We start from the raw sequence: 43,946 nt of genomic DNA on the forward strand, positions 1-43,946 counted from the left end.
AGATGGCAGGGGCGGCTGGATTCGAACCAACGGATGCCGAGATCAAAACCCGGTGCCTTACCACTTGGCGACGCCCCTATCATTACACTGTAAAATGAGTGAGTGGTGATTCATTCAAACTGTTGACCAAATAGGCTTTGCAGGGTGAATGATTTAAAACATCATCAATCTTCATTTGTTCAGTGACTTCAACAAAAACACAAGCACCTGTACCTGTAAGCTTTGCTGTACCGAACTGATCTAAATACTGCATTGCTTCATCAACTTCAGGATATAAATTTCTTGCCAGTGGCTCAAAATCATTTCTAAAATTGGATGGCTTTAGCTGATAGGCGCAAAATTTAGTAGGCTTCGTATCTCTTGTCAATGTTTTTTGCGAAAAAAGTCGTTGAGTGCTGATAAAACAATCAGGTTTTAACACAATGTATTGTTTTTGATCTAAGTCTATGAATGTTAAGTGTTCACCTATACCTTCTGCCCAAGCATTACGACCATGAACAAAGATTGGAACATCTGCACCCAATTTAACCCCAAGCTCAGCCAGTTGTTCAGTATTTAAACCGCACTGCCAAAGTTGATTAACCACAATCAATGTGGTGGCAGCATTGGAAGAACCACCACCTAGACCTGCACCCATTGGAATATTCTTTTCGATACGAATTTTTAAACCAGTCGGCTGTGTAGCATAAGGTTTTAAAATTTGAATCGCTTTATAGATCAGATTATGTTCCAAATCGACGTTACTCAAACCTTCAAGACTGATTTCTGCTTGAGAATGTTCTGTTTGGGTGAATTCTAACCAGTCATACAAATCAATCAGCTGAAAAATACTTTGCAACTCGTGATAGCCATTTTCACGACGACCTGTGATATGCAAAAACAAATTCAATTTTGCTGGAGAGGGAACACGAATCATAGATTTCATTGTCTAAGGTATAGATTTAGCGGTTTTGAATCACCATTGTAATACGATTTTCCTGACCAGATTCAAGTTGCTGTTTTAAAATCAGCTTATTGGGCAAGCTCGCTTGATTGTTATAACTAAAATCTACAGTCCAGCCATCTTCAATGATTTGAGCAATACGTTGAGTATTATCTCGGGTGATTTGTGCATTTTCAGTGGCAGGGTAAGCTTGAATCCAATCGACAATATGGGTAATAGGTGCAGTCCAGCCTGTGGCTTTTTCAAGCAGTTCTTCTGGTGTTTCAGCCGAAATTGAACCTGTTTTAGCGCTGTTTAGAGTAACTTCCCCAGATTTTCCTTCAATAATAGTTTTGCCAATACCTAAGATCCCATTCAACTGGATGTTAAAATCTTGTTGGTCTTGTGTCCATGTGTAGAACGCACTGCCAGACTGTTTTGGTGTTTTCACCCCAATTTTCCCTTCAAGATTAAATTGATTTGACGGTTTTTGCAGGGGCGTTGTGGCATCAGTGGGTGCTGTAAGCGTTGGTGTGGTTTGTGCTGGTTTTACGACTTGTTGACAACCTGTGAGGGTAAAAGCGGTTACAGCAGTTAGGGTACAAAAGATCTGTGGAATGTGACGCATACAAGTCATTAACTCTTTTTAATATGTTGCGGTAATATTAATGAATCTAATTGATTTAATTGAGGATCATTTGGGTGATTTTGTTTGAGTTGTTGTAACACTTCATTAAATTGAGCTAAGGCACCTTGCATATACAAAGATTTTGCATATCGAATACCGATGTTTACACTATGACTCAAATTATAAGCTTTCGATAAAATGTTCGAGGCGGCATCAAAATCATTTTGCAAGAATGTGATATATCCCAGTGTATCTAAAATCGAGGCCTGATCTGGTGCAGAATCTAAGGCATGTTCAGCATACTTTCGCGCTTCATCTAAACGTCTATTTTGTAGTGCAAGCGTATAGGCATAAGCATTTAAATAAGCAGGATTATTTGGCTCTAAAGTTAAGAGTTGTTTCAATGCTTTATCAAGTAAATCACGATCTTCAAATGGATCAAGAAGCAGAATTTCTGAATAGAGAATTTCAGGATCATCAGGCAAGTTCTTCACTGCTTCAGTGAGTAATCTCAGCGCTGCTTTTTTATTGCCCATGCGTTTTAAAATCTCGGCTTGAGCCTGATATAAGAAACTTGCATGTTGTGGATAATTGACACGTTCTTGGGTTAAAAACCGCAAAGCATCATTCATCTTGTCTTGTCTTTCAAAAATCGAGACCAGATTACGGCGTGAAACCGTATATAAGTTTCCATCAACCAGCCGATAATAGGCTTTTGCCGTTTCATCATTTTGCTTTCGTTCAGCATTTACTGCCAAATAAAAATATGCTTCGTTTTGATAACGTGACGAGTAGCGTAACTCCACTAAATATTGTTCAGCCTGATCCAGCTTTTTTAAATCAATCGCAGTTAAACCTGCAATAAATAGGGCTTCTTCAGCATCTGGCCAAGCTTGAATAATCGATTCTAATTTGCTTAAGGCCAATTCAGATTGATGAATCTTGATCAGATATTTGACTTCTGCCAGACGGATATCATAGTTGTACTTGTTTTTACGGCTGCTTCGATCATACCAATTTAAAGTCGCTTCTTGGTCACCCAAAGCCTCTAATAAGTTGGCTTTCATCAGAATAAAGCCAGTCACTTTTGAACGTTTTTTTAACGCTTTATTGACGGTTTTTAAGGCTTGTTCGATTTCATCGTTTTGCGCTTCCAAACCCGCAATTAGAATTAAAACAGAAGGGTTGTTTTTTTCTTTACTTGCTCTGAGCGTATTGAGCAGATTTTGACGATCTACTTCTGATTCTGGTGCAATTCCTTCTAAAATCTTTTCTAAATCAGCGTTGGGGTCAATATTGAGAATACTGTCCAGAGTCTCTGCTGCAAGCTCATATTCATGTGATTTGAGCGCGATATGCGCCAAATAAAATTTTGCAGGAACGTCCTCAGGTTCTTGTACAACCCAATGGGTGGCAATGTCTAAAGCTGCTTTTAAATCGTTTTGTTCAATTGCAACATTCAAGGCACGTTGCTTAATGGTGGTTGAATTACTACGAATTGCGAGCACAGTATAATTGTGTAAAGCAGTTGCAGTATCATTATAAGCCAATGAAAATTCAGCAATAATACTTTGTTTTAATGCATTAGTATTATATTTAGCATGATAAAATTCTCCAGATGCTCTAATATGAGCACTAGAAGCCATGCTACCAACCAGTAAGAATGTGGTAGAATATTGCTTAATTGTCATGCCGCTTAAGCGGTTGTTTATTTGACGCAATTTTTCCGAATCCAAGTATGCTTTTTATGACACCGTTATTGCACAATAGCACAAATTTAGCGAAATGATGATCTGATATGTCTTTCTTTGCATTGGGTGTCAACCATCAAACTGCTTCTGTTGAGCTACGTGAGCAAATCGCTTTTAATCCAGAACGATTAAAAGATTTATTTGCCGTAGAAAGCCTTCGCCAGAATTTGAATGATATGGTGGTGGTGTCAACATGTAACCGCACTGAAGTCTATGCCATGGCTGAAAATGCCGATATGGTATTAAATTGGCTCGCCCAAACCAATGGTATTGATGTAAAGCAATTGTCAAATCATGTATATCGTTATGAAAATACCGATGCAGTTTCGCACTTAATGCGGGTTGCTAGTGGTTTAGACTCGTTGATGCTGGGTGAACCGCAAATTCTTGGTCAAGTTAAAACAGCACTATCAATCGCAAAAGATGCTGAAATTGTCTCGCAAAATCTGAATCAAATATTTGAATATGCTTTTTATGCAGCCAAACGTGTACGTTCTGAAACGGCAGTCGGCAGTCATGCTGTCTCGATGGGATATGCTGTTGCTCAACTCGCATTGCAAGTGTTTAGTAAGCCTGAACAGCTTACCGTCATGGTGGTTGCCGCAGGTGAAATGAACAGCTTGGTAGCAAAACACTTGGCTGAAATGGGCGTTGCAAAAATCCTGATTTGTAATCGAAGCCGTGAACGGGCAGAGAAATTAGCACAAGAAATAGCGCATCGTGTTGAAGTGGAGATTATTCCATTTGATGAACTCACTACTCAGCTTTATCGTGCGGATGTAATTTCCAGTTGTACAGGCAGTTTGCATCAAGTCATTGCTTATGCAGATGTGAAATTCGCTTTAAAAAAACGTCGTTATCAACAAATGCTTATGGTCGATTTAGCTGTACCTCGTGATATAGATCCAAAAGTTGAAAGTTTGGATGGTGTGTATTTATACGGTGTGGATGATCTACAAAGTGTAATTGATGAAAATTTAGCACAACGACGTCAAGCTGCGGTTGAAGCAGAGGTTATGGTCAATCAACTGGTAACTCAGTTGGTGACACAGCAAAAAGTAAAAGATGCTGGTGGGACGATTCAACAGTTTCGTGAACATGGTGAAGAACAACGTCAGATGGAGTTGTCGCATGCCTTAGAGCGTATTCAGGCAGGTGAGGATACGCAACATGTACTTGAGGATTTTGCACATCGTTTGACGCAAAAGTTATTGCACCCATCTTCAATTTTGCTACGCCAAGCAGCACAGGATGAAGATCCTTCACATTTTGAATGGATGAAAGAAAATATTCAGGATATTTTTGAACAAGAAAGAAAACCAAAAGCAAAGTGATTGTTTTTTAAAGCGAATCTGATTTAATGTTTTTGCTTCACCAGCTATTATTGGTGTATATACTAGTGCGATCTAATTAGAATCAAGCCATCAAGGATCTACATAGCCTCTCTACTCAGGGTGGAATTATGGGGGTAATTGATTCCGTTGATCGATGCTATAAGAATCCCAAAAAACCTAAACTATATTGCTTTTATCTAGATTACTCAGGGCGGATATTTGATGCCCTTATGGTCGGGAGTATAAATGCACACTCAGATTCTAATTACCCTACCAACGCGTTTTTTAGTGATGAAAACTTTCAAAAACGTATATTTATAAACCTATATAAGCCTTATGATTCCTCAATGGAAGAGGCCAATAGCCATATGAATTTTTTGTATTACAAAATAATCGATAAGCTCAATGAAGCGTTTATGGAAAATTAATGATGTACCAACTTTAAACTAATTTGTTTAGTCAGTTCATTGAGTTGTTTTCGTAAATTACGTGATTCACTCAATGAGGTTGGTGCTTTAAGCTTTAATTTTAAATATTTCTCTTGCAAGGCCAAAGAGTAATCTGAAGCCAATTTATCTGCCATTTCAGGCGCTTCAGCCAAAGCCTGAATATTGGTACGTTGTATGATTTCAGAGAGTTCCAAATGATAAGCACCACATGCACCTAAAATATAATAGGTTGCAAGTTCTTGATCATCTGGTAGATCGTCAAAGACACGGTCAAATACTGCTAAGATTTGCGCCAATAATTCATCTGGATGAATCAATGCACGCAATACTTCAAAGTGAATATATAAAAACGGATGTTGCATCAAAATCGCCACAGCAAAGTCTTCATCTTTGGTGCGAATATTAAAAGACAATGAGGCATCTAAGCTGACTTGAGGTTGCCATTTTCGATTAAAACCTAACTTTTCTTTAAAAAATTGTCTTAATAAATAGCGGTAAGAACCTTGTTTAGGCAGTAACTCAGTCAGTTGATTGAGTTCAGCCATCACCTGACTTTTACCTTCAGGTGTAGCAACATCATAGTTTTGACTCAATAAAGCAAAGACAAAATCCGATAATAAAGGGGATTGTTGCCATATCCGTTGAAACGTTTCAAAACCTTCCTTACGAATCAACGAATCTGGGTCATGTTCTTTGGGTAGAACAAAGAATTTAAGTTCACGACCATCATTCAATAAAGGCAGAGCAATTTCTAAGGTTCGGCGTGCTGCTTTTTGTCCAGCGGCATCACCATCAAACGCAATCGTGATTTGATTGTTCTGCTTAAATAAAATAGTTAAATGATCTGCATTACTTGCCGTACCTAATGTTGCTGTTGCACCAGAAATCCCGTTTTGTTGTAAGGCGATCACATCCATATAGCCTTCAACCATGAGCCAATTTTGCGCACGGTCTTTCCGACCTTCATACAAGCCGTAAAGCAGTTGGTTTTTATGGAAGACTTCAGAATCAGGTGAGTTAATATATTTCGGTTTGATTTCGTCATTCAATGCACGACCACCGAAACCGACGACACGACCTTTGTTGTCTCGAATCGGGAAAATCACCCGATCACGCAACAAATCGAAGTCACGACCACTATCACTGGTACGAATCAAACCCAGTAATTTTAAACCTTCAATATCTTGTGGGAAAGCTTTTTCTAAATGTTGCCAATCTTCTGGCGCATAGCCTAAGCGCCAATATTGGATTGTTTCGGCGCTTAAACCACGATGTTTAAAATAATTCTGCGCCACTTTACTGTTTGGTAATTGGCGTTCATAAAACTGCGCAATATTTTCTAACAGATCATAAAGGTTGCCATCTTGAGGGATCTGATCAAAACCTACTGAGTCAAACTGGGTTGGATCGAAATGCTCAGGATCAGGATATTGGCTAAAGGCTTCAAAAGGGTCAATTTCAAGGGGCTGAACAGAATCTGTTTTTTGCTCAGCGGGTTTAGAATCGACTACTTTATCTTCTACAGCCTTCACTGCTGGTTTAGGCTTGGATACTTCACGCTTATACGACAGTTTTTTATTGTCATGATTGTCTTTGGGAAGTTCGACACCTGCATGGCTGGAGAGTTCTTTCATGACATCGACAAAATTTCGATTATCAATATCCATTAAGAAGCGAATGGCATTGCCATTTGCCTGACAACCAAAGCAGTGATAATACTGTTTATCACGGTAGACATGAAAAGAGGGTGACTTTTCCTGATGAAAAGGGCAACAGCCTGAATAGGTGCGACCAGTTTTTTTCAATTTCACACGTTGACCAATCAGATCGACAATATCTGTGCGATCCAAAATTTGATCTATCGTGTGCTGAGGAATAGCCATAAATTTAATGTCATGTATCGTTTAAACCAATTTAAAGTTTAACGTAGTTTTGAGTCTAAAAATATCTATGAATAAAAAAGACGGGTAAAAACCCGTCTTGATTTGTCGCAATCAATATTTATTTACGTTGTCCATCATACAAACTTTCATCTGCACGTGCTGGCTCTTTAGACACTTCACGATTTGGACGATCAAGTAAGCCAAAACTCACTTTATTTAACAGGCTTGATTTTTGTTCTGCTTGATCAGACGTTTCAGAACTCGCTTCTTGCGATACTTCTGCTTTATCACCGCGACCTAAAATACCTAATGTTGCACGGTTCCACCAGCTCGCTTCTTTGCGTGCTGCGCGGATATTCACTTCGCCATTGGATTTAACAAGATTCGGGTAGTTTTGCTTAAGCACGCCAATGTACTGTTGTGAGGTTTCTTTATCGCCCAACTTGTCATAACCATATGCCATTGTTGCTAAGGCTTCAGGAACTTGAGGTGTTTGAGGATAATGTTCAATCACCCATTGTGAACGTTCAATCGCAGCCAAATACGCTTTACGTTTAATATTGAAGCGTGCAGTATTCATTTCACTTTCAGCCAATTCTTGACCGATGTATTTCATTCGTTGTGCGGCATCAACTGAATATTGGCTTGAAGGATAGCGACGAATTAAGTCGACAAAGTTTTGATAGGCAATTTTTAAATAACCTACATCACGATGTGCTTGTTTTAGTGAGGTATAGCGAAGCAAACTGTCATAATTTTGCTCCATATTGGCTACGCCACGGACATAGTAGGCATAATCTAAATTCGGATGTTGAGGATTTAAACGAATAAAACGATCTGCCAGTGCAATTGTGCCTTCATAATCTTTTTGCTTAAATTTTGTGTAAAGCAATTCAAGCTGAGCTTGTTGTGCATATTGCCCAGTCGGGAAATAAGTATCCATTGCTTCTAACGCTTTTGCAGCATCGCCATATTGCCCACGGTCTAATGATTTTATCGCATTATTGTAATAAGTCTGCTCATTTGATTTCGGGCCTGTATCAACAACATCCTTCTTCGGATTGCTGCTACAGCCGACAAATGCAGTTGCTAAGCCTACAGTTAAAGCAAGCATTGTGACTTTATAACGTGGTAGCGACATAAAAATTCCTCTGTTTATACGGGCAATAGGCTACAATTGCGCTATTAAACCACTTTTGTCCGAATGAGCAAATGACTTCAGCACACTCTTCTAATTCTAATTTCCCAGAAAATGATTTCAATTTACTTGAAGATTCTGAGGATGCAGATAATCATAATTCTGCGCCGACTGCAACACGTTTATCGTTGCAATTTCAACTGGATGAAAGCTATTTAGGGCAACGTATTGACCAAGTCGCAGCACTGGTTTGGAACGAGTTTTCTCGTGAAAAACTCAAGCAGTGGATGAAAGAAGGTCATTTGTTGGTAAATGGTAACATTGTCAAGCCTAAGTATAAATGCGAAGGCAATGAACTTCTATGTTTAGATGTTGAATTGGAAGCACAAACCTCTGCACAACCTGAAAATATCCCTTTAAACATTGTTTATGAAGATGACGATATTATGGTCATCAATAAACCTGTTGGCATGGTTGTTCATCCTGGTGCGGGTAATCCAAATGGTACTTTGGTGAACGCCTTACTTTATCATTACCCAAAATCTGCCGAATTAACCCGTGCAGGTTTAGTACATCGTATTGATAAAGACACCAGCGGTTTATTGGTTGTTGCTAAAAATTTAGAAGCGCAATTTTCTTTAAGTAAACAATTGGCTAAAAAAACAGTTTACCGTGTATATGACTTGATTTGTTATGGTCATATTATTGCAGGTGGAACGATTGATGAGCCGATTAAACGTCATCCTGTTGATCGTATAAAAATGGCTATTTTACCCGGTGGTCGTGATGCTGTGACGCATTACAATGTTAAAGAACGTTTTCAACATTTCACCCGTGTACAAGCGCAACTTGAAACAGGGCGTACTCATCAAATCCGGATTCATTTCACCTATATTGGTTATCCATTGGTGGGTGATCCAGTCTATGTTAGCCGAGTTAAAGTTCCAGCAGGTGCTTCTGAAAAGTTGAGTAGTGCATTGCGTAACTTTAAACGCCAAGCTTTACATGCCTCTAAATTGGGTCTAGTTCACCCACGTACACAAGAAGAAATGATGTTTGAGGCGCCTTGGTCAGACGATTTTGTTGAGTTGGTTGAAGTTTTACGCTCTGAAAACAAAGCCTATTAATTGATTTACATGATAAAACTGCTCAATGAGAGCAGTTTTATCCATTGATTTAGTTAGCACAAGCATCTTTTGTACCTGTAGGAAAAGTATTGGTAAATTTTGATTTATCCGTGACCAATTCTAATGACATGGTTTTATTTAGGTATGGAGAGTTGGCTTCAAAACCACTGAATAGTGCTTGAGGTTGAAAAGTTAATGACTTAATTTTTGAATTAATCGTAGCCACATAACCTAAATTTTGTTTATTTAAAATAAATCCAATTTGATTGGCATTTTGATTGATATACACCCCTACATTTTGGGTAGCTGAAGCATCGTAAGGTTGTAGATAAGCATAGGTAATATCATTTTGATTTGTGATAGGATTCTTTTGCATCACCCAAATCAATAACGGTTTCTTATAATTCTGTATTGCTGAATTATTTCCATACATAATGGCGATAACACCCATGGTTTGATTGTTTTGATCAAACATTAATAAATTCATCCCTTTGCCGATATTATTAGTTCCTGTTAATTCATTTGAAATCGTATCAATATTAAATTCCAATCCAACAATCCCCGTATTTGCAATCGGGAGTGTTCCTGTCGCAATATTATTGCTGGAGCTGAAATTACTATGGGTTGCTGAATATGTGATTTGGTTGGGTGCATTCAGTATTTTATAAGCAACTTTTTGACCTGATACAGTAGGAAATTTTTGTGCTGCTGGATTAGCAGGTTCAGGAAAAAATCCTTCTAAATCATAACGACAGAGTGCAAATCCTTGCGTGCTGATAACACTCAGACTCAATAAAACAGCAAGCTTTAATTTTTTCATGGTTTATCCTTATTTTTAAGTTTTAATTAATATTATTGAATTTGATTAAAAAAACAACACTATATTAAGTTGAAATGTTTAGTTTTGTTAATCAATAAAATGGACGAGAAGATTGGTTTTGGATTGAGTAAATTTGTTATAGTTATTGAGTCGTGAAAATGATTTGAATAGGAAAATGAGTCATATGCAATTTGTTCAAGGATTACCTCAAGGTGTATATGCAGGTCAGACACATATACTTCACCCAAAGGCTTTGCCATCTGTACAGCCTGAGCTTGAAGGTTTTAATTTGGCATTGCATGTAAATGACGATCCTCAACGGGTACAACAACACCGTATGATTTTATTGGATGAATTCGCAGAATTAGGTGTTAGTAAAATCACATGGATGACGCAAACCCACAGCACAATATGCCATACCATTAATGAAGAAATGACTTTTAGCGCATTGGAGGGGGATGGTTTGGTCACACAGACTCAGGGGCATGCTTTGATGATGATGACCGCTGATTGTTTACCCGTTGTATTAGGCAATGCCGCAGGCACAGAGGTTGCCAATCTACATGCAGGTTGGCGCGGTTTAGCAGGGGGAATAATTGAAAATACCATTGCCAATATGAAGTCTCCACCTACTTGGGCTTGGTTGGGTGCAGCAATCAGCCAGCCTTGTTTTGAAATTGGTGCAGAAGTCAAAGCTGCTTTTTGTTCTAAATATGCTGAACTAGACACTGCATTTATAGAGGGTGAGCAAGCAGGTAAGCACTATGCGGATTTGTATGCGATTGCGCGTTATATTCTTAAACAACATGGGGTGAATGTGGTTACAGGAGGAGATCAGTGTTCTTATCGTCAAGATCAGGATTTCTATTCTTATCGTCGCCATGCAAAAACAGGGCGTATGGCTACTTTTGTATTTATTCGAAATTAAATCTTTATTTTTAAATAGATTTATCGTTGTTTTAAGCGTTATGTTATAGGTTTTCTGAAGATTACAAGAATTGTTTAAAAATGAATTGATGTTAAACTTGACCAAATTTGTTTGTTTTCAATTGATATGTCTTTATCTGCTAAATCTATCGCGATCGTTTACCACAGTCCATTTGGTCATACTGCAAAAGTTGCGAATTATATCGCACAAGGTGCAGAGAAGATCGGTGTAACTGTTCATCAAATGGATATTGAGCATATTGATTGGGATATTTTAGATCAAGCGAATGCCATAATTTTTGGCTCACCGACCTATATGGGAAGTGTTACAGGTCCATTTAAAATGTTTATGGACTCTACATCTAAACGTTGGAAAAATCGTGATTGGCAGGGCAAACTAGCTGCTGCATTTACCAATTCAGGTGGTTTAAGTGGCGATAAGCTATCTGTACTGCAACAGATTAATATCTTTGCAATGCAGCATGGTATGTTATGGTCTGGACTCCCTTTAATGCCTACAGGTGTTAAACCCACAGATTTAAACCGTATGGCGGGTTATTTAGGGTTAATGACACAATCAGATAATGCACCTGTTGAAATTACACCGCCTTCTGGTGACTTGCAAACCGCAATATGGTTTGGAGAGTATATTGCGTTACTCATAAATAAAATTACGCCGTAGTTGTTCGATGTAATTACATAAAAAAACAAAAAACATCATAAATAAAAAGCCTTTAGAATCATTGTAAAAGTTGAATTATTGAGTGAAATGTTTTGTTAATTGAAGGCTAAACTGTGTTTTGCCTTTTTTTTATTGTCGTTTTCATATAATTTTTACCAATAAGAAAAAATCTGAGAAGATGATATGGATATTAAAGATAGAAAAACAATTAAAATCATAAGGATGTTTTTAACTTATGGTCTGTTGTTTTCTCCAGTTTATTGTTTTGCAAACTCTTTTCAATCTGAAGGATTAACTGAATTAAATGACGCTGAGCTTTCTAAAGTTAGTGGTCAAGCCCTGATGAGTTTAAGCTATATTGCACCTAATGATTCCGTTAATAAAATGCAAGGGCAAGGTATCGGTTTTTATAAACTTGGACTCGAAGCTGATCTTGAATTAAATGCCAATATTAAAAAATTACAGCTCGGTTGTGGTGGGGTAAATGGGGCGGGCGGTTGTGACATTGATATTGATAATTTGAGTCTTTCAGGTATAGCAGATACCCGAGAAGGACGTGTAGGTTCAAGTGCAAAATTGACCAATCCATTTATAGAGTTTGCGATAAAAAATCCCAATTCTGCGTCAACACGAGAAGTAGTTGGCCTACGATTAAGTGCTGAAAAAGCATTAGGTTTGTTAACAGCAGGTACTGAAAACTCAGATTTGCCAAATGGTATTAATAGCTTGAGTGGTGCTTTAAAAATTAAAGCAACAACAGGCAGTGCAAATACGACTGCGCGGAATTTACAATATGCTGATACAAATATGTCGATTAAAGGGAACATTAAATTAGGTATTCTTCCGACAGCAAGTTTTCAGACAAATGACTATAATCTAGGATTGCAATCGACTGGCGCTACATTGGCTGTTAATGGGAAAACTTTATACGGCAATCGTATGACGAGTGCTCTTTTGACTGGAACAGCTAAAATTGATGAACTATTTTTTAGAGGTTCAATCAAACCAATTCTTGCAGGTATAGATTTATCATTTTTAACATTGAATGCGAGTGGTAGCATATCGGGTTTAACTGCAAATTTAGATATTAATCAAAGCTTGGGATATATTCATAAGCTACAATTGAATAATCCATTTTCTTTATCATTACAACAACAGTCTGTGTGGTGGCCAAATGCTGAAATTGCTGCTCAAAGAGGGTGGTGGTTAGCGATTGAAGATGAAATTGATATTGGTAAAGTCACGCCATCAAATACGATTGATGTAACCAATGATGTTTTAAAACAAGTTGTACCAAGTTTAAATGAATATCTTGCTAAATCTGAGAATACTGTGAAATGTCCAGGTTTAATTGGCTTATCTTGTATTGCGAGTGAGGTGGCAATTGGGCAAATTAATTTATCAGGTTCAAATCCACTATATTTCCCGATTAATGATTTGAAATTGGCGACTCAAGATTTTGCGCCTAACTGTTATGGCAATTTAAAATTCTGTTAAATCTTTGAGACTAAAGAAAGCCTCCAGATGGAGGTTTTTTTTATTGGGTATAGCTTGATATGCGTTATATCGCAGGAGTCAATAATCCACTTGTTGAAAACGTATTATGCATTGGTGACTTCTGATCTGCTTTGGACGGATTATTGTTATATTATTAAGTATAAATATATAATTGTTAAAATTAGTTACATAAGTAAATATCAATAAAAAGTCTTTAGAATCATTAAGAAAGTAATCTTGGTTTGCATAATTGTTAGAGTTTTGAGATATTTAATTCACTTTTTTATTTGCTTTATTTATATTTTAGTATATTTTTTATGCATAATAAAATGAGATAAGCTGATATGGATATCAACTATAATAGAATGATTGATAAGAAAATCATTAAAGTCGTAAAAAATGTCGTAATTTATGCTGGATTGTTTTCTTCAATGCATTGTTTTGCAAATTCTCTTTACTTGGAGAGTTTAACTCAATTGAATGACTCTGAGCTTTCTGATGTTCATGGTCAGGCACTGATGAGCTTGGGTTATATTGCCCCAAATGACTCAGTCAATAAGATGCAGGGGCAAGGCGTTGGTTTTTATAAACTAGGACTAGAGGCCGAACTTGAATTGAATGCTAACATTAAAAAGTTACAGCTCGGTTGTGGTGGGGTAAACGGGGCGGGTGGTTGCGACATTGATATTGATAATTTGAGTCTTTCTGGTTTGGCTAATACGCGTGAAGGGCGTGTGGGTTCAAGTGCAAAATTAACCAACCCATTTGTAGAGTTTGCGATAAAGGATCCCAATTCTGCATCGACAAGAGAGGTTGTTGGCCTACGTTTAAGTGCTGAAAAAGTTTTGGGTTTGTTAACAACAGGGATAGAGAATTCTGATACACCCAATGGAATAAATAGTTTAAGTGGTGCAATAAAAATTAAGTCAACAACTGGAACTGGCGTTACAGCAGCAAGATCAATGACTTCTAATGATACTGGAATGGGAATTAATGGCCGAATTCAGCTTTTAGGTGCACTTGTCCAACCAAGTTTTAATACAAATGACTATAATCTTCAGTTGCAATCAACCAAAGCAAATTTATTGATCAATGGTACAACTTTAACTGGAACGCGTTTAACTTCTGCAAAACTAACAGGAACCGCGCTTATCGATAATTTAAACTTTGGTGGAAATATTAATGCAAGAGTGAATCTGCCAATAATTTCGTGGATTCCTTTGAGTATCAATGCAAACGGCTATATATCAGGCTTAAGGGCTAATTTGGATATTGAAGAAGATCTTGGATATATTCATAAACTCCCTTTAAACAATCCATTTTCTTTGTCCCTACAATCAACCAAGGTTCACTGGCCTGGAGCTGAATATGCTGCGAATCGGGGATGGTGGTTAGCCATAGAAGATGAAATTGATATTGGGAAAATTACACCTAAAAATCAGATTGATGTAACCAATGATATTCTTAAACAAGTTGTACCAAATATTAGTAATTATTTGACGAACAAGCCACCGAATTGCCCATTAGCATCTTGTTTAATTGCTGGGCTGAATATTGGTGAAGTAAATTTATCATCGGCAAACCCCCTGTATTTCCCAATTAAGGATCTACCATTAGCAACCCAAGACTTTGCTCCCAACTGCTACGGCTCGTTAAAATTCTGTTAAAAAGATGTCTAAAAGAAAAAACCTCCATTTCGGAGGTTTTTCGTATATCAAACAGATTATTTATGCATGATTCGTGATTTATCGCGTTGCCAGTCGCGATCTTTTTCAGTGGCACGTTTGTCATGTAACTGCTTACCTTTTACCAAAGCAATCTCAAGTTTAGCCAAATGGCCTTTCCAGTAACACGCCAAAGGTACACAGGTATAACCTTTTTGATTGACAGCACCAAGTAGCTTTTCAAGTTCACGGCGTGAGAGCAACAGTTTACGGGTACGTGTCGCTTCAGGGACTACGTGAGTAGATGCTGAAAGTAAAGGTTGAATTTGAGCACCGAAGAGAAATGCTTCATTATTTTTAAAGGTGATATAGCTTTCAGTAATGGTCATTCGCCCAGCACGTAATGACTTGACTTCCCAACCTTGTAAAGAAAGCCCAGCTTCAAATTTTTCTTCAATAAAATAATCGTGGCGTGCACGTTTATTTTGTGCAATCGTCCCACTATTATTTTTTTTAACGACAATGTTTTTCGACATAATACAAATATTCCAAGAATAGCCTTATTTTGCCTCAAACTTGGCTTCAGGTGAAGTCATTTCACAATTAAAGCCAAAGCTAAATCAAAAGAGGTTATTCGCTAATATTTAAGTTTTTGTTAAACTATAGCCCTACATAACAAACTAGAGTACAAATGGATGTCTAAAACTCGTGTCATCTATCCAGGAACTTTTGATCCAATTACCAATGGCCATGTTGATTTAGTCGCACGTGCTTCACGAATGTTTGATGAAGTTGTGGTCGCAATTGCAATTGGGCATCATAAAAATCCAGTCTTTAGTTTGGAAGAGCGTGTAGAGTTAGCAAAGATATCACTCAAACATTTACCCAATGTAGAGTTTGTCGGTTTTGATGGGTTATTGGTAAATTTTGCACGTGAACAACATGCTACAGCAGTGTTACGTGGCTTAAGAGCTGTTTCAGATTTTGAATATGAATTTCAGCTTGCGAATATGAATCGTCAGCTTGATCATGATTTTGAAACAGTATTTTTAACACCATCAGAGCAATTTTCATTTATTTCTTCGACGATGGTTCGAGAAATAGCACGATTGAAAGGCGATGTGGCAAAGTTTGTTCCTCAATGCGTTGTCGAAGCCTTCCATCGTAAACATCAGCAAGGTTGGTAGCGTGTCTTTAATTATCACTGATGAATGTATCAATTGTGATGTATGCGAGCCTGTATGTCCAAATGATGCCATTTTTATGGGGGAGGAGATTTATGAAATCCGTCCTAACCTATGTACAGAATGCGTCGGGCATTTTGATCAGCCACAGTGTGCGCTTTTCTGTCCAGTTGACTGTATTCCGCTCGATCCGAACCATGTAGAGAGCCAAGACGACTTGATGGAAAAGTATAAAAAACTAATTGCTCAAAAAAGCGCAAGCAATTAGCCGAGAAATTTGTTAGGATACGCCCCGAAGTGAGCCAGACGATCGCTGCTGTGGAGATCTCCGTGATTGAAGCAGGGGAGGAAAGTCCGGGCTTCATAGGGCAAGGTGCCAGGTAACGCCTGGGCGGTGTGAACCGACGGAAAGTGCAGCAGAGAGTAGACCGCCTTCAATAACGTTTTTTTTCGGAGAAATGGAAGGTAAGGGTGAAAGGGTGCGGTAAGAGCGCACCGCATGGCTGGTAACAGTTCATGGCATGGTAAACCCCACCGGAAGCAAGACCAAATAGGGATCCTATAGGCATGGCCCATGCTGGATCCGGGTAGGTCGCTTGAGCGTATGAGTGATCATGCGCCTAGAGGAATGATCGTTCTAGACAGAACCCGGCTTATCGGCTCACTTCGATGAATTTTATTTTAATTAGTGCTTGACGTAACATTGTTTACAGCAGATAATGCGCGCACAGTTTTAGGCTATGTAGCTCAGTTGGTTAGAGCACCGCACTCATAATGCGGGGGTCACAGGTTCAAGTCCCGTCATAGCCACCATTTTTATAGACCACGTTTCCAAAAACGTGGTCTTTTTTTATCTACAGGATTTAAACTTTAACAGCGAGACTTGGTCTTGTTTAAAAACCAAGGTTCAGCGCTGTACTCTCCCCAATATAACTTAAGCTACTTTTAGGCGTCTTTTTATAATCATAAAGCGTTGTTTTTGATAATTTAGCCAAGCCAAATTGATAAGAAAAGTTAAATTGCACCTGAGTGATGTGGTATTGCGTTAACATCTCAGCGTGTTGTTGATTAATCTTTTCTAGCAATGTTTCGGCACGATCAAGGTCATCCAGATAATCTGGATGATTCACATTTAAAATTAAAACCTGATTTGTGGATTCCGCTTCTCCGATATACGTATGGCGACTTTCAACTTGAGCATTTTTAATGTCATCGGAAATCAAACGAAAATCATTGGCTGACATTGCTTTGCTTTGGAAATAACCCCATAAATTGACAGAAAAAATCACAATCGTTAATAGCGCAATGATGTAGTAATGAATACGCCATACAGATTGGTGTGGAATATTGGATTGAGCGTTTCTGAGGATTTGAGTTTCACTGAGCAGATCGTGCAGAGATTGTTGGCTATTTCCATTAAAAATAGCCAAGTAAAAACAGGCAAAGACGATACTTTGAAAAAATGCCACAAGTAGGCTGAGTGAAAGATGCTGAGTTGAATATGTTTGTAAATAACCAGCAAAGCAAAATGGAATGATAAAAATACTTGATCTAACCAGAGAGCGCATAAGTGGAATTGAAGCACCATTTAAGTCTTTTACCCTAATTTTACCCAGGATTTTCCCAATGGTTTTACCATTACCGATATGGCTGTTAAAAGCAACAAAATAAAATAGACAGAGGAGCGTACCGATACATTGGAAAATAAAAGGAGAATTTTCAAAATATGGGTAGAGTATTTTACCCATCACTAAACAGGCTACGCCAACATTAATACAGTCGATGATAAATGCGAATATTCGCGGAAATATAGGGGCGGCTTTTTGAGTTTCAGTGGTAATTTTAGACATGGTATTGGTTTAATTAAGTTTATGAAAATATTAATAATTAATGTAAATTTATCATATTATAAGTTTTTTAATGAAAAATAACCACAAAAATATAGTTGAGCTATCACGCTTTTTAGCAAGTCGTATTGAACTTTGCGTTATTTTTAAATTGGCGATTTATAGATGATTTATAAATTTTAGGCATAAAAAAACCAGCTTATCGCTGGGTTCTTTATCGCACCATTTTAATAAGACTTAAAATGGTGCCCGAGGCCAGACTCGAACTGGCACGCTTTGTGGGCGGGGGATTTTAAATCCCCTGTGTCTACCGATTTCACCACTCGGGCATGTGCGCAATAATAAAGGACAGTTTTTCTCTTGGCAAGCGTATTTATGTCGATTTGCTTTCTTTTCAATCAATTCATGTGCTTATGTTTGAAAATAAAGCATTTTAAGCCGTTGAATGGGTATTTTGTCATGATTTTTTCATCAATTTGAGATTAAAGCGAAATATTAAGCCTTTAAATTAATTGGATAAAAAAACTTAGAGGAAACCAACTTCAATGCCAAACTCAATTTCACGCCGTGAACTTATTCAAAAGTCATTAGCCAGTTTTGGGGCATTATCTATACCAGTGTCGTTGACTGCTTGTGGGAGTGATAACAACGATTCAACATCTCCTACAACAAAAGTTGAATTTTTACATGGTGTTGCCAGTGGCGACCCATTAAAAGATCGTGTGATTTTGTGGACGCGTATTACGCCGCAGGATACGTCTTTGCGTTTAGAAGTGGTTTGGGAAATTGCCACAGATGATAAATTTACGCAAGTGATCAATACTGGAAAAGTACAAACAGCATCAGCTCAGGATTTTACTGTTAAAGTTGATGCAGACAAGCTTAAGTCTGGGCAAACTTATTATTATCGTTTTAAATTTGGTTCGGTGATTTCGCCAGTAGGGCGTACCAAAACATTACCTGAAACCACCAGTTCGGTGCAGTTTGCGGTGTGTTCATGTTCAAACTATCCTGCTGGCTATTTCTATGTATATAAGGAAATGGCCAAACAAGAGGTCGATGCGATCATCCATTTGGGGGATTACATCTATGAATATGGTAAAGATGGATATGCCACAGAAGAGGCAGTAAAGCTAGGTCGTACCCTCGCTGCTGACAATGATAAAGAAATTATCAAGTTGGATGATTACCGTAAGCGTTATGCGCTTTACCATACTGACAGCGATTTACAGGCCGCACATGCACGTCATCCTTTTATCGTGATTTGGGACGACCATGAACTGGCAAATGACGCATGGAAAGACGGTGCAGAAAACCATCAAGCCAATGAGGGTAATTTCTTAGACCGTAAATTGGCAGCTTTACAAGCCTATTTTGAATGGATGCCGATTCGCCCTGTATCTGCAACAGATCACTTGAATATTTATCGCCAGTTTGACTTTGGGTCATTGGTACAATTGACCATGTTAGATACCCGTATTTTGGCACGTGATAAGCAACTCGATTATGCCAATTATATGACGGCTTCGGGCTTAGATATCGCTAAGTTTCAGGCAGATTTAACCAGTACTACGCGTACACTGATGGGTTATACCCAACGTGAGTGGCTACAAAAGAAACTGGCACAATCTACCGCGACTTGGAATGTATTGGGTCAGCAAGTGTTGATGGCAAAAATGTTAATCCCTGCTGAATTGCTATTGTCTTTATCTGCAATTACCAGTGGAAATGTCACAGCCGAAACTTTGGCAAAAATGAATCAGCAGATCATCGAGTTAGTTACTTTAAAAGTTCGTTTGAAAAGTGGTGATCCAACATTAACCGCCGCAGAAAAAGCCCGTGTAACCACAGTTGCACCCTATAATTTAGATGCTTGGGATGGCTACTATGCAGAACGTGAAATTTTATATGGCACACTTAAAACATTAAATAAGAAAGTTGTGGTGTTGGCGGGGGATACCCATAATGCATGGTCTGCTGACTTGCATACTCAAGCGGGTGATTTTGTTGGGGTGGAATTGGCAACCAGTTCGGTCTCGTCACCAGGGATGGAGAAGTATTTAAGTATTCCTTTGGCACAGTTACAACAATTTGAAATGGCCTTCACCACGCTCATTGATGAATTGAATTACACCAATTTAAATCAGCGAGGCTACTTAAAAGTCAGCTTTACAGTACAACAGGTACAAGCGGATTGGATTTTCTTAAATAGCATCAAGGAAAAAACCTATACGGTGGATACGGCTCGTGCCCATCAAGTGGTTTTAAATAACAATTTGGTTGATGTAAAGACTGTTCAGAAAAGTGCATAAATTTTCAAGCCTAAAAAAGCCGAGTTTAGATCACTCGGCTTTTTAACGTGATAGATGGATTACATCATACTGTCCATATAGGCATCTAAATCTTCATATTTATAGGTTTTACACATTTCATTTTCATATTTTAATAGTTCTAAATGTAATTCTAAAAAGGTGACTAAGCGCTTTTGATAAAATTGATACTTCTCAGAATCTTTGGCTAAGAATCGCATTTTGAATTTGGCTTTCTTGGCTTGTTTATAAGCCCATAAACAGCTTTTTCGAATTTGTTGTAATTGGTAATATTCAGTGTCTTTGGTGCTATCTCTAAATAAATTTTCTTTATAAAATTTGACAAAACCAAAGCTCATTGCAAAGAAAAATAACAGGCCTTGCAGCAGGGTGCTTTCTATAAAATAAAGATTGAGTGCTTGCAGGACGATCAGTACCGCAAGCTTAAGCGGAATATTATTGAGTTGTTGGTATAAATGTGTCGAACTGTGTTTTATTTGTTTGATAATGATCGGAACAATAATCATAAAAAATAACATAATCGCTAAAGCGGCAATGCCATTGGCTTGAAAGCTATCGAATTGAGGAAAATGATTTGCAATATACTGACCTAAACTAAAATAGATGCTGCAAAAAATCATAATCGACAAAATCCAAGGAATAAATTCCTTTGCTTCATCTAAAAGCCCTTTGGTTTTAATTTGACTATAAAATAGAAAGTTGCGCTTAAATGCTTGTGGGTATTGTTGTTGTAATTGATTTAAATAGAGGGAAACTTGCTTGTTTTGAATCATATAGGCTTCGCTTATCTAAATTTCACTTTGGATATTAACATAAAAAACAATATAAAATTTTAGGCATAAAAAAACCAGCTTATCGCTGGGTTCTTTATTGCACCATTTTAACAAGAATTAAAATGGTGCCCGAGGCCAGACTCGAACTGGCACGCTTTGTGGGCGGGGGATTTTAAATCCCCTGTGTCTACCGATTTCACCACTCGGGCTTTACAAGATTGGAGGCGGAGGTCGGAATCGAACCGGCGTACACGGAGTTGCAGTCCGCTGCATGACCACTCTGCCACCCCGCCATGTCTTGGTGATGCACATATTAGCAATCTTTGAAAAAAAAACAATACTATAATTCATGCATATGCACATAAATTCAGCATATGAAAGAAAATTGTCTAAATAATCATGTATTATTTGCAAAATTGATTCATATCTACTTTGGAGATGTGCCGTGGCATTGGTATTGGATGGTCGCGCATTAGCGAAACAAATTGAAGCAGACTTGTTGACTCGTGTTGAAGCTATAAAAGCAAAAACAGGTCGTACCCCAATTTTAGCGACTATTTTAGTGGGTGATGATGGTGCATCTGCGACGTATGTACGCATGAAAGGAAATGCTTGCCGTCGTGTTGGTATGGATTCTTTAAAAGTAGAGTTAGGTAAAGAAACCACAACTGAACAATTATTGGCTGAAATTGAAAAATTAAATGCCAATCCTGATGTTCATGGTATTTTGCTCCAACATCCTGTGCCTGAACAAATTGATGAGCGTGCTTGCTTTGATGCCATTTCACTTGAAAAAGATGTAGATGGAGTAACTTGTTTAGGTTTTGGTCGTATGGCAATGGGTGAGACTGCTTATGGTTCGGCAACACCTGCGGGTATCATGACGATTCTTCAAGAAAATAAGATTGAAATCGCTGGTAAACATGCAGTTGTGGTAGGGCGTTCGGCTATTTTAGGTAAGCCGATGGCAATGATGCTACTTCAGGCCAATGCAACAGTGACAATCTGCCATTCTCGTACACAAAATCTTGCTGAATTGGTAAAACAGGCTGATATTGTTGTTGGTGCAGTCGGTAAAGCTGAACTAATCCAAAAAGACTGGATTAAGCAAGGTGCTGTTGTGGTTGATGCTGGATTCCATCCTCGTGACGGTGGTGGTGTGGGTGATATCCAATTGGTCGGTATTGAAGATGTCGCTTCCGCTTATACACCAGTTCCAGGTGGCGTAGGTCCGATGACGATCACAACGTTGATTCGTCAAACTGTGGAAGCAGCTGAAAAAGCGTTAGCTTAAGCCCTGTTTTATTTTGGGCACAGTGAAAGCCATGCATTCACTGTGCTTAAATTCAGCCTACATTTACACAGCTATGTTTATTTTTCAGTAAAAGTAGGCAATATTGTCATTAGTTTAATGGTCATTGGCTTAACGCGTTTAAGATGTACTTTTAAGTAGCTGTATCTGAGACTTAACAAGAAGTATCGTCTTGAACCTTAGCACATGATGTTACTGTCTATCGAATATGAGGAAGAAGCTGTATTTCCTCAATATCAAAATAATAATTTTGGTCATATTTTGCATGAGCTGTACTTATCAATTTCCTAAAGCCCCACAACATTTACTTGATGCTTTGCATGAAGTAATTCCTCAATGCGAATTATTGGCACAGCAGTTGCCTGAAAGCCCAATTTCGTTATGGTTGATTCCACCTGTTTTTCCAACAGATCGTTTGGATGATGAGGTAATTCGCCGTATTTGGAATGATACACCGTATTGGATTTTTTGCTGGGCTTCAGGTTTAGCAATGGCACAATGGTTGATTGCAGAGCCACAGCATGTAAAAGATAAAGTGGTACTGGATTTTGGTGCTGGGTCAGGCGTTGTCGCAATTGCAGCCAAAATGGCAGGTGCAAAACGTGTCATCTGTTGTGATATCGACCCGATAAGTTTGGATGCTTGTCGTGAAAATGCCTTACTCAATGATGTTGAGCTTGAGTATCTAGATGATTTATATAAAGCCGAACAGGTTGATGTCTTATTGGCTGCAGATGTTTTATATGATCAATCTAACCGTTTTTTCTTGGATGAGTTTTTAAAATTTGCACCAGAAGTATGGGTGGCAGATAGCCGAGTGAAAAACTTTAGTCATCCAAATTACCAAAAATTGGATGAACGAAGTGCAACCACTTGGCCTGATTTAGATGAAGCCAAAGAATTTAGAAATGTGAGTTTTTATAAGACGCTATGACAGCGTCTTATTTTATTCTGCGATACACATAGCTAAAATCAAGAACAGGTATAACGTACCACATGTAAAGTGCTTGGACGGGTATCTAAGGCTTGGCGTGTTGCATAATCTTCACTGTTATTTAGGCTTGGCGTGTTGGAAAGCCCAAAAGATGTACGGCTATGTCCAAGTTGAACACCAGCCTGACCTTTTGCTATTTGCGGATTGATAATTTCATTGGTACTTAATACAGAAATTTTATAGTTTTTGTTTGCACCCAACACTTTTTGACATGCGCGCTGTAATTTATCTACATCCAAATCACGATCTGCACGACCTGAAAGGGTATACGCCAGTGTCGCACTATCTGCTGTTTGATTTTCAATTTGATAACCGGTTACGCCATTGTATTGACGAGGGGTTGTTTGACATGCAGATAAAGCTAAAACGATTAATCCTAAACCTGCATAAGTGATTTTTTTCATCTTTTAAAGTCCTAGCTTTTTGAATTATTTTTAGTATGCCATAGCTTTGCAATTTTCACGATAAGTGAATTGCTTAAATAAAACAGCTTTTTTATGTGAATAAAAAAGCTGTTTTAAATGAATTAGATTGCAAAGTTTATTTTGAATTAATCATCCGTAATCAGGCTATGTTTTTTGGTATCTTTCATAAACACATAGGTGATTAGAGATAAACCGATCATAAAGGTAATGTAATAGAAGAAATAGTTTTCATGCCCAGCATTTTTAAAGCTTAGTGCAACTAATTCAGCCGTACCGCCAAATACAGTGTTGGCAAGTGCATAAGGTAAGGCTACACCTAAAGCACGAATATGCGGTGGAAATAATTCAGCTTTTACAACCGCATTAATGGCTGTATATCCAGTCACAATGACCATACCACTCATACATAAGAAGAAAGCCGTTTTAGGGTCCGTTGTCGAGCCTAAACCATTGAAAATAGGAACGGTAAATAGCACACCGAGTATACCAAAAGTGATCATAATTGGTTTACGGCCAATTTTGTCTGAAAGTGCACCGACTGCAGGTTGAATCAACATAAAAATAAAGATTGCGGCTGTGGTAATTTCAGTTGCGGTGGTTTTTTCAAAGCCAGAAGTGTTGACTAAGTATTTTTGTAAATAAGTCGTAAATGTATTAAAGGCTAAGGTACCGCCCGCAGTCAGCATAATGACTGTAAATGCTTGTTTAGGATACTTGGTGAATAAGGCCAAAGCACCAGATGTTTCACCGCCATTTTTAGCTTGTTGTTGTGCTTGTTTAGATGATTCTGTTTCAACCAGACCACGACGAATCCAGAACACAACAATTGCAAGTAATGCACCGATAAAGAAAGGAACACGCCATCCCCATGCATGTAAGGCATCTTCAGAAAGATTATGTTGCAGGATAATCAGTACACAGAGTGCCAGTAATTGACCTGAAATCAGGGTGACATATTGGAAACTTGAGAAAAATCCGCGGTGATTTTTACCCGCCATTTCAGTTAAATAAGTGGCACTTGAGCCATACTCACCACCAACACTTAAACCTTGTAATAAGCGTGCAAATAAAAGTAGTGCGGGAGCAAACATTCCGACTGAATCATAAGATGGCGCACAAGCAATGATTAATGAGCCAATACACATCAATGAAACAGAAAGTGTTAAACCCGCTTTACGACCTTTACGGTCAGCATAAACGCCCATGATCCATGCGCCGATCGGACGCATTAAAAAACCTAAAGCAAAAACTGCAGCAGCTTGGAGAAGTTTGACCGTTTCATTACCTTCTGGAAAGAACACAGGGGCAAAATAGAGGGTAAATGCGGCATAGACATACCAATCATACCATTCGACTAAATTACCAGCTGAACCACCAAGTATAGATTTGAAACGAGTTTTTCTATCAAGTTGCGAAGTGGCAACTTGAGGAGATGAATTGGACAAGGCAATTCTCCAAAAGAATATGCAAAATACAGCCTGTTTAACTTTCATTTTGGATGAAAATCAAAGCAGAAAAATCAAACAGAGAGAATTTCAGTCAGTAAGACGAGGGAGATACAAATAATTACAATGCTCGTTATACGCTTGAATGAAAGCAGACCTTATTAGACTTTGGTCTTAGCTGTGTTGAGGGTTTATTATTGATCTAGAATGAGAAATTCTAGAAATAAATGAATAATTTTTTTAAAACAGCTATTTAATTTGAAATATTTTATAAATTATAAGAATTTAGCTTAAAATTAAAGCATATTTGCTTGCATCTAAATGTATGAAATGTACACAATTTAATAAGCTGAGTTGGATGAATTTAAAAATTTAATCTAGTCGTACAGTAAGCAGTCATGCTATTTATAGCAGCTAAATGTTCATTTTTGAAAATAAAACAATAAGGTTTCACATCTATGGACTTGATGATTCGACAACAGCAAACATTAGCATTGGTTAAGGCTCGGGGCTACGTCAGTATTGATGAGATTGCACAGCATTTTGCAGTTACACCACAAACTGTACGGCGGGATATCAATCAATTGGCAGATGCCGGACTATTACGTCGTTATCATGGTGGCGCTGCGGTAGACTCTAGTGTCACCAATACCGCATATAGTCAACGGGTCAGCCATAATTTAGCGGCAAAACAGCGCATTGCAACAGCTGTTGCAAACGCAGTTCCAGACCATGCATCTTTGTTTATCAATATTGGTACAACAACCGAAGCTATTGCCCATGCTCTATTGCAACATCGCGGTTTAAAAGTGATTACCAATAATTTAAATGTGGCGAAAATTTTGAGTATGAATGATGATTTTGAAGTACTGATTGCCAGCGGAAAAGTACGCCCCGATGGTGGTGTGATAGGACAAGCCACCTCTGAATTTTTTAAACAGTTTAAAGTTGATTATGCCCTGATTGGTATCAGTGGGATTGATGAAGATGGAACCATGCTCGATTTCGATTTTCAAGAAGTGTCTGTCTCGCAAGAAATTATTTTAGGTGCTCGGCAGGTATTTTTAGCAGCAGATGAGAGCAAGTTTGGTCGTCATGCAATGATGCGCTTAGGCCATCTTTCTGAAATAGATCGGCTTTTTACCAATAAAGAGCCCACTGAAAATTATTTAAAACAAATTCATGCAGCAGAAGTGGCTTTAACTGTGGTTTAGGCTAATTTAAAAACCCATAGTGAAAATATGATAAACGTGAAATTGATCATTTTTTGATAGACATTGATTAAAAAACTATCTATTATTTTCTTAAATGAAAACAAACGAAAATATATTTTCAAAAATGATTGTGAATATATGCAAATGATCAAAGGTGGTGGCGTTTATGACACAAATCAATGAGCAACAAACGTATTATGATATTGCTGTAATTGGTGGTGGAATAAATGGTGTTGGTATTGCCAATGATGCTGCAGGGCGCGGTTTATCTGTGTTCTTGTGTGAAAAAGATGATCTAGCTAGTCATACCTCGTCTGCAAGCAGTAAGTTGATCCATGGTGGTCTGCGTTATTTGGAACATAAAGAATTTCGCTTAGTGCGAGAAGCGTTGGCTGAGCGAGAAGTCTTACTGGCAAAAGCACCACATATCATTCGTCCTATGCGTTTTATCATGCCACATCAACCTCATTTGCGTCCTGCTTGGCTGATTCGTACGGGGCTGTTTTTATATGACCATTTGGGCAAAAGAGAGAAGCTTGCAGGTTCACATTTGGTTGAATTTGATCCTTATACTAGCCCACTAAAAACAGAGATCACACGCGGATTTGAATACTCAGATTGTGCTGTAGATGATTCACGCTTAGTGATTTTAAATGCGATGCAAGCACGTGAAAAAAATGCCACTGTGGTTACGCAAACACGCTGTATTTCAGCACAGCGTGAAGATGGTTTATGGAGTATCCAGTTTGAAAATGAGCAGGGCATTTATCAGATACAAGCGAAGGCTTTGGTCAATGCTGCGGGGCCTTGGGTTGCACAATTTATTAAGCAAGAGCTTCAGTTAAAATCGCAATATGGAATTCGCCTCATTCAAGGCAGTCATATTATTGTGCCGAAAATATATGACGGTGATAAAGCCTTTATTATGCAAAATGATGATCAACGTATCGTGTTTGCAATTCCTTATCTCAATCAATACACCATGATTGGTACAACTGATCGTGAATATTTAGCAGATCCGAATAATGTTGAAATTAGTCAGCAAGAGATTGATTATCTGCTTGATGTATCCAATGATCATTTTAAAGTGCAACTGACTCAAGCCGATATTATTCAGACATTCTCAGGGGTGCGCCCATTGTGTGATGATGAATCTGATAATCCAGCCGCAATCACCCGTGACTATACTTTGGCTTTATCGCAAGATCATGAAAATGATGCACCCTTACTTTCTGTGTTTGGTGGCAAGTTAACCACCTATCGACGCTTGGCTGAATCTGCCCTGGAGCATTTGCAGAAGTTCTTCCCTAACACTGGGAAAGCTTGGACTGAAAAATCCTTACTGCCGGGTGCTGAAAATTTAGTTTCGGTTGATGGATTGGTTTTAGAAATTCAAAATAAAATCAAAGGGCTTGATCATGAAACTGCAAGCCGTTGGGCACATGCCTATGGAACTTATACATGGAAATTTTTAAATCATTCGACATCTGTTCATGAACTTGGTCAAGATTTTGGCCATGGTTTATATGCCCAAGAGGTCGATTATTTGGTTGACCAAGAGTGGGCGATCACCAGTCAGGATATTTTAAAGCGCCGTAGCAAGTTATATTTAAAATTTACCGAAGCTGAAATTCAAGCATTGGATGAATATTTACTTGAATTGCATGAACGCCGCTTACAGAAAGATGTTGCCTAAGCAAAAGTGGAAAATATATAGCTTTGCACAAGAGTCGTTATGACCAATCAAAGGTATATAAAACGCGTCGGGTTTCAGGTTGGTAGTACATTAAAATCCAATCTGCCCCATGTGAACAATATTCCCAGCCAGCAACAGCTGCAATAAAATAATAACGCTTGCCATCACGGTCATAAATATGAACTTCTTGATCATCGCGGTCTGCGTTGATGTAGCGTAAATCAAAATGTTCATCAATTGGATAAGTCCAGTTTCCACCGCCACATTCACCCCCTAATTGGTCAAGTAAGGTTGTTGCAGAATCATTTTGATATTCAATGCGTGATGTTGAAATGACTTTTCCAGTTTCGGCAAAGCGCTGTTTAAGCTGCAAGTAATCTTCATGCATTTCTTTATGATGGGTTTTTAGATCGGTCTCGCAATCAGGATTTTCTAAAGCAAAATATCTTTTGTTTGCTAACCATTCATATTGATTTTGTTGATTTAATTGCATAATAAACCAATTTTCATTGGCAAATGCATCAGAAAATTCTGTGGTATCACTTCCGATATAGCATTCATAAGGTTCAATCGGATTGAGCAAATGAATTTTTCCTTGCCATGCTGGATTGATTGCAGATAAATCAATTGAAATAAGTGGAAGTAAATGCTGAGCTAGAAATAGACTTGAAGGGGCGAAGACGACTTCGTGGTCAGGTAGCAGGGTTAGATAAGGTTGAGTTGTGGTAATGTTTTTAATTGCTGTCATTGCGCTTATTTTTAGATATTGAATGATTGCATTAAATCACAAAAAAGACCGAACACGTCGGTCTTTTTGCTCGGCTTAGTCAGTCAGCCATAAAGCGCCTAACTTTTCATCCCACTCACTTGGGGTGATGACCATACGACCTGCATTGGGGGTTAAAGTAATCTCACTAAAGAAAACATCGTCTTGAGATAATAAGAAATCGATTCGGCTATAACCATATTTAAAACAAAGGTCTTCTGACAGTTGAAGCATTGTATTTAATTTTTGTGGTCGTGCTAAACAGCTTGGCGTATTACTTTTTAGATCAACGGTAAAGGGTTGCAGCACCCAAGATGTGTCATACATATTTGAATAATCCACGCCTTGGCTGTCTTGTACATCGACTTCAATATATCGAGGCTGACCTTCAAAACAATGAACACGGCATGTTGTAATGGTCAGCTTATTGTCTTGATCAACTAACAAATCAATATGTTGTTCGGCCAAAATTAGAGGAACAATATCTTTGTAATGCCATTCTCGTTTTCTAAAATACATATTTTGTTTAAGGTGGTGATTGAGTTTGTGCTGCGCTTTTTTGATATCAAATTGCGCTTTATCATTACAAACAATTGCACTGCCACTGTCATGATTGCATTTTAAAACAAACTTGTTAGGAAGTTGATTAAAGTCAATTTCCTCAAAGCACTTATATACACCAATCAGTGGAACAAAATGGGAACAACAAATTTTCTCTGCAAGCATTTCGCGTACAGCAAATTTATCTGCTAATTTCGTATGTAAAGGTGCTCTTTCATAGATCATTCTGGCGGTGACTTTTTCATTGAAACTTTTAGGCTGATCAAAGTTCGGGGTATAACCCAATTTAGCAATAAATCTTTTGGTGAGATAACGTCTATCTGAGACAAATTTGGCTCTAATAACTTTTGCCGAATAAATAATATTTTCTAACATGATTAAAAAAAATCAATAAAATAAAGTAATGTTTGAATTATAGAGAAAATATGAATCTTGTACATGGAAACAGTAATCATTTGTATTTTTATTACATAATTGTAATGAATATCAAAGCAATAAAGTGAACTGTATCACACTAAGCAAAAAAAAGACCGCTATTTAGCGGTCTTTTTGTATGTCTTAATTTTTAGCGATTAAGCAGATTTTTTAACAGCCTCTAAAAGCTCATTTTGACGAGTTTTAAGTGCAGCTGGTAAGCGCTCACCAAGTTTATCAAATAACTCAGTGTGGCTCTCAATCTCTTTGATCCATTGATCTTTGTTTTGAGAAGTCACAAGATTAAATTGATCTTTAGTGAAGTCAGAACCTGTCCAGTTCAATTGCTCATAAGTTGGAACAAAACCAATCGGTGTTTCCACTGCTTCAGCACGACCTTCACAACGGTCAATGATCCACTCAAGCACACGCATGTTTTGACCAAAACCTGGCCATACAAAGTTGCCTTCAGCATCGCGACGGAACCAGTTTACGTTGTAAATGCCAGGAAGTTTATTGCCTGCAGCTTTCGCTTTCGCACCAACTTCTTCACCCATTTCTAACCAATGAGAGAAATAGTCAGCCATGTTATAGCCAGCAAATGGAAGCATTGCAAATGGGTCACGGCGTACAACACCTTGTTGACCTACTGCAGCTGCAGTTGTTTCAGAACCCATCGTTGCTGCTTTATAAACACCATCAACCCAGTCAAAAGCTTCTGAGATTAAAGGTACTGTATCTGCACGACGACCACCGAAGATGAACGCAGAAATTGGTACGCCAGCTGGATTTTCCCAGTCAGCATCAATAGAAGGGCATTGACCCGCTGCAACGGTGAAACGCGCATTTGGATGTGCTGCTTTTTCACCAGCAACATGCGGTTGGCCTTTCCAGTTGGTCAAGTTAGCAGGCGCTTCTTTGGTTAAACCTTCCCACCATACGTCGCCATCTTCTGTTACAGCAACGTTTGTATAGATGACATCTTTGTGAAGTGTCGCCATACAGTTTGGATTTGTTTTGATGTTTGTACCAGGTGCGACACCAAAGAAACCAGCTTCAGGGTTGATTGCATATAAGCGACCATCTTCACCTGGTTTGATCCAAGCAATATCGTCACCTACAGTTTCAATTTTCCAACCTTCATAACCTGCAGGTGGAATCAACATCGCAAAGTTAGTTTTACCACATGCAGATGGGAATGCTGCTGCAATATAGTGTTTCTCACCTTGTGGATTGGTTACACCAAGGATCAACATGTGTTCAGCTAACCAGCCTTGTTGACGACCCATAGATGATGCAATACGTAAAGCAAGGCATTTTTTACCCAATAATGCGTTACCGCCGTATCCTGAACCGTAAGACCAGATCTCACGCGTTTCTGGATAATGCACGATATATTTTTCTGGGTTACAAGGCCATGCAACATCTTTTTGACCTTCAGCCAGTGGAGCGCCAACAGTATGTACGCAAGGAACATAATCGCCATCAGTGCCTAGTACGTCATAAACAGCTTTACCCATACGAGCCATTTTACGCATACTTACAGCAACATAAGGAGAATCTGTAATTTCGATACCAATGTGAGCAATGTGAGAACCTAATGGACCCATAGAGAATGGAACCACGTACATGGTACGTCCTTGCATTGCGCCATCAAACAAACCGTTAAGGCGAGTACGCATCTCAGCAGGAGCTTCCCAGTTGTTTGTCGCACCAGCATCTTCTTGTTTTTCAGAGCAGATGTATGTACGACCTTCAACACGCGCTACGTCAGACGGATCAGAATTCGCTAAATAAGAACCAGGATGTTTTTCTTGGTTCAACGCTTGCATAGTGCCGTTAGCGATCATCAAGTCGATATAACGTTGATTCTCTTCTTCGCTTCCGTCACACCATTCAATTTTTGCAGGTTTAGTTAATTTAGCAATTTCTTCAACCCATGCAATGAGCTTGGGATGACGAACGAATTCTGGTGCGTTCACTTGGGTCATGGTGAGGCCTATCTAAAATATGTACAATTTTGTGTACAAATAATAATCTGAATGAAGGGATACTACATTCAAATTTAAGTATGAAAAAAAGTGGTGGTATTAAAACATATATTCATAAAAAAAATAAGACTAAAGGCTTAAAAGATACCAATGCTCGAATTTTCACTAAGTGTTTGATTTGTATTATCTAACATGGATTATTGTTTGATTTTTATTGGTATTTTTAAATAGAATGTAGGGTATTTTAATTGTAAATAATAATAGTTTACAATAAGTTGAAATTATAAGATTTACTAAATTAATTATTGATTTAATAAATGGGCATAATTCGAATTTTACATAAAGGTGCTTTTATTTGTTTAGAAAATCGACGAAATTAGTGCAAATACTTCAAAATAATCAAGCTTATGGACACAGAACTCAAGCCTCTTTCAATGATTTACAATGAAAAGTCAGGTTTTCATGCCAATCAGAAAGATGATATTTATGAAAAACTCATGACCATCTGGACCTCACATGGTTTTGAAATTCAAGTTTTTGATATTGGTTCAGAGCCTGATATAAAAACCCTGATGCAAAAAATCTTTCAACGTCATGCACAATACTCAGATTGTGGTGTCATTGTCGCTGCTGGTGGTGATGGTACGTTGAATGCAGTCGCCTCGCAAATGTTAAAGCAAAAAATTCCTATGGGAATACTACCTTTGGGTACTTTTAATTATGTGGCGCGTGTTCTACATATTCCTTTGAATATTTTAGAGGCAGCCAATGTGATTGCCACAGGGGAGCCGCGCGCCTCACATGTGGCCTGTATCAATGATCAAATTTATTTAAATAATGCCAGTTTAGGTCTATATCCTTTGTTTATTAAAAAACGCGAAGAATATAATCGTCGGTTTGGACGCTTTCCTTTAAATGCGTATACGTCTGGTTTGGATGTCCTGATTCGTGATCGTAAAGAACTCAAATTAGAGATCGAAGTAGATGGGCAAAAGTATCCTGTAAAAACACCACTGATTTTTTTTGGTAATAATCAACTGCAATTAAAAGAATTAAATTTAAAAATTTCGAAATGTGCAGAGGTGGGGGAGATTGCCGGTGTGGTGATCGCCAAAGGAGATAAAGCCACTTTATTTAAAACCTTGTTTCAAACCATTCGTGGAAAATTGGAAAACGCTTCCGATGTGTATAGTTTTGGTGCACAAAAAGTCATTGTCTATTCAAAAAAGCCTAAACTGACCGTTGCTGTCGATGGAGAAATTGTTTCAATGATGACCCCGTTAACCTTACACGTAGAAAAAAATGCTTTAAAAATTATGGTGCCGCATGTTATTGCATCTGTCTGATCTACATTTTGGTACTGAGCGTCCAGAGTGTATACGGGCGATTCAAAAGTTTTGTGCTGTGCATAAACCAGAAGTGGTTGTGGTGAGCGGTGATTTAACTCAACGTGCTAAATTTAAAGAATTCTATGCATGTAAGCAGTTTTTAGAATCACTAAACATCCCTTATTTTGTGGTGCCTGGCAACCATGATATTCCTTTGTATCATGTTTGGAATCGTGCCTTTAGACCATTTGGCTTATATCAACTGTTCTTTGGCAGTTTAGAACGCACCTTATTTACAGAGCAGTTTTATCTAATTGGCATGAACAGTATTCGTCGCCGTTATCATACACGCGGACATATTTCATTTGAGCAAATTCAAAATGTAAATCAGTTGTTGACCAATGCACCAAAAAATAAATTAAAAATAATCGTTAGTCATCAACCTTTTTATACCTCAAATGAAGGCCATCACTTAAAAGATTGTCCGGCTTTAGGGCAGTTTGCCATTAAAGAATGGGGACAACATCAACTGTATGCTTTATTGCACGGTCATTTGCATTTAGTTGCGGTCTATGACCTGAATCAAGCCTTTGCGCTAAATTTAAAACAACCAGTTTATGAGGTTCATGCGGGTACAGCAGTTTCTCGACGTTTGCATAAAAATATACCCAATAGCTTTAATGTGATTCACCAAGATGGGCGCTTTGAACATTATTTTTTTGATGAACAATTACAGGAATTTATTGCCAAAACTGCGGTAAAAAATTCTGAATTAGACATGATTTGATACAAAAGAAGAAAAAACATACAAATTAAATAAATTTTTTTTCGTTTTCCCCTTGAAGCGTTTATTTCCATCCCCACAAATGTGACATACAAATATTTTGTCGATGACCTAGGAATAAGAAGTCATCTTCGCTGAGTAATCAATGACATTTTAAAATGTCTATGGAGTTAGAAATGAGCAAGATTCGTCCTTTACATGACAACGTTGTGATCCGCCGTGTTGAAAAAGAAACTAAAACAGCAGGTGGTTTGATTTTAAGTACTTCTGCAGCTGAACAGCCTGCTCAAGGTGAAATTCTTGCTGTAGGTAATGGCAAAATCACTGATAACGGTGTACGCGCTTTAGACGTTAAAGTTGGCGATAACGTACTGTTTGGTGCTTATGCAGGTACTAAAGTTAAAGTTGATGGTGAAGAACTTCTTGTGATGAAAGAATCTGACATTTTAGCGGTATTGGAAGGTTAATCTTCTGCTGTTGAGATGGGTTTTCATCCAAATATATTGGTCAAAATTTAAAATTTATAAAGATATCTGGAGTTTAGTATGTCAGCTAAAGACGTAAAATTTGGTGATTCAGCGCGTTCAAAAATGATCGCGGGTGTAAACGTACTTGCAGATGCAGTAAAAGTAACTTTAGGCCCTAAAGGTCGTAACGTGGTTATTGATCGTTCTTTCGGTGCACCACACATCACTAAAGATGGTGTAACTGTTGCTAAAGAAATTTCTTTAAAAGACAAATTCGAAAACATGGGTGCGCAATTGGTTCGTGAAGTTTCTTCAAAAACCAATGATATCGCAGGTGATGGTACAACAACTGCAACTGTACTTGCTCAAGCGATTTTAAATGAAGGGATCAAATCAGTTACTGCGGGTATGAACCCAATGGATTTGAAACGTGGTATCGACCTTGCTGTTAGAGCTGTTGTTGAAAATATCAAAGCAACTGCTAAACCAGCTTCTGATACTAAAGCAATTGAACAAGTCGGTTCGATTTCTGCAAACTCTGATGAAACAGTTGGTAAGTTGATTGCGCAAGCAATGGAACGCGTTGGTAAAGAAGGCGTGATTACTGTTGAAGAAGGTTCAGGCTTTGAAGATGCGCTTGATGTTGTAGAAGGTATGCAGTTTGATCGTGGTTATATCAGCCCATACTTTGCAAATAAACAAGATACTTTGACTGCTGAACTTGAAAATCCATTCATTCTTCTTGTTGATAAGAAAATTGGTAATATCCGTGAATTGATTACAGTTTTAGAAGCTGTTGCAAAAACAGGTAAACCATTACTGATCATCGCTGAAGATGTTGAGGGTGAAGCACTTGCAACACTGGTTGTAAACAACATGCGCGGTATTATCAAAGTATGTGCGGTTAAAGCACCTGGTTTTGGTGATCGTCGTAAAGCAATGCTTCAAGATATCGCGATCTTGACAGGCGCTACTGTGATTTCTGAAGAAGTGGGCATGTCTTTAGAACAAGCAACGCTTCAAGATTTAGGTACTGCACATAAAATCACGATTTCTAAAGAAAATACTGTGATTGTTGATGGTGCTGGTGATGCAAATCAAATTGCTGAACGTGTAACTCAAATTCGTGCTCAAATCGAAGAATCAACATCTGAATACGATAAAGAAAAACTTCAAGAGCGCGTAGCTAAACTCGCTGGCGGTGTTGCCGTAATCAAAATTGGTGCTGCAACTGAAGTTGAAATGAAAGAGAAGAAAGACCGTGTAGACGATGCGCTTCATGCAACGCGTGCTGCGGTTGAAGAAGGTGTTGTTGCAGGTGGTGGTGTTGCGTTGGTACGTGCAGCTAAAGTACTTGACGGCCTTGTTGGTGCAAATGATGACCAAACTGTAGGTGTGAACATCCTTCGTCGTGCGATTGAAGCGCCACTTCGTCAAATCGTGTCTAACGCTGGCGATGAACCATCAGTTGTGATCAATGCAGTGAAGAGCGGTGAAGGTAACTTTGGTTACAATGCTGCAACTTCACAATATGGCGATATGTTAGAAATGGGTATCCTTGACCCTGCTAAAGTAACGCGTTCTGCTCTTGAGCACGCTGCATCTGTTGCTGGTTTGATGTTAACAACTGAATGTATGATTACTGATATCCCAGAAGACAAACCTGCTATGCCTGATATGGGCGGCATGGGTGGTATGGGCGGAATGATGTAATATCGTTTCGAACTTAGATCATAAAAAATCCTCGCTTTATGCGAGGATTTTTTATGCAAGTTGTTTCATTCTTGTCTTTTTGTGTGTTTTTTATTATGCTTTTGTACTGTTCGGTAAATATAAATACAACACGAAAACTGAGGAGAACTAAAATGAAAAGATTAATCTTCATTATTGCAATCAGCCAGATGCTAACAGGATGTTTAAGTATCATGGGGCAAAGACTCGAAACAAGAAATGATTTGATGCAGTCTTGGGTGGGGAGTACAGAAGAAAAACTGATCAGTAAATGGGGACCACCGTATAGAAGCTATGCACTCCCAAATGGTGCAAAAATTATTTCATATAATGATGGCTGGAATGCTTGTACAAAGAAATTTATGCTTGAGCAAGGCGAGGTCACCAAATGGGGATATAGCAATTGTTCTATGAGTCTTAATCAGCCTGACAAAATTGACAAGAATATTCCAATTCCAAAACCTTCTCTTTAATCAATTCTTTATAGAAATAATTTTAAGCTAAAAGTGCGTTGTTCGAGTTAAAATATCGCGGTGCTTAGACTGAATTAGCGCAGCAAAGCAAAATTAGGCTGTTATCAATTTTTATGAATTGACATTTTACCTGCGGTGGAATGTCAATATTCTTTCTAATTTTTCTTAAAAGAATACTTAGCTAAAAAGATTATTTGATCTAAAAATAATAACTTATCTAAAAAGAATAATGACCCAGGTAAAGAAAATAATTGCTTGAGCTACGAACTGTGCAGCACTTCCCATATCTTTAGCATTTTTTGACAGTGGATGGCGTTCTAAAGAAACACGATCAACCACAGCTTCTAATGCTGAATTAAACAATTCTACAATGATTGCCAATAAGCACACAGCAATCATCACGGCCTGTTCAACAGAAGAGACATCGACGAAAAAAGTAATTGGAATTAAAACGACATTAATCCAAACAATTTGACGGAAAGCAGCTTCATTTTGATATGCAGCTTTAAATCCTGCTAAAGAATAGCCTGTTGCATTGAGAATGCGTTTGAAACCCGTCGTACCCTTAAATGGAGAATAATCACTCATAAATCAAAGCAGCTAAAGTTTTTAAGTAGTGTATTATTCTAAACTTAAATTGGGATTAATTTTAAACAAAAAACACCAAGTTTAGAAAAAATTAAGCAAACATTTGAATCGTTTGCTTAATTTTTTTAATGAACTGAGTATTACTTGCTATTTGGATTGGCTTTCCAGTACGCATCCAAAGCTTTACGACCTAAACCAGGATCATCGGTAAATACACCATCTACACCAGCTTTAAAATACATCTCATATTCTTTGTTTGCGCCAGCTTCACAACGCTTGGCTGCATCTGCTTCAGCTGTGCTACATTTTAAATTGTTGGCAAGGAAATTATTTTCAGGACGGAAAGTATATGGATGGACTTTTAAGTTCACCGCATGCGCATCGGTAACGAAAGAAGAGGGTGCAGTATAGCTATCATTAAAAATATACGGTTTCCATGGACCAACACCATCGGCATATTTGGCGACGTCTTTTAAACCTTGTGCTGTGGCCATATCGCCATAAGTGGTTTTAATTCCTTGCGCGACATAATCTGCTGGGCTGATTTTCTTATCATCATAAAGCTGAATGATTTTGGCATGCTTTAAACTTTTATGCGCTGTCAATTGGTCCTTAAAATACTTTAAATTATTGACTTCAAAAGACTGTAGATAAATCGGCGCAATTTCACGGCTATATTGGTACTTTGCCAAAGTCTTCAGCAATGGGTCTTCCATGGCTAAATTTAATTTTTGAAAATATGTTGGGTGCTTGGTTTCGATGTAGAGCCCAACCACTTTACTGGTTTTTTTATAATTCTTTTCCGCCAGTTCAATAATTTGCTCAAGGGTAGGGATATTCAACTGATCATTGTATTGGGTATTGTTTGGGCGTAATGCTGGAATACGCTCGCGGGCTTTAAGTTGATTTAACTCACTTAAAGTAAAGTCTTCTGTAAACCATCCCGTTAATGATGTCCCATCGATGATTTTTGTTTTCTTGCGATCTGCAAATTGGCTGAATGTGCTGACATTGGTTGTGCCACCAATTTCATTTTCATGACGTGCAACCAATACGCCATCTTTGGTCGATACCAAATCTGGCTCAATAAAATCAGCACCATCATCAATGGCTTTTTGATAACTTTCAAGGGTATGTTCAGGGCGTAAAGCACTCGCCCCTCGGTGACCAACAATAATGATTTTAGGTTCTTTATATTCTGGTGTGACGTTTTCTGATTTTTTATCGTCATCATTACAAGCGGTTAATAGCGCCATAATACTGATCATTAACCCAGTATTTTTAATCATATTTTTCTCAAATTTTTATATGGAAATTGTGCATAGTTTATTTCATTAAATTGACACTGTGATGACATCAAGATGAAAAATTGATGAAATACTTTCGGTTGATTGATGTCTAGAATAAAAAAATTCTTCATAGTTTCTTCATATTTAAACTTATCATTCGCTTTTCTGTTATTTTTCCTTGAGTTTTTAGTTTAAGTCACAGAATATCCATATAAAGTCGATTTAATTGCTACAACAACTTTACCTCAATCCTTTGACGCAGAACCTACTCTGATGCTCTCAAAATTTTTTATTCAACGTCCTATTTTTGCCTGTGTACTTGCAATTATTGTCATGGCTTTAGGCGTATTTTCAGTCTTGAATTTACCGATAGAGCGATATCCAGATATTGCTCCGCCAAGGATTACAGTTTCTACAACCTATACAGGTGCAGATGCTGAAACTGTTGAAGAGAGTGTTACTCAGGTTTTAGAGCAGCAAATTAAAGGGATCGACAACCTGCTGTATTTTAGTTCGAGCAGTGACTCATCGGGTCGTGCCAGAATTAGTATCAGTTTTGAAAACGGAACGGATCCAGATACCGCACAAGTCCAAGTCCAAAATAGTATCAATGGTGTACTCAACCGCTTACCAGATGATGTACAGCGTCAAGGTGTAACGGTGAATAAATCACTTGGCGATACCTTTATGGTGGTGGGCTTGTATGATGAAACAGGTAAAAGTAACAATATCGAATTAGGTGACTATTTATCTGATCATATAGAACAAGAAATATCACGGATTGAAGGGATTGGTGAAGTTGATGTCTTCGGTTCTCAATACGCCATGCGAATTTGGCTGAATCCGAATTTACTGCGTCAGTATCAATTGATGCCCAGTGATATTCGTGCAGCAATAGAAGCACAGAATACACAGGTTGCTGCTGGTGGTGTCGGGGATTTACCTGTAACCGCTGACCAATATTTAAATGCAAAAGTTACCGCAGGTTCACGTTTAAGAACAGTCGACGAATTTAAAAATATTATTGTTAAATCCAATACCGATGGTAGCTATATCTATTTAAAAGATGTGGCGCGTATTGAATTGGGTGCAGAAAATTATCAGTCGTTTAATACCATTAATGGTTACCCTTCATCGGGCATGGGGATTTCTTTATCTTCAGGTGCAAACGCTTTAGCAACCTCTGCATTAATTAAAGCCGAATTGGCAAAGATTTCTGAAAAACTACCACAAGGCTATAAGATTGTTTATCCACGAGATAACACGCCGTTTGTGCAAGAATCGATTAAAGAGGTGGTCAAAACCTTATTAGAAGCCATCGTATTGGTGGTTCTGGTCATGTTTATTTTCCTACAAAGCTGGCGTGCCACGCTGGTTCCAACCATTACTGTACCGATTGTGATTTTAGGTACCTTTGCGGTACTCAATGTGCTCGGTATGAGTATTAATACATTGACTTTATTTGCCTTGGTGTTGGCAATTGGTCTGTTGGTCGATGATGCCATTGTGGTGGTGGAAAATGTCGAACGTTTGATGCATGAGCAGGGCTTAACTGCAAAACAGGCATCTATCGAGTCTATGCAGGAAATGACAGGAGCTTTGATTGGGATTACCGTGGTTTTGACCGCAGTATTTATTCCAATGGCGTTCTTTACGGGTTCGACAGGCGTGATTTATCGTCAATTTTCCATCACCTTAGTGGCGGCAATGGCTTTGTCATTGTTGGTTGCATTGATCCTAACCCCAGCACTCTGCGCCATTATTTTAAAACCCAATCCTAAACCCATGCGTTGGGCCACTTGGTTTAATCTTAAACTCGAAAATCTAAGACAAGGTTATATTCGCCTGATTCAAAAGACTTTAAATTTGAAATGGGTAATTTTGACGATTTTTGTGGCTTTGATTGCTGTATTTTCACTGATCTATCGGGCTCTACCCACCAGTTTTATCCCAAGTGAAGATCAGGGCATGTTGAGTGTACAGTTCCGTTTAGCTGATGGTGCACCGATGTCGAGTAGTCAGGTGGTTGGGGAAAATATTCGAAAATATTTCCTTGAGCATGAAAAACAAAATGTTGATATTGTCTTGATTCGTTATGGGCGTAATTTTTCGGGTACAGGACAAAATTTAGGAACAGGTTTTGTGGCGTTAAAGCATTGGGATGATCGCTCAGGTATACAAAATTCTGCGCAAGCGATTCGTGAACGTGCGACAAAGTATTTTAGTCAAGATCGCAATGCTCGGATTACAGTCAGTTTGCCTGCTTCTGTAAATGGCTTGGGGGATAGTGATAGCTTAGAATTTTGGATTCAGGATATTAACGGCCAAGGACGGAAATATTTAGATCAACAATTCACAACATTGCAGGCACAAGCCAAACAGTTCCAATCCTTTGAGAATCTGGATAAAAAATCCAATCCAGATAAATCTAAGTTAAAAGTTGATATCAATCAAAAATTGGCATTGGCAAATGGGCTGAGTCAAACTGCGATTAACAATACTTTGTCAGCAGCATGGGGTGGCTCTTATGTAAATGACTTTATTGATCGTGGGCGAATTAAACGGGTGATGATGCAGGGCGATGCAGAGTTTCGTTCTAAGCCTGAAGATCTACAAGTATGGACGGTGCGTAATGCACAAAACCAAATGGTGCCATTTAGCAATTTCGCAACAACGCGCTGGGAAGGTGGGCCAGATGTGGTGAATCGTTTCCAAGGTTATACCGCCTTGCAAATGGAAGCCAATGCAGCGGCACATACCAGTTCGGGTCAAGCCATGAAAGATATTCAGACTTTGATCAGTCAACAAGATGGAATTGATGTTGCGTGGAGTGGCTTGTCATTTGAAGAACAAAAATCAAGTAGCCAAGCAGGGTTACTGTATTTGATTTCGATCGGCTTTATTTTCCTTTGCCTCGCAGCCTTATATGAAAGCTGGTCGATTCCAACTGCTGTGATTGCGGCAATTCCTTTGGGGATTGGAGGCAATATTATTTTTAGTAAATTGGCGGGTTTTCCAAACGATATTTACTTTCAAATTGCATTGCTGACCACAATTGGTTTGTCGTGTAAAAATGCGATTTTGATTGTTGAGTTTGCGGCACTATCACAGGAAAAAGGTAAAACCGCGATTGCTGCTGCATTAGAAGGCGCAGGGTTGCGGTTACGTCCAATTCTGATGACATCTTTGGCCTTTGGTGCAGGGATTATTCCCTTGGTTGTTGCATTTGGTGCAGGTGCTGCCAGCCGTCAAGAAATAGGGGTAAGCGTATTGGGTGGGGTGATCTTCGGAACAGTTTTAGTTTTGCTGTTTATCCCATTTATGTATGTGCTGGTTCGTTCAATTTTTAAATCAAAAGCACCCTCTGAGTAAGGGTGTTGATTGATGAGCTTTGCTTGCTCAATGTTCTTTGATGAAGATTGAGCAAGCTTCAAGTCATCCAGAATTTTTGAAAATATGTTTCACAACAAAAAACATCTTTATTTTCGTGGGATTGCAGTCCAACATGTGGCAAAAGTTTGATGGAATTTGGATCATCCTATGCAATTTTCTTTGGCACTCGTTTCAGAAATAGAAAAAGCCATTCAAAACCATCAATTTGATCTCATTGAAAAACAATTTGAACAAATCAATGATGCCGATATCGCGAAAATTTTGGCAGATTTATCTTTAAATGAACAGCTGGCATTGGTGGAGTATTTGCCCAATGCTGCCTATATTCTTGAGTTTTTATCACTCGAACAACAACTTAAAATTTCTGAACATTTACCAAAACAGATACTGGTCAATATCATTTCTGAGATGCACTCGGACGATCGTACAGATTTATTTAAGTACTTGCCTTATGCATTACAGCAAGCTGTTTATGCCGATTTAAGCCTTGAAATACAACAGCAGATCCAACATTTAGCCAGATACCCAGAAGAGTCTGCTGGTGCAATCATGAGTTCAGATTATGTGACATTGTCACCTGATTTGGACATGACACAAGCCATCAAGCAGATCAGGGCAATTGCCACAGATCGTGAAACGGTCTATTTGATTTATGTGGTCAATGCACAAGGCAAGTTACTCGGGGTTGTGTCCTTACGTGAAATTATTCTTGCTGAGCCTGAGCAAACCATTGCTGAAGTCATGAGTACGGATTTGATTGTTGGGGACGTTAATGAAGACCAAGAGAGCATTGCAGAGAAGCTGCATTATTATGACTTTATTGCGCTGCCAATTGTTGATGAGCAACAAAGGCTTTTAGGTATTGTTACTTATGATGATGCGATGGATGTCGTCACTGAAGAAGCCACAGAAGACTTTTTAAAATCCAGTGCAGTCTCATCGTCTCCTAAAATGAGTATTAAGACAGCGCCGATTCATTACCTGTATAAAAAACGGGTATTTTGGTTGGTGATTTTGGTTTTTGGCAGCTTATTGTCTGGATTCGGGATTGCCCATTTTGAAGATATTATCGCAAAGAATATTGTGCTGGTATTCTTTTTGCCGCTTTTGGTCGGGAGTGGCGGGAATGCTGGCTCACAATCGGCCACCTTAATGGTACGGGCATTGGCAACGGGTGATGTACATTTAAAAGATTGGATGTATCTTATTGGGCGTGAAAGCTTGGTTGGTTTATGTTTGGGCGGAACAATGGCAATTGCAGTGTCCATTCTTGGTTACTTTAGAGGCGATGCAATGGTCGCTTTGGTGTTAGCTTTAAGTATGATGGGTATAGTATTGATGGGTTGCTTAATTGGGATGAGCCTGCCATTTATATTGAATCGTTTAAAGCTGGATCCAGCAAGTGCTTCGGCACCTTTGGTCACTTCGATTTGTGATGCAACAGGTGTCATCGTTTACTTATGTATTGCATCGATTATTTTATAAGACATGGCTGAATGGTTAGCTTTAGAAATGCTTGGCTGATCATTGTCAATCAGCAATGTCTTTTCTTAAATCTCGACAACTGGGAATATCGGTATAGCGATATACCTGATAACCTGCTTGTTCTAACATCTCGTCACGTTGTGCATCGATATGTTCTTTGCCAAGGTGACTGGGATCATCAAGTTCAATAATAGCAATCACTTCAAGCTGTTTGTCGAGTAGCACAAAGTCGGTCACTTTACGATTGAATTTGGAACGCAATTTAAATTGATTGCAATCAATTAACGCGCTAAACGCGACTTGCGCAAGTACATGATATTGAGGAAAGGCTTCATTTAAACGGAAAAACATTTTCTGTTCAAAAGGGGTGATCACACGTTTTGCATAATAATGTTTATTTCGAAATAAATGCTGACCAAAGCAGGCAAGCAATAAAGCAATGGTTGCGATACTGCCAATCAATAAAAATAAAATTTGATGTAAATCGAGAGACATAAGCGATCGGTATCGTATAGATAAGAAAAAACCCACTCAATCATGAGTGGGTTTTTAAAATCTGGCTCTCCAACCTGGGCTCGAACCAGGGACCTGCGGATTAACAGTCCGTCGCTCTACCGACTGAGCTATTGGAGAA

The 43,946-nt window shown here is 38.4% G+C and carries 37 protein-coding genes, 6 tRNA genes and 1 other RNA gene; 22 read left to right on the forward strand and 22 right to left on the reverse strand.

What is annotated here, in order from left to right; genetic code table 11:
• Positions 1 to 3: 3 nt before the first annotated feature.
• The 4 genes from AC07WY_RS11560 to AC07WY_RS11575 form a co-directional block, all read right to left on the reverse strand.
• Positions 4 to 78, reverse strand: a tRNA-Gln gene (locus AC07WY_RS11560).
• 4 nt (positions 79 to 82) lie between these two features.
• Complete coding sequence (gene ispE / locus AC07WY_RS11565; protein WP_262085266.1) at positions 83 to 916, reverse strand: 4-(cytidine 5'-diphospho)-2-C-methyl-D-erythritol kinase; 834 nt, start codon at positions 914 to 916, stop codon at positions 83 to 85.
• Positions 917 to 941: 25 nt separating this feature from the next.
• Positions 942 to 1,550, reverse strand: a complete 609-nt coding sequence (gene lolB, locus AC07WY_RS11570) for a lipoprotein insertase outer membrane protein LolB (protein ID WP_494736405.1) — start codon at positions 1,548 to 1,550, stop codon at positions 942 to 944.
• 8 nt (positions 1,551 to 1,558) lie between these two features.
• On the reverse strand, positions 1,559 to 3,241 hold the full coding sequence (locus AC07WY_RS11575; protein ID WP_004819617.1) for a tetratricopeptide repeat protein: 1,683 nt from the start codon (positions 3,239 to 3,241) through the stop codon (positions 1,559 to 1,561).
• A gap of 107 nt (positions 3,242 to 3,348) precedes the next feature.
• Here AC07WY_RS11575 and hemA point away from each other — a divergent pair, with 107 nt between their 5' ends.
• Positions 3,349 to 4,635: a glutamyl-tRNA reductase gene (gene hemA, locus AC07WY_RS11580; protein ID WP_004819618.1), complete on the forward strand. Its 1,287-nt coding sequence runs from the start codon at positions 3,349 to 3,351 to the stop codon at positions 4,633 to 4,635.
• A 424-nt stretch (positions 4,636 to 5,059) separates the two neighbouring features.
• Here the strand turns inward: hemA and AC07WY_RS11585 are convergent, their stop codons facing one another.
• Positions 5,060 to 6,967: a DNA primase gene (locus AC07WY_RS11585; protein ID WP_494736406.1), complete on the reverse strand. Its 1,908-nt coding sequence runs from the start codon at positions 6,965 to 6,967 to the stop codon at positions 5,060 to 5,062.
• Positions 6,968 to 7,085: 118 nt separating this feature from the next.
• Complete coding sequence (locus AC07WY_RS11590; protein WP_004819623.1) at positions 7,086 to 8,108, reverse strand: outer membrane protein assembly factor BamD; 1,023 nt, start codon at positions 8,106 to 8,108, stop codon at positions 7,086 to 7,088.
• Between the two features lie 71 nt (positions 8,109 to 8,179).
• On the opposite strand from AC07WY_RS11590, the gene rluD reads away from it, so the two are divergent.
• Entirely contained in the window at positions 8,180 to 9,232 is a 1,053-nt protein-coding gene (gene rluD / locus AC07WY_RS11595) for a 23S rRNA pseudouridine(1911/1915/1917) synthase RluD (protein ID WP_494736407.1), read from the forward strand.
• Between the two features lie 49 nt (positions 9,233 to 9,281).
• Here the strand turns inward: rluD and AC07WY_RS11600 are convergent, their stop codons facing one another.
• Positions 9,282 to 10,052, reverse strand: a complete 771-nt coding sequence (locus tag AC07WY_RS11600; protein WP_494736408.1) for a DUF4882 family protein — start codon at positions 10,050 to 10,052, stop codon at positions 9,282 to 9,284.
• A gap of 184 nt (positions 10,053 to 10,236) precedes the next feature.
• Here AC07WY_RS11600 and pgeF point away from each other — a divergent pair, with 184 nt between their 5' ends.
• The 4 genes from pgeF (at position 10,237) to AC07WY_RS11620 (ending at position 14,825) form a co-directional block, all read left to right on the forward strand.
• Complete coding sequence (gene pgeF, locus AC07WY_RS11605) at positions 10,237 to 10,980, forward strand: peptidoglycan editing factor PgeF (protein ID WP_494736409.1); 744 nt, start codon at positions 10,237 to 10,239, stop codon at positions 10,978 to 10,980.
• 126 nt (positions 10,981 to 11,106) lie between these two features.
• A complete protein-coding gene (locus tag AC07WY_RS11610) occupies positions 11,107 to 11,661 on the forward strand; it encodes a flavodoxin family protein (protein WP_262085272.1) in 555 nt (184 codons plus the stop codon).
• A 183-nt stretch (positions 11,662 to 11,844) separates the two neighbouring features.
• Positions 11,845 to 13,158, forward strand: coding sequence for a hypothetical protein (locus AC07WY_RS11615; RefSeq protein WP_209826677.1), 1,314 nt, complete (start codon positions 11,845 to 11,847; stop codon positions 13,156 to 13,158).
• Positions 13,159 to 13,502: 344 nt separating this feature from the next.
• Complete coding sequence (locus tag AC07WY_RS11620; protein WP_262085273.1) at positions 13,503 to 14,825, forward strand: hypothetical protein; 1,323 nt, start codon at positions 13,503 to 13,505, stop codon at positions 14,823 to 14,825.
• A gap of 56 nt (positions 14,826 to 14,881) precedes the next feature.
• Here the strand turns inward: AC07WY_RS11620 and smpB are convergent, their stop codons facing one another.
• Positions 14,882 to 15,358, reverse strand: coding sequence for an SsrA-binding protein SmpB (gene smpB / locus AC07WY_RS11625; protein WP_004722477.1), 477 nt, complete (start codon positions 15,356 to 15,358; stop codon positions 14,882 to 14,884).
• Positions 15,359 to 15,517: 159 nt separating this feature from the next.
• On the opposite strand from smpB, the gene coaD reads away from it, so the two are divergent.
• The 4 genes from coaD to AC07WY_RS11645 all read left to right on the forward strand — a co-directional run bounded on the left by coaD (position 15,518) and on the right by AC07WY_RS11645 (position 16,819).
• Complete coding sequence (coaD, locus tag AC07WY_RS11630; protein WP_004722475.1) at positions 15,518 to 16,009, forward strand: pantetheine-phosphate adenylyltransferase; 492 nt, start codon at positions 15,518 to 15,520, stop codon at positions 16,007 to 16,009.
• 1 nt (position 16,010) lies between these two features.
• Complete coding sequence (locus tag AC07WY_RS11635; protein ID WP_262085275.1) at positions 16,011 to 16,274, forward strand: YfhL family 4Fe-4S dicluster ferredoxin; 264 nt, start codon at positions 16,011 to 16,013, stop codon at positions 16,272 to 16,274.
• Positions 16,275 to 16,300: 26 nt separating this feature from the next.
• Positions 16,301 to 16,678, forward strand: an RNA gene (gene rnpB, locus AC07WY_RS11640) — RNase P RNA component class A.
• 64 nt (positions 16,679 to 16,742) lie between these two features.
• A tRNA-Met gene (locus AC07WY_RS11645) sits at positions 16,743 to 16,819 on the forward strand.
• An 80-nt stretch (positions 16,820 to 16,899) separates the two neighbouring features.
• Here AC07WY_RS11645 and AC07WY_RS11650 read toward each other — a convergent pair.
• Both AC07WY_RS11650 and AC07WY_RS11655 read right to left on the reverse strand, forming a co-directional pair.
• Positions 16,900 to 17,856, reverse strand: a complete 957-nt coding sequence (locus AC07WY_RS11650; RefSeq protein WP_494736410.1) for an RDD family protein — start codon at positions 17,854 to 17,856, stop codon at positions 16,900 to 16,902.
• A gap of 240 nt (positions 17,857 to 18,096) precedes the next feature.
• Positions 18,097 to 18,182: transfer RNA gene (locus AC07WY_RS11655), tRNA-Leu, on the reverse strand.
• A gap of 216 nt (positions 18,183 to 18,398) precedes the next feature.
• Between AC07WY_RS11655 and AC07WY_RS11660 the strand changes: the two genes are divergently transcribed.
• Positions 18,399 to 20,165: an alkaline phosphatase D family protein gene (locus AC07WY_RS11660; protein WP_262085277.1), complete on the forward strand. Its 1,767-nt coding sequence runs from the start codon at positions 18,399 to 18,401 to the stop codon at positions 20,163 to 20,165.
• A 59-nt stretch (positions 20,166 to 20,224) separates the two neighbouring features.
• On the opposite strand, the gene AC07WY_RS11665 is transcribed toward AC07WY_RS11660, so the two are convergent.
• From AC07WY_RS11665 to AC07WY_RS11675, 3 genes are all read right to left on the reverse strand, one after another.
• Positions 20,225 to 20,956, reverse strand: coding sequence for a hypothetical protein (locus AC07WY_RS11665; RefSeq protein WP_004722467.1), 732 nt, complete (start codon positions 20,954 to 20,956; stop codon positions 20,225 to 20,227).
• A gap of 123 nt (positions 20,957 to 21,079) precedes the next feature.
• Positions 21,080 to 21,165 (reverse strand) — tRNA-Leu (locus AC07WY_RS11670).
• A 10-nt stretch (positions 21,166 to 21,175) separates the two neighbouring features.
• A tRNA-Cys gene (locus AC07WY_RS11675) sits at positions 21,176 to 21,249 on the reverse strand.
• A gap of 152 nt (positions 21,250 to 21,401) precedes the next feature.
• Between AC07WY_RS11675 and folD the strand changes: the two genes are divergently transcribed.
• Positions 21,402 to 22,250, forward strand: coding sequence for a bifunctional methylenetetrahydrofolate dehydrogenase/methenyltetrahydrofolate cyclohydrolase FolD (folD, locus tag AC07WY_RS11680; protein WP_419334792.1), 849 nt, complete (start codon positions 21,402 to 21,404; stop codon positions 22,248 to 22,250).
• A gap of 283 nt (positions 22,251 to 22,533) precedes the next feature.
• Complete coding sequence (locus AC07WY_RS11685) at positions 22,534 to 23,202, forward strand: class I SAM-dependent methyltransferase (protein WP_004819654.1); 669 nt, start codon at positions 22,534 to 22,536, stop codon at positions 23,200 to 23,202.
• 38 nt (positions 23,203 to 23,240) lie between these two features.
• On the opposite strand, the gene AC07WY_RS11690 is transcribed toward AC07WY_RS11685, so the two are convergent.
• Positions 23,241 to 23,666: a hypothetical protein gene (locus AC07WY_RS11690; protein WP_262085278.1), complete on the reverse strand. Its 426-nt coding sequence runs from the start codon at positions 23,664 to 23,666 to the stop codon at positions 23,241 to 23,243.
• Between the two features lie 146 nt (positions 23,667 to 23,812).
• Complete coding sequence (locus AC07WY_RS11695; protein WP_262085279.1) at positions 23,813 to 25,132, reverse strand: MFS transporter; 1,320 nt, start codon at positions 25,130 to 25,132, stop codon at positions 23,813 to 23,815.
• 458 nt (positions 25,133 to 25,590) lie between these two features.
• Here AC07WY_RS11695 and AC07WY_RS11700 point away from each other — a divergent pair, with 458 nt between their 5' ends.
• Together AC07WY_RS11700 and glpD are read left to right on the forward strand one after the other, a co-directional pair.
• Positions 25,591 to 26,346, forward strand: a complete 756-nt coding sequence (locus AC07WY_RS11700) for a DeoR/GlpR family DNA-binding transcription regulator (RefSeq protein WP_262085281.1) — start codon at positions 25,591 to 25,593, stop codon at positions 26,344 to 26,346.
• Positions 26,347 to 26,512: 166 nt separating this feature from the next.
• Complete coding sequence (gene glpD / locus AC07WY_RS11705; protein WP_494736411.1) at positions 26,513 to 28,042, forward strand: glycerol-3-phosphate dehydrogenase; 1,530 nt, start codon at positions 26,513 to 26,515, stop codon at positions 28,040 to 28,042.
• Positions 28,043 to 28,079: 37 nt separating this feature from the next.
• On the opposite strand, the gene AC07WY_RS11710 is transcribed toward glpD, so the two are convergent.
• The 3 genes from AC07WY_RS11710 to AC07WY_RS11720 all read right to left on the reverse strand — a co-directional run bounded on the left by AC07WY_RS11710 (position 28,080) and on the right by AC07WY_RS11720 (position 31,774).
• Positions 28,080 to 28,790, reverse strand: a complete 711-nt coding sequence (locus AC07WY_RS11710; RefSeq protein ID WP_262085284.1) for a hypothetical protein — start codon at positions 28,788 to 28,790, stop codon at positions 28,080 to 28,082.
• A 75-nt stretch (positions 28,791 to 28,865) separates the two neighbouring features.
• Positions 28,866 to 29,744: an ATP-grasp fold amidoligase family protein gene (locus tag AC07WY_RS11715; protein WP_262085285.1), complete on the reverse strand. Its 879-nt coding sequence runs from the start codon at positions 29,742 to 29,744 to the stop codon at positions 28,866 to 28,868.
• Between the two features lie 197 nt (positions 29,745 to 29,941).
• Positions 29,942 to 31,774, reverse strand: a complete 1,833-nt coding sequence (locus AC07WY_RS11720; protein WP_004722449.1) for a phosphoenolpyruvate carboxykinase (GTP) — start codon at positions 31,772 to 31,774, stop codon at positions 29,942 to 29,944.
• A gap of 407 nt (positions 31,775 to 32,181) precedes the next feature.
• On the opposite strand from AC07WY_RS11720, the gene AC07WY_RS11725 reads away from it, so the two are divergent.
• From AC07WY_RS11725 to AC07WY_RS11745, 5 genes are all read left to right on the forward strand, one after another.
• Positions 32,182 to 33,120: a diacylglycerol/lipid kinase family protein gene (locus tag AC07WY_RS11725; RefSeq protein ID WP_262085286.1), complete on the forward strand. Its 939-nt coding sequence runs from the start codon at positions 32,182 to 32,184 to the stop codon at positions 33,118 to 33,120.
• The gene (locus AC07WY_RS11730) at positions 33,101 to 33,889 is read left to right on the forward strand and encodes a metallophosphoesterase family protein (protein WP_494736412.1); all 789 of its coding nucleotides are present in this window, start codon (positions 33,101 to 33,103) and stop codon (positions 33,887 to 33,889) included. The genes AC07WY_RS11725 and AC07WY_RS11730 overlap by 20 nt, the downstream gene beginning before the upstream one ends.
• A 173-nt stretch (positions 33,890 to 34,062) precedes the next feature.
• The gene (locus tag AC07WY_RS11735) at positions 34,063 to 34,353 is read left to right on the forward strand and encodes a co-chaperone GroES (protein WP_004722444.1); all 291 of its coding nucleotides are present in this window, start codon (positions 34,063 to 34,065) and stop codon (positions 34,351 to 34,353) included.
• Positions 34,354 to 34,431: 78 nt separating this feature from the next.
• Positions 34,432 to 36,066, forward strand: a complete 1,635-nt coding sequence (gene groL, locus AC07WY_RS11740; protein ID WP_004819670.1) for a chaperonin GroEL — start codon at positions 34,432 to 34,434, stop codon at positions 36,064 to 36,066.
• A gap of 152 nt (positions 36,067 to 36,218) precedes the next feature.
• Positions 36,219 to 36,557 (forward strand): hypothetical protein, encoded by a 339-nt coding sequence (locus AC07WY_RS11745; RefSeq protein ID WP_494736413.1) that lies wholly within the window; start codon positions 36,219 to 36,221, stop codon positions 36,555 to 36,557.
• Positions 36,558 to 36,770: 213 nt separating this feature from the next.
• Here AC07WY_RS11745 and AC07WY_RS11750 read toward each other — a convergent pair whose 3' ends face one another.
• Together AC07WY_RS11750 and AC07WY_RS11755 are read right to left on the reverse strand one after the other, a co-directional pair.
• Positions 36,771 to 37,145 carry a diacylglycerol kinase gene (locus AC07WY_RS11750; protein WP_262085291.1) on the reverse strand — a complete coding sequence of 125 codons (375 nt, stop codon included), beginning with the start codon at positions 37,143 to 37,145 and terminating at the stop codon, positions 36,771 to 36,773.
• A gap of 140 nt (positions 37,146 to 37,285) precedes the next feature.
• Positions 37,286 to 38,434, reverse strand: a complete 1,149-nt coding sequence (locus tag AC07WY_RS11755; RefSeq protein ID WP_494736414.1) for a glycerophosphodiester phosphodiesterase — start codon at positions 38,432 to 38,434, stop codon at positions 37,286 to 37,288.
• A gap of 273 nt (positions 38,435 to 38,707) precedes the next feature.
• On the opposite strand from AC07WY_RS11755, the gene AC07WY_RS11760 reads away from it, so the two are divergent.
• The gene (locus AC07WY_RS11760) at positions 38,708 to 41,806 is read left to right on the forward strand and encodes a multidrug efflux RND transporter permease subunit (protein ID WP_494736415.1); all 3,099 of its coding nucleotides are present in this window, start codon (positions 38,708 to 38,710) and stop codon (positions 41,804 to 41,806) included.
• A 168-nt stretch (positions 41,807 to 41,974) separates the two neighbouring features.
• The gene (mgtE, locus tag AC07WY_RS11765; RefSeq protein WP_494736416.1) at positions 41,975 to 43,312 is read left to right on the forward strand and encodes a magnesium transporter; all 1,338 of its coding nucleotides are present in this window, start codon (positions 41,975 to 41,977) and stop codon (positions 43,310 to 43,312) included.
• Between the two features lie 45 nt (positions 43,313 to 43,357).
• Here the strand turns inward: mgtE and AC07WY_RS11770 are convergent, their stop codons facing one another.
• Positions 43,358 to 43,807, reverse strand: a complete 450-nt coding sequence (locus AC07WY_RS11770; RefSeq protein ID WP_034617302.1) for a DUF2726 domain-containing protein — start codon at positions 43,805 to 43,807, stop codon at positions 43,358 to 43,360.
• Positions 43,808 to 43,869: 62 nt separating this feature from the next.
• Positions 43,870 to 43,945 (reverse strand) — tRNA-Asn (locus tag AC07WY_RS11775).
• Position 43,946: the final 1 nt, after the last annotated feature.

This window comes from Acinetobacter sp. GW821-FHT01C12 (genome assembly GCF_059422625.1).

Coding starts and splice junctions, on each gene's coding strand:
- ispE (WP_262085266.1), bottom strand. CDS start 916: ATGATTCGTGTTCCCTCTCCAGCAAAATTGAATTTGTTTTTGCATATC.
- lolB (WP_494736405.1), bottom strand. CDS start 1,550: ATGCGTCACATTCCACAGATCTTTTGTACCCTAACTGCTGTAACCGCT.
- AC07WY_RS11575 (WP_004819617.1), bottom strand. CDS start 3,241: ATGACAATTAAGCAATATTCTACCACATTCTTACTGGTTGGTAGCATG.
- hemA (WP_004819618.1), top strand. CDS start 3,349: ATGTCTTTCTTTGCATTGGGTGTCAACCATCAAACTGCTTCTGTTGAG.
- AC07WY_RS11585 (WP_494736406.1), bottom strand. CDS start 6,967: ATGGCTATTCCTCAGCACACGATAGATCAAATTTTGGATCGCACAGAT.
- AC07WY_RS11590 (WP_004819623.1), bottom strand. CDS start 8,108: ATGTCGCTACCACGTTATAAAGTCACAATGCTTGCTTTAACTGTAGGC.
- rluD (WP_494736407.1), top strand. CDS start 8,180: ATGACTTCAGCACACTCTTCTAATTCTAATTTCCCAGAAAATGATTTC.
- AC07WY_RS11600 (WP_494736408.1), bottom strand. CDS start 10,052: ATGAAAAAATTAAAGCTTGCTGTTTTATTGAGTCTGAGTGTTATCAGC.
- pgeF (WP_494736409.1), top strand. CDS start 10,237: ATGCAATTTGTTCAAGGATTACCTCAAGGTGTATATGCAGGTCAGACA.
- AC07WY_RS11610 (WP_262085272.1), top strand. CDS start 11,107: ATGTCTTTATCTGCTAAATCTATCGCGATCGTTTACCACAGTCCATTT.
- AC07WY_RS11615 (WP_209826677.1), top strand. CDS start 11,845: ATGGATATTAAAGATAGAAAAACAATTAAAATCATAAGGATGTTTTTA.
- AC07WY_RS11620 (WP_262085273.1), top strand. CDS start 13,503: ATGGATATCAACTATAATAGAATGATTGATAAGAAAATCATTAAAGTC.
- smpB (WP_004722477.1), bottom strand. CDS start 15,358: ATGTCGAAAAACATTGTCGTTAAAAAAAATAATAGTGGGACGATTGCA.
- coaD (WP_004722475.1), top strand. CDS start 15,518: ATGTCTAAAACTCGTGTCATCTATCCAGGAACTTTTGATCCAATTACC.
- AC07WY_RS11650 (WP_494736410.1), bottom strand. CDS start 17,856: ATGTCTAAAATTACCACTGAAACTCAAAAAGCCGCCCCTATATTTCCG.
- AC07WY_RS11660 (WP_262085277.1), top strand. CDS start 18,399: ATGCCAAACTCAATTTCACGCCGTGAACTTATTCAAAAGTCATTAGCC.
- AC07WY_RS11665 (WP_004722467.1), bottom strand. CDS start 20,956: ATGATTCAAAACAAGCAAGTTTCCCTCTATTTAAATCAATTACAACAA.
- AC07WY_RS11685 (WP_004819654.1), top strand. CDS start 22,534: ATGAGCTGTACTTATCAATTTCCTAAAGCCCCACAACATTTACTTGAT.
- AC07WY_RS11690 (WP_262085278.1), bottom strand. CDS start 23,666: ATGAAAAAAATCACTTATGCAGGTTTAGGATTAATCGTTTTAGCTTTA.
- AC07WY_RS11700 (WP_262085281.1), top strand. CDS start 25,591: ATGGACTTGATGATTCGACAACAGCAAACATTAGCATTGGTTAAGGCT.
- glpD (WP_494736411.1), top strand. CDS start 26,513: ATGACACAAATCAATGAGCAACAAACGTATTATGATATTGCTGTAATT.
- AC07WY_RS11710 (WP_262085284.1), bottom strand. CDS start 28,790: ATGACAGCAATTAAAAACATTACCACAACTCAACCTTATCTAACCCTG.
- AC07WY_RS11715 (WP_262085285.1), bottom strand. CDS start 29,744: ATGTTAGAAAATATTATTTATTCGGCAAAAGTTATTAGAGCCAAATTT.
- AC07WY_RS11720 (WP_004722449.1), bottom strand. CDS start 31,774: ATGACCCAAGTGAACGCACCAGAATTCGTTCGTCATCCCAAGCTCATT.
- AC07WY_RS11725 (WP_262085286.1), top strand. CDS start 32,182: ATGGACACAGAACTCAAGCCTCTTTCAATGATTTACAATGAAAAGTCA.
- AC07WY_RS11730 (WP_494736412.1), top strand. CDS start 33,101: ATGTTATTGCATCTGTCTGATCTACATTTTGGTACTGAGCGTCCAGAG.
- AC07WY_RS11735 (WP_004722444.1), top strand. CDS start 34,063: ATGAGCAAGATTCGTCCTTTACATGACAACGTTGTGATCCGCCGTGTT.
- groL (WP_004819670.1), top strand. CDS start 34,432: ATGTCAGCTAAAGACGTAAAATTTGGTGATTCAGCGCGTTCAAAAATG.
- AC07WY_RS11745 (WP_494736413.1), top strand. CDS start 36,219: ATGAAAAGATTAATCTTCATTATTGCAATCAGCCAGATGCTAACAGGA.
- AC07WY_RS11750 (WP_262085291.1), bottom strand. CDS start 37,145: ATGAGTGATTATTCTCCATTTAAGGGTACGACGGGTTTCAAACGCATT.
- AC07WY_RS11755 (WP_494736414.1), bottom strand. CDS start 38,434: ATGATTAAAAATACTGGGTTAATGATCAGTATTATGGCGCTATTAACC.
- AC07WY_RS11760 (WP_494736415.1), top strand. CDS start 38,708: ATGCTCTCAAAATTTTTTATTCAACGTCCTATTTTTGCCTGTGTACTT.
- mgtE (WP_494736416.1), top strand. CDS start 41,975: ATGCAATTTTCTTTGGCACTCGTTTCAGAAATAGAAAAAGCCATTCAA.
- AC07WY_RS11770 (WP_034617302.1), bottom strand. CDS start 43,807: ATGTCTCTCGATTTACATCAAATTTTATTTTTATTGATTGGCAGTATC.